The sequence below is a fragment of the Acidovorax sp. JG5 genome (assembly GCF_017939685.1).
Lineage (GTDB): Bacteria > Pseudomonadota > Gammaproteobacteria > Burkholderiales > Burkholderiaceae_C > Acidovorax.
The window spans coordinates 1-56,685 of sequence record NZ_JAGKSE010000001.1; the positions used below are offsets into that span (position 1 = coordinate 1).

General features: G+C 65.2%; 51 protein-coding genes and 3 pseudogenes (1 of these 54 only partly in view). 27 read left to right on the plus strand and 27 right to left on the minus strand.

Going from position 1 to position 56,685, the window contains the following annotated elements:
- Positions 1-288: 288 nt before the first annotated feature.
- The 10 genes from gshB to J8G26_RS00050 form a co-directional block, all read right to left on the minus strand.
- The gene (gshB, locus tag J8G26_RS00005) at positions 289-1,245 is read right to left on the minus strand and encodes a glutathione synthase (RefSeq protein WP_087747902.1); all 957 of its coding nucleotides are present in this window, start codon (positions 1,243-1,245) and stop codon (positions 289-291) included.
- Positions 1,246-1,340: 95 nt separating this feature from the next.
- Entirely contained in the window at positions 1,341-2,528 is a 1,188-nt protein-coding gene (locus J8G26_RS00010; protein ID WP_210567478.1) for a benzoate/H(+) symporter BenE family transporter, read from the minus strand.
- 134 nt (positions 2,529-2,662) lie between these two features.
- Complete coding sequence (locus J8G26_RS00015; RefSeq protein WP_087747904.1) at positions 2,663-4,531, minus strand: potassium transporter Kup; 1,869 nt, start codon at positions 4,529-4,531, stop codon at positions 2,663-2,665.
- A gap of 162 nt (positions 4,532-4,693) precedes the next feature.
- Complete coding sequence (gshA, locus tag J8G26_RS00020) at positions 4,694-5,989, minus strand: glutamate--cysteine ligase (RefSeq protein ID WP_087747905.1); 1,296 nt, start codon at positions 5,987-5,989, stop codon at positions 4,694-4,696.
- A gap of 91 nt (positions 5,990-6,080) precedes the next feature.
- Entirely contained in the window at positions 6,081-7,547 is a 1,467-nt protein-coding gene (locus tag J8G26_RS00025) for a potassium transporter TrkG (RefSeq protein ID WP_210567479.1), read from the minus strand.
- A gap of 23 nt (positions 7,548-7,570) precedes the next feature.
- Positions 7,571-9,055: a Trk system potassium transporter TrkA gene (gene trkA, locus J8G26_RS00030; RefSeq protein ID WP_210567480.1), complete on the minus strand. Its 1,485-nt coding sequence runs from the start codon at positions 9,053-9,055 to the stop codon at positions 7,571-7,573.
- Between the two features lie 60 nt (positions 9,056-9,115).
- Entirely contained in the window at positions 9,116-10,396 is a 1,281-nt protein-coding gene (locus tag J8G26_RS00035) for a glutamate-5-semialdehyde dehydrogenase (protein ID WP_246881179.1), read from the minus strand.
- Between the two features lie 5 nt (positions 10,397-10,401).
- Complete coding sequence (locus tag J8G26_RS00040) at positions 10,402-10,848, minus strand: hypothetical protein (RefSeq protein WP_210567482.1); 447 nt, start codon at positions 10,846-10,848, stop codon at positions 10,402-10,404.
- Positions 10,845-11,135 (minus strand): nucleotidyltransferase domain-containing protein, encoded by a 291-nt coding sequence (locus J8G26_RS00045; protein ID WP_210567483.1) that lies wholly within the window; start codon positions 11,133-11,135, stop codon positions 10,845-10,847. The genes J8G26_RS00040 and J8G26_RS00045 overlap by 4 nt, the downstream gene beginning before the upstream one ends.
- Before the next feature lie 39 nt (positions 11,136-11,174).
- Positions 11,175-11,462 (minus strand): helix-turn-helix transcriptional regulator, encoded by a 288-nt coding sequence (locus tag J8G26_RS00050; protein ID WP_210567484.1) that lies wholly within the window; start codon positions 11,460-11,462, stop codon positions 11,175-11,177.
- Positions 11,463-11,560: 98 nt separating this feature from the next.
- Between J8G26_RS00050 and J8G26_RS00055 the strand changes: the two genes are divergently transcribed.
- The 5 genes and pseudogenes from J8G26_RS00055 to J8G26_RS00075 all read left to right on the plus strand — a co-directional run bounded on the left by J8G26_RS00055 (position 11,561) and on the right by J8G26_RS00075 (position 15,170).
- Entirely contained in the window at positions 11,561-12,178 is a 618-nt protein-coding gene (locus tag J8G26_RS00055; RefSeq protein ID WP_210567485.1) for a hypothetical protein, read from the plus strand.
- 72 nt (positions 12,179-12,250) lie between these two features.
- Positions 12,251-12,649, plus strand: a complete 399-nt coding sequence (locus tag J8G26_RS00060) for a hypothetical protein (RefSeq protein WP_210567486.1) — start codon at positions 12,251-12,253, stop codon at positions 12,647-12,649.
- Between the two features lie 517 nt (positions 12,650-13,166).
- Positions 13,167-14,171 (plus strand): annotated as a pseudogene (locus tag J8G26_RS00065) (IS5 family transposase); the annotation flags it as partial.
- A 275-nt stretch (positions 14,172-14,446) separates the two neighbouring features.
- Positions 14,447-14,740: a hypothetical protein gene (locus J8G26_RS00070; RefSeq protein WP_210567487.1), complete on the plus strand. Its 294-nt coding sequence runs from the start codon at positions 14,447-14,449 to the stop codon at positions 14,738-14,740.
- Positions 14,741-14,963: 223 nt separating this feature from the next.
- A complete protein-coding gene (locus J8G26_RS00075) occupies positions 14,964-15,170 on the plus strand; it encodes a dodecin family protein (protein WP_210567488.1) in 207 nt (68 codons plus the stop codon).
- 36 nt (positions 15,171-15,206) lie between these two features.
- Here the strand turns inward: J8G26_RS00075 and holA are convergent, their stop codons facing one another.
- On the minus strand, positions 15,207-16,271 hold the full coding sequence (gene holA, locus J8G26_RS00080) for a DNA polymerase III subunit delta (RefSeq protein ID WP_210567489.1): 1,065 nt from the start codon (positions 16,269-16,271) through the stop codon (positions 15,207-15,209).
- A gap of 181 nt (positions 16,272-16,452) precedes the next feature.
- On the opposite strand from holA, the gene rocF reads away from it, so the two are divergent.
- On the plus strand, positions 16,453-17,385 hold the full coding sequence (gene rocF / locus J8G26_RS00085) for an arginase (protein ID WP_087747911.1): 933 nt from the start codon (positions 16,453-16,455) through the stop codon (positions 17,383-17,385).
- Between the two features lie 71 nt (positions 17,386-17,456).
- Here the strand turns inward: rocF and lptE are convergent, their stop codons facing one another.
- From lptE to J8G26_RS00115, 6 genes are all read right to left on the minus strand, one after another.
- Positions 17,457-17,954: an LPS assembly lipoprotein LptE gene (gene lptE / locus J8G26_RS00090; protein WP_087748461.1), complete on the minus strand. Its 498-nt coding sequence runs from the start codon at positions 17,952-17,954 to the stop codon at positions 17,457-17,459.
- 5 nt (positions 17,955-17,959) lie between these two features.
- Entirely contained in the window at positions 17,960-20,686 is a 2,727-nt protein-coding gene (gene leuS, locus J8G26_RS00095; RefSeq protein WP_210567490.1) for a leucine--tRNA ligase, read from the minus strand.
- 127 nt (positions 20,687-20,813) lie between these two features.
- Positions 20,814-21,239, minus strand: a complete 426-nt coding sequence (locus J8G26_RS00100) for a biopolymer transporter ExbD (RefSeq protein ID WP_087747913.1) — start codon at positions 21,237-21,239, stop codon at positions 20,814-20,816.
- 1 nt (position 21,240) lies between these two features.
- Positions 21,241-21,909: a MotA/TolQ/ExbB proton channel family protein gene (locus tag J8G26_RS00105; protein ID WP_210567491.1), complete on the minus strand. Its 669-nt coding sequence runs from the start codon at positions 21,907-21,909 to the stop codon at positions 21,241-21,243.
- A 17-nt stretch (positions 21,910-21,926) separates the two neighbouring features.
- Complete coding sequence (gene dapB / locus J8G26_RS00110) at positions 21,927-22,766, minus strand: 4-hydroxy-tetrahydrodipicolinate reductase (protein ID WP_087747915.1); 840 nt, start codon at positions 22,764-22,766, stop codon at positions 21,927-21,929.
- A 63-nt stretch (positions 22,767-22,829) separates the two neighbouring features.
- The gene (locus J8G26_RS00115) at positions 22,830-23,390 is read right to left on the minus strand and encodes an outer membrane protein assembly factor BamE (RefSeq protein WP_087747916.1); all 561 of its coding nucleotides are present in this window, start codon (positions 23,388-23,390) and stop codon (positions 22,830-22,832) included.
- Positions 23,391-23,479: 89 nt separating this feature from the next.
- On the opposite strand from J8G26_RS00115, the gene fur reads away from it, so the two are divergent.
- The gene (gene fur / locus J8G26_RS00120; RefSeq protein WP_210567492.1) at positions 23,480-23,902 is read left to right on the plus strand and encodes a ferric iron uptake transcriptional regulator; all 423 of its coding nucleotides are present in this window, start codon (positions 23,480-23,482) and stop codon (positions 23,900-23,902) included.
- 40 nt (positions 23,903-23,942) lie between these two features.
- Here the strand turns inward: fur and rsmA are convergent, their stop codons facing one another.
- Genes rsmA through J8G26_RS00135 form a run of 3 tightly spaced genes read right to left on the minus strand, consistent with a single transcriptional unit; the run spans position 23,943 to position 28,488 of the window.
- Positions 23,943-24,704, minus strand: coding sequence for a 16S rRNA (adenine(1518)-N(6)/adenine(1519)-N(6))-dimethyltransferase RsmA (rsmA, locus tag J8G26_RS00125; protein ID WP_210567493.1), 762 nt, complete (start codon positions 24,702-24,704; stop codon positions 23,943-23,945).
- A 13-nt stretch (positions 24,705-24,717) separates the two neighbouring features.
- Positions 24,718-26,115 carry a peptidylprolyl isomerase gene (locus tag J8G26_RS00130; protein ID WP_210567494.1) on the minus strand — a complete coding sequence of 466 codons (1,398 nt, stop codon included), beginning with the start codon at positions 26,113-26,115 and terminating at the stop codon, positions 24,718-24,720.
- Between the two features lie 9 nt (positions 26,116-26,124).
- Positions 26,125-28,488 (minus strand): LPS-assembly protein LptD, encoded by a 2,364-nt coding sequence (locus tag J8G26_RS00135; RefSeq protein WP_246881190.1) that lies wholly within the window; start codon positions 28,486-28,488, stop codon positions 26,125-26,127.
- A 155-nt stretch (positions 28,489-28,643) separates the two neighbouring features.
- Between J8G26_RS00135 and J8G26_RS00140 the strand changes: the two genes are divergently transcribed.
- The 3 genes from J8G26_RS00140 to J8G26_RS00150 all read left to right on the plus strand — a co-directional run bounded on the left by J8G26_RS00140 (position 28,644) and on the right by J8G26_RS00150 (position 31,997).
- Complete coding sequence (locus J8G26_RS00140) at positions 28,644-29,783, plus strand: phosphotransferase (RefSeq protein ID WP_210567495.1); 1,140 nt, start codon at positions 28,644-28,646, stop codon at positions 29,781-29,783.
- 98 nt (positions 29,784-29,881) lie between these two features.
- The gene (locus J8G26_RS00145; RefSeq protein ID WP_087747921.1) at positions 29,882-30,646 is read left to right on the plus strand and encodes a 16S rRNA (uracil(1498)-N(3))-methyltransferase; all 765 of its coding nucleotides are present in this window, start codon (positions 29,882-29,884) and stop codon (positions 30,644-30,646) included.
- Between the two features lie 193 nt (positions 30,647-30,839).
- The gene (locus tag J8G26_RS00150) at positions 30,840-31,997 is read left to right on the plus strand and encodes a diguanylate cyclase (protein WP_087747922.1); all 1,158 of its coding nucleotides are present in this window, start codon (positions 30,840-30,842) and stop codon (positions 31,995-31,997) included.
- Between the two features lie 228 nt (positions 31,998-32,225).
- Here the strand turns inward: J8G26_RS00150 and recX are convergent, their stop codons facing one another.
- On the minus strand, positions 32,226-32,687 hold the full coding sequence (recX, locus tag J8G26_RS00155) for a recombination regulator RecX (RefSeq protein WP_210567496.1): 462 nt from the start codon (positions 32,685-32,687) through the stop codon (positions 32,226-32,228).
- A gap of 106 nt (positions 32,688-32,793) precedes the next feature.
- Positions 32,794-33,891, minus strand: a complete 1,098-nt coding sequence (recA, locus tag J8G26_RS00160; RefSeq protein WP_087748465.1) for a recombinase RecA — start codon at positions 33,889-33,891, stop codon at positions 32,794-32,796.
- Positions 33,892-34,031: 140 nt separating this feature from the next.
- Here recA and J8G26_RS00165 point away from each other — a divergent pair, with 140 nt between their 5' ends.
- The 5 genes from J8G26_RS00165 to J8G26_RS00185 all read left to right on the plus strand — a co-directional run bounded on the left by J8G26_RS00165 (position 34,032) and on the right by J8G26_RS00185 (position 39,044).
- A complete protein-coding gene (locus J8G26_RS00165; protein ID WP_210567497.1) occupies positions 34,032-34,550 on the plus strand; it encodes a MarR family winged helix-turn-helix transcriptional regulator in 519 nt (172 codons plus the stop codon).
- Positions 34,551-34,638: 88 nt separating this feature from the next.
- Complete coding sequence (locus J8G26_RS00170) at positions 34,639-35,511, plus strand: N-formylglutamate amidohydrolase (protein ID WP_210567498.1); 873 nt, start codon at positions 34,639-34,641, stop codon at positions 35,509-35,511.
- Positions 35,512-35,595: 84 nt separating this feature from the next.
- Positions 35,596-36,270, plus strand: coding sequence for a response regulator transcription factor (locus J8G26_RS00175; protein WP_087747928.1), 675 nt, complete (start codon positions 35,596-35,598; stop codon positions 36,268-36,270).
- A gap of 205 nt (positions 36,271-36,475) precedes the next feature.
- Positions 36,476-37,927 (plus strand): sensor histidine kinase, encoded by a 1,452-nt coding sequence (locus J8G26_RS00180; protein WP_210567499.1) that lies wholly within the window; start codon positions 36,476-36,478, stop codon positions 37,925-37,927.
- Positions 37,928-38,036: 109 nt separating this feature from the next.
- Positions 38,037-39,044, plus strand: a complete 1,008-nt coding sequence (locus J8G26_RS00185) for an MBL fold metallo-hydrolase (protein ID WP_087747930.1) — start codon at positions 38,037-38,039, stop codon at positions 39,042-39,044.
- Positions 39,045-39,106: 62 nt separating this feature from the next.
- Here the strand turns inward: J8G26_RS00185 and J8G26_RS00190 are convergent, their stop codons facing one another.
- The 3 genes from J8G26_RS00190 to J8G26_RS00200 are packed head-to-tail and all read right to left on the minus strand — an operon-like array spanning position 39,107 to position 41,352.
- Positions 39,107-39,814: a sporulation protein gene (locus J8G26_RS00190; RefSeq protein ID WP_087747931.1), complete on the minus strand. Its 708-nt coding sequence runs from the start codon at positions 39,812-39,814 to the stop codon at positions 39,107-39,109.
- A 12-nt stretch (positions 39,815-39,826) separates the two neighbouring features.
- A complete protein-coding gene (locus tag J8G26_RS00195) occupies positions 39,827-40,765 on the minus strand; it encodes a biotin--[acetyl-CoA-carboxylase] ligase (RefSeq protein ID WP_210567500.1) in 939 nt (312 codons plus the stop codon).
- Entirely contained in the window at positions 40,762-41,352 is a 591-nt protein-coding gene (locus tag J8G26_RS00200; RefSeq protein WP_210567501.1) for an SET domain-containing protein-lysine N-methyltransferase, read from the minus strand. The genes J8G26_RS00195 and J8G26_RS00200 overlap by 4 nt, the downstream gene beginning before the upstream one ends.
- Before the next feature lie 119 nt (positions 41,353-41,471).
- On the opposite strand from J8G26_RS00200, the gene J8G26_RS00205 reads away from it, so the two are divergent.
- Together J8G26_RS00205 and J8G26_RS00210 are read left to right on the plus strand one after the other, a co-directional pair.
- On the plus strand, positions 41,472-44,384 hold the full coding sequence (locus J8G26_RS00205) for a DNA topoisomerase III (RefSeq protein WP_210567502.1): 2,913 nt from the start codon (positions 41,472-41,474) through the stop codon (positions 44,382-44,384).
- Positions 44,385-44,474: 90 nt separating this feature from the next.
- The gene (locus J8G26_RS00210) at positions 44,475-45,251 is read left to right on the plus strand and encodes a tyrosine-protein phosphatase (RefSeq protein WP_210567786.1); all 777 of its coding nucleotides are present in this window, start codon (positions 44,475-44,477) and stop codon (positions 45,249-45,251) included.
- A 498-nt stretch (positions 45,252-45,749) separates the two neighbouring features.
- Here J8G26_RS00210 and J8G26_RS00215 read toward each other — a convergent pair.
- Positions 45,750-46,517 (minus strand): annotated as a pseudogene (locus tag J8G26_RS00215) (Fic family protein); the annotation flags it as partial.
- A gap of 210 nt (positions 46,518-46,727) precedes the next feature.
- Between J8G26_RS00215 and J8G26_RS00220 the strand changes: the two are divergent.
- The 8 genes and pseudogenes from J8G26_RS00220 to J8G26_RS00250 all read left to right on the plus strand — a co-directional run bounded on the left by J8G26_RS00220 (position 46,728) and on the right by J8G26_RS00250 (position 53,517).
- On the plus strand, positions 46,728-48,245 hold the full coding sequence (locus J8G26_RS00220; protein WP_210567503.1) for a CHASE2 domain-containing protein: 1,518 nt from the start codon (positions 46,728-46,730) through the stop codon (positions 48,243-48,245).
- Positions 48,246-48,653, plus strand: a complete 408-nt coding sequence (locus J8G26_RS00225) for a hypothetical protein (RefSeq protein ID WP_087747936.1) — start codon at positions 48,246-48,248, stop codon at positions 48,651-48,653. It abuts the gene before it with no gap.
- Positions 48,654-48,667: 14 nt separating this feature from the next.
- Positions 48,668-50,323, plus strand: coding sequence for a M48 family metalloprotease (locus J8G26_RS00230; RefSeq protein WP_210567504.1), 1,656 nt, complete (start codon positions 48,668-48,670; stop codon positions 50,321-50,323).
- A 29-nt stretch (positions 50,324-50,352) separates the two neighbouring features.
- A pseudogene (locus tag J8G26_RS19240) lies at positions 50,353-50,472 on the plus strand (VOC family protein); the annotation flags it as partial.
- 232 nt (positions 50,473-50,704) lie between these two features.
- Positions 50,705-51,322 (plus strand): class I SAM-dependent methyltransferase, encoded by a 618-nt coding sequence (locus J8G26_RS00235; protein WP_210567505.1) that lies wholly within the window; start codon positions 50,705-50,707, stop codon positions 51,320-51,322.
- A 44-nt stretch (positions 51,323-51,366) separates the two neighbouring features.
- The gene (locus J8G26_RS00240) at positions 51,367-52,140 is read left to right on the plus strand and encodes a tRNA-uridine aminocarboxypropyltransferase (protein WP_087748473.1); all 774 of its coding nucleotides are present in this window, start codon (positions 51,367-51,369) and stop codon (positions 52,138-52,140) included.
- Between the two features lie 69 nt (positions 52,141-52,209).
- A complete protein-coding gene (locus J8G26_RS00245; RefSeq protein WP_210567506.1) occupies positions 52,210-53,085 on the plus strand; it encodes a PA4780 family RIO1-like protein kinase in 876 nt (291 codons plus the stop codon).
- Positions 53,086-53,265: 180 nt separating this feature from the next.
- Positions 53,266-53,517, plus strand: a complete 252-nt coding sequence (locus J8G26_RS00250) for a hypothetical protein (RefSeq protein ID WP_210567507.1) — start codon at positions 53,266-53,268, stop codon at positions 53,515-53,517.
- A 43-nt stretch (positions 53,518-53,560) separates the two neighbouring features.
- Here J8G26_RS00250 and yjjJ read toward each other — a convergent pair whose 3' ends face one another.
- Positions 53,561-54,901, minus strand: coding sequence for a type II toxin-antitoxin system HipA family toxin YjjJ (gene yjjJ / locus J8G26_RS00255; RefSeq protein WP_087747947.1), 1,341 nt, complete (start codon positions 54,899-54,901; stop codon positions 53,561-53,563).
- A 174-nt stretch (positions 54,902-55,075) separates the two neighbouring features.
- Between yjjJ and J8G26_RS00260 the strand changes: the two genes are divergently transcribed.
- Both J8G26_RS00260 and J8G26_RS00265 read left to right on the plus strand, forming a co-directional pair.
- Complete coding sequence (locus J8G26_RS00260) at positions 55,076-55,651, plus strand: DUF1439 domain-containing protein (RefSeq protein ID WP_087748477.1); 576 nt, start codon at positions 55,076-55,078, stop codon at positions 55,649-55,651.
- 240 nt (positions 55,652-55,891) lie between these two features.
- A protein-coding gene (locus J8G26_RS00265) for a pirin family protein (protein WP_210567508.1) crosses the window boundary here: on the plus strand, positions 55,892-56,685 show its 5' portion. 295 nt of this gene lie beyond the right edge of the window; the window shows 794 of its 1,089 coding nt (coding positions 1-794); the start codon lies at positions 55,892-55,894; its stop codon lies beyond the right edge, outside the window.

Consider the following 56,685-nt stretch of genomic DNA (forward strand, 5'->3'; position numbering starts at 1 on the left):
CAGCTGCGATCAGCTGAGCCTTAAATTATATCAGAGTTTTTTCAACCCCGTCAACCAAAAGGTCTTTGCACTCTCTTCGCAAACCACCGTCTCCAGCAACCCGCAAATACCAGCGAAGCCTTGAATTATATACCGGGTTTTTACCCCGCATCAACCAAAACCCCAACTTCTCGCTAAACCCTCTTGCCTCGCTACCCAGAACAGACCCAAAGGGCGCCTCTGAACAGCGAAGCCTGCGACTATAGCATGGAAATTTAGGTATTCGAAACGAATTAGTTAGGCAAAACTTCAGGTGGCGCGCGTAGCCACCGCCGCCTCCAGTGCGTCCACAAACAAATAGGCCACGTCGCAGCCTGTTTGGTCAAAGATCTCCTGAAAGCAGGTGGGGCTGGTGACGTTGATCTCTGTGACGCACTCTCCTATGACGTCCACGCCCGCCAGCAGCAAGCCGCGGCTTTGCAAGACAGGGCCCAGCGCTTCGGCAATTTCCCAGTCGCGTGCAGACAGCGGGCGAGCCACGCCTTTGCCCCCCGCTGCAAGATTGCCGCGGACTTCACTGCCTTGCGGGATGCGCGCCAGGCAGAAAGGCACAGGCTTGCCTCCGATGATGAGGACGCGTTTGTCGCCTTCCGTGATCTCCGGAAGGAATTTCTGCACCATCACGCTTTGCGCACCATGGCGGTTGAGCGTCTCGGTAATGCTGCCCAGATTCAGGCCGTCCGGGCCCACGCGGAAAATGCCCATGCCCCCCATGCCATCAAGGGGTTTGAGAATGATGTCCTGGTGTTCCGCATGAAAACGCTGGATATCTTGCGGATCGCGCGTTACCAGCGTGGGGCCGATGAACTGCGGAAACTCCATGATCGCCAGCTTTTCCGGATGATCGCGCAGGGCGCGCGGCTTGTTGAATACCCGGGCCCCCTCCCGCTCGGCCTGTTCAAGCAGGTGGGTGGCATAGAAATATTCGCTGTCGAAAGGAGGGTCTTTGCGCATGAGCACGGCGTCGAACGCCGTAAGCGCTGCACTGCGCAGGGGCTGCGCCTGAAACCAGTGGGTGGAATCGCCGGTGAGGACAATATCCCGCACCCGTGCAGTCACCTGGCTGCCGCGCTGCCAGACCAGATCCTGCGGCAGGCAAACCGCCAGCTGGTGACCGCGCCGCTGTGCCTCGCGCATCATGGCAAAGGTGGTGTCTTTGTAGATCTTGAAGCTTTCCAGCGGATCAGCGATGAACAGGAGTTTCATGGTCTCTCAGAAAAAAGGCGCCCGGGCCAGAAGGCTGGCATGGCAAAACACGCGGCCGCCCCGAAAGACATTGCCGCACACTGCATCTGACCGCGTCAGACACTCCCCGTGGAGGAACGCCCGTACTGTTGCACAAATAGCGCCAGGCTGCCGGCCACCACGCCCCAGAAGGCAGACCCCACGCCCGCCACCACCACGCCGCTGAGGGTGACCAGGAATGTGATCAATGCCGCCTCGCGGTGGGGCTCATCGCGCAGCGCGGCAGCCAGGCCATTGCCGATGGTGCCCAGCAGTGCCAGGCCGGCGATGGCCACCACCAGCTCTTTGGGAAACGCCGTCAGCAACCCCGTGACAACGGCGCCAAAAATGCCAATCGCCACATACAGCAAGCCGCAGGACACCGCCGCCGTGTAGCGCTTGTCGCGGTCCGGATGGGCTTCCGGCCCCATGCAGATGGCGGCTGTGATGGCGCTGAAATTGAGCGCATAGCCGCCAAATGGCGCCAGCACCAGGGTCGCCAGCCCCGTCATGGTGATGAGGCGCGACACGGGCAGGTCATAGCCGGTGGCGCGGATCACCGCCACACCCGGCAGGTTTTGCGACGCCATGGTGACGACAAACAGGGGCAAAGCCAGGCTGATGGCTGCAGACAGGGTGAACTGCGGCGCCGTGAACACAGGCACGGCCAGCTCGAAACGGATGGCCGACCAGGACATCTCGCCGCGCAGCGCGACAAAGCCGATGGCCAGCGCCAGCGTGACGACCACGGCATAACGTGGCAACCACCGGCGCGCCACCAGATAGGACGCCAGCATCAGCAGGACGAGTGGCAATGCCGTCTGCGCCGCAGCAAAGGCCTGCAAGCCAAAGCGCGCCAGCACGCCGGCCAGCAACGCGGCGGCGATCTCCATGGGAATACGGTTCATGACGCGCTCAAACCAGCGCGTGACGCCCGCCACCGTGATCAGCGCGGCGCACACCATGAAGGCACCCACCGCCTCTGCCATGCTGAAGCCCCCGGCCAGCCCGGCGGTGGCCAGCACGGCCGCGCCCGGCGTGGACCAGGCCACCATGACCGGCTTGCGCAGCAGCAGCGACGGCACCAGGGAGCACAGCCCCATGCCCAGCCCCAGCGCCCACATCCACGAAGTGATTTGCGCGGGCGTGGCCTGGAAGGCTTGCGCCGCCTGGAACACGATAGCCACCGAACTCGTGAACCCCACCAGCACCGCGACAAAGCCGGCCGTGAAGGCCGACAGACTCAAGTCTTTGAAGAATTGCATGGATACATTCTGGCACTGCACGCGGCCGGGCCCAGCCGTGTGGACCCCTCGGCGCGCCACCCATAAAGCTATATATTTAATAGCTGCCAGCGCTTTACAGATAAGCGCTAGAGGCCAAAAACACTGAAAACCAGCTAGATTTCGATCTTGGAGCCGAGCTCGACCACTGCGTTGTTGGGCAGATGCAGGAAATCGGCGGCGCCGCTAGCGTTGTGGTGCATCTGGGCAAACAGCTTCTCGCGCCAGGGCGCCATGCCGCTGCCGATGGTGGGGATGATGGTGTCACGCGAGAGGAAGTAGCTGGTCGTCATGGGGTCCAGCGCACAACCACGCCCCCGCAACTGGTGCAGGGCGCTGGGAATGTCGGGGTCGTTCTTGAACCCATAGTGCACCACCACCTGCCAGCAATCATGCCCCAGCGGCTCCACCTGCAGGCGCTTGTCCAACCCGATCCAGGGCACTTCGTGGTTGCGGACGGTGACAAACAGGTTCTGGCTGTGCAGCACCTTGTTGTGCTTGAGGTTGTGCAGCATGGCGTTGGGCACGGCCCCCGGCTCGGCGGTCAGGAACACCGCCGTGCCATCCACGCGCGTGGGCGGACTCAGGAAAACCGACTCGAGAAACCCCTTGAGGTCGATGGCATCGGCGCGCAGCGTGTCGTTGAGCAGGCGGCGCCCTTCCTTCCAGGTCATCATCAGCACGAACACGCCACCACCGATCATGAGCGGGAACCAACCGCCCTGGAACAGCTTGAGCAGATTGGAGGTGAAGAAGGCCAGATCCACCACAAAGAAGCAGCCGGTGGCCGCGATGCACAGCGCCAGCGGATAGCCCCAGCCATAGCGGATGACAAAGAACGTCAAGATGGTGGTGATCAGCATGTCCAGCGTGACGGCGATGCCATAGGCCGCAGCCAGGTTGCTGGACGAGCGGAACATCACCACCGCCAGCACAATGGCCACGAACAGGCCCCAGTTGACCAGCGGTATGTAGATCTGCCCCGTATCGCGCACGCTGGTGTGCAGGATGTTCAGGCGCGGCAGATAACCGAGCTGGATGACCTGCTTGGTGACGCTGAAGGCGCCCGTGATGAGCGCCTGCGAGGCAATGACCGTGGCCAGCGTGGCCATGACCACCAGCGGCACCAGCGCCCAATCGGGCGCCATCATGAAAAACGGGTTTTTCACCGCCTCGGGTTCGGCCAGCAACAATGCGCCCTGGCCGAAATAATTGAGCGTGAGCGCCGGCATGGCCACGCCAAACCAGGCCAGCCGGATGGGGTGCTTGCCGAAATGCCCCAGGTCGGCATACAGCGCCTCGGCCCCGGTCACGCACAGCACAACGGCGCCCAAAATGATGAAGCTGATGCCCGGATGGGCCCACATGAACCCCAGCGCGTGATGCGGGCTCATGGCCCAGAGGATTTCAGGGTGCGTGACGATGTGCGACACGCCCAGCACGGCAATCGTCAAGAACCAGAGGAGCGTGACGGGGCCAAAGAACTTGCCGATGCCGCTGGTGCCCCGCTTTTGCACCGCAAACAGGCAAAACAGCACCACCAGCGTGAGCGGAATCACATACTGCTTGAAGTGGGGCGAAACCACCTCCAGCCCCTCCACCGCAGAAAGCACCGAGATCGCCGGGGTGATAACGCCATCGCCATAAAACAGCGAGGTGCCAAAGATACCCACCGCCAGCAGCACCTTGCGCAGCCGGGGCTTGTCTTTCACCGCCTGCGAGGCCAGCGCCAGCATGGCAATGAGCCCGCCCTCACCGTTGTTGTCGGCGCGCAGCACCAGCACCACGTATTTGAGGGAGACGATGACCGTCAGGGTCCAGAAGAAGATGGACAGGATGCCGTAGATGTTGTCCGGCGTGAAGGGCACATGGCCCGAGCCGAAGACCTCCTTGACCGCGTACAGCACGCTGGTGCCGATATCGCCATAGACAACACCGATGGCGCCCAGCGTGAGCGCTGCGAGCGATGATTTGGAGCTTTGCACTGACACCCCCCGCTGCACTGGGCAAGACAGGGTTCCGTAACTTTTGGGAACGCTATTGTGCCCCCGCCTCCGGCTTCTCGTGTTAGCCCTGCCCGTCCTGTTGCAGTGCAGCAACTACCCTCTGGCCCCTGCGCCCAGGACATGGCAGGAGAATCACCCGGGTCAGTCGTAAATCTCGGCGTCCGGGTTGGTGGCTTCCAGCTCATAGCTGGCGGCCAGCATGGCCAGGCGCGCCACCACGCCATACATGTAAAAGCGGTTGGGCGCGCTCACGCCAGGGCGCACACCCGGCTGAGGCATGTGGGTGCTGTGCTCGAAGGCCAGCGGCACGAAGCTGGCGCCCGGGGCGTTGAGGTTCTCGTCCACGCCGCGCTCGGCATGCATGCGGTAAAAGCCGCCCACCACATAGCGGTCCATCATGTAGACCACGGGCTCGGCCACGGCCTCATGCACCCGCTCCTGTGTGAGCACCCCTTCCTGGATGATCACATCGCTGACCGGCTGGCCGTCCTTGATGACGGCCATCTTGTTCTTGGTCTTGCGGTTCAGGTCGTCCAGCTCCTTGGCATCGCGCACCGTCATGATGCCCATGCCATAGGTGCCGTGGTTGGCCTTGACGATCACGAACGGCTTTTCGTGGATGCCGTATTCCTTGTACTTGCGCCGCACCTTGGCCAGCAGTGCATCCACGCCGCTTTGCAGCGCGTCCATGCCCGTGCCCTCGGCAAAGTCCACATCGCCGCACTGGCTGAACATGGGGTTGATCAGCCACGGGTCGATGCCCAGCATCTTGCCAAAGCGCTTGGCCACCTCTTCATAGTTCTTGAAATGCGTGCTCTTGCGGCGCACGCTCCAGCCCGCGTGCAGCGGTGGCAGCAGGTATTGCTCGTGGAGGTCTTCCAGAATGCCGGGCGCACCGGCAGACAGGTCGTTGTTGAGCAAAATGGTGCAGGGGTCAAAGTCCTTGAGCCCCAGCCGCCCCTTGGTGCGGATCACGGGCTCCAGCATTACCGAATCGCCGTTGGGCAGTTCGATCAGCGTGGATTTCTTGATCTCGGGGCTGATGGAGCCCACCCGCACATTCAGGCCCGCCATGTTGAAGATGCGCTGCAGCTGCACCACGTTGGCCAGGTAGAAGGTGTTGCGCGTGTGGTTCTCGGGAATGATCAGCAGGTTGCGCGCCTCGGGGCAGATCTTCTCGATGGCGGCCATGGCGGCCTGCACGGCCAGCGGCAGCATCTCTTTGGTGAGGTTGTTCCAGCCGCCCGGAAACAGGTTGGTGTCCACCGGCGCCAGCTTGAAGCCGGCATTGCGGATATCAACCGAGGTGTAGAACGGCGGCGTGTGCTCCATCCACTCCAGCCGGAACCAGCGCTCGATGGCGGGCATCGAGTCGAGAATGCGCTGTTCGAGTTCGTTGATCGGCCCCGTGAGGGCCGTGATGAGATGCGGAACCATAGATGCCCTCGGGAAACGATTGCGGTGAATTGTAGGGATTTGGGGCCGGGCCAAGGATTCGCAAGCCGCGCCCCGCAGGGCAGGCAGATCGCTACCGGCGCCAGAACGCCGGGGTCAGCAAGGCCATGAAGCTCAAGATTTCCAGCCGCCCCAGCAGCATCGCCAGGGTGCACACCCACAGCTGAAAATCGGTCAGCACCGCATAGTTGGAGGCGGGGCCCACGGCACCCAGGCCCGGCCCCGCGCAGTTGACGCTGGCCAGCACCACCGAGAACGCGGTCACCGGGTCCAGATCGGTCAGCAGCAGCACCATGCTCAGCCCGACGATGGTGGCGCCATACACCAGCATGAAAGCCAGCACCGAAAAAATCACCCGGTTGTCCACCACCGCATCGCCCAGCCGCACGGGCTGCACGGCGCGCGGGTGCACCAGCCGGTTCATTTCGCGGCGCGCCTGCTTGAGCAAGATCAGCATGCGCACCATCTTGATGCCGCAGCCGGTCGAGCCCGCACTTGTGGCCACGCCCGACAGCAGCAGCATGAACACCGGCGCAAACACCGGCCAGCCCAGATAGTCCACCGTGGCATAGCCCGTGGTGGAGGCCATGGACACCAGGTTGAACATGCCATGGCGCAGCGCATCGAGCGGCGCATACACGCCCTTCGCCCACAGCAGCACGGCCACCAGCAGCCCACCGCCCACCAGCGTGAACAAGGTGGCGCGCAGCTCCGGGTCGTGCCAGAAGCCGTGCCAGTGGCCCTTGCGAAGCGCCACGAAATACAGCGCAAAATTGCAACTGGCCACCAGCATGAAGACGATGCAGATGGCTTCAAGCAAGGGCGACTGAAAATACCCGAAGCTCTGGTCATGCGACGACAGCCCGCCCAGGCTGACGGTAGAGAACATGTGCATCAGCGCATCGAGGGGCGCCATGCCCGCCGCCCAGTAGGCCAGGCCGCACAGGGTGGAAAACAGCGCATACACGCCCCACAGCCCTTTGGCGGTGCCGGTCATGCGTGGCGTGAGCTTGGTGTCTTTCAGCGGCCCGGCCGCCTCGGCCTTGAACAGCTGGCTGCCGCCCACCCCGAGCAGCGGCAGCACGGCCACCGCCAGGATCAGGATGCCCATGCCACCCATCCACTGCAAAAAGGTGCGCCACACGTTCACCGACACGGGCAAGCTGTCCAGGCCGGCCAGCACCGTGGAGCCGGTGGTCGTCAGGCCCGACACCGCCTCGAAGTACGCATGCGTGAACGACATCGGCCGCCCGATGTAATGCCCCGCCAGCATCAGCGGCACGGCGGCGGACAGCGGCAGCAACAGCCACACCAGCGAGACCAGCATCACGCCGTGGCGCGGCTGCAGCTCTTGCCGGAACAGGCGCAGCCGCCACCACAGCCAGGCGCCCGCCAGCAGCGTGGCCGCCATGGCCAGCGGGTACACCTGCCACACCCCGTCATCGGTCCACAGTGACACCGCCAGCGGCAGCCCCATGGACAGCGAAAAGATCATGACCAGAATGCCCAGCACCCGCAGCACGGGAAACATGTCCACCATGGTTGCTTGCCCGCCTGCCTGGTTCAGAAAAACGTGGCGCTCACGCGGAAGAGCTTTTCCACGTCGCGCACCAGCCGCTTGTGCGGCAGGAAGAACACCACATGGTCGTTGCTTTCCAGCACCGTGGCGCTGCGCGGGATGATCACCTGCGGCGCGCGCAGGGCATCGGGCGCAACCTCGGACGCCACCTCGGACGCATCGTGCGCACCATCCGAATCCGGCAGGCCGCGCACGATCAGCCCGATGTGCACGTCGCGCGGCAGGGCCAGCTCGCTGACCTTGCGGCCCACCACGCGCGAGGTCTTGCGGTCCCCGCGCACCACGATCTCCAGCGCCTCGGCCACGCCCCGGCGCAGGCTGTGCACGGCCTGCACATCGCCCTGGCGCACATAAGCCAGCAACTCGCCCAGCATGGCCTGCGCGGGCGACAGGGCAATGTCGATCTGCGTGCCGTGCATCAGATCGGCATAGCTGCGGCGGTTGATGAGCGCCAGCACGCGGCGCGCGCCCATGCGCTTGGCCAGCAGGCTGGACATGATGTTGTCCTCGTCGTCGTCGGTGAGGGCCAGAAAGAGATCGATCTCGTCGATGCCCTCATCCCCGAGCAGGTTTTCATCCGTGGCGTCGCCCTGCAGCACCAGCACGTCGGACGGCAGGCGCGAGGCCAGCGCGATGCAGCGCGCGTTGTCGTCCTCGACGATCTTCACCAGATAGCGCCCCGACTCCTTGCCCAGCTCCAGCGCCAGGCGCTGGCCCACGCGGCCACCCCCGGCGATCATGATGCGGCGCACCGGCCGCACCGGCGTGGCGTCCCGGCGGTGCAAGGTGGCCAGCACATGGGCGATGTGCTCGCGCGCGGCCAGCACAAACACCTCGTCGCCGGGCTCGATGCGGGTTCCCCCATCACAGGCCACGAAGCGGTCGGGCTCTTCCGGAAAGCGGCGGTAAATGGCCACCAGGCGCACATCCACCTCGGGCGTGCTGCTGCGCATCTCGGCCACGGTGTGGCCCACCATGGGCGCACCGGCCCGCGCCCGCACCGACACCAGGCAGGCCCGCCCGCCCGCAAACTCGCGCACCTGCATGGCCTCGGGGTAATCAATGAGCTTGCCGATATAGCGCGTGAGGGATTGTTCGGGGCAGATGATGCGGTCCACCGCAAAGCCCTCGGGGCCCGTGAGCAGCGGATCGGCCTGAAACCCCATGGAGCGCACGCGCGCGATGCGCTTGGGGATGTTGAACAGCAGCTGCGCCACCTTGCAGCACACCAGGTTGGTCTCGTCCTGCGCAGCGCAGGCGATCAACAGGTCGGTGTCCTTGGCGCCCGCCTCGGCCAGCACGGCCGGGTCAATGCCGTTGCCCACCACGCCGCGCAGGTCAAAGCGCGACTCCAGGTCGCGCAGGCGCTCGGCGTCGGTGTCGATCACGGTGATGTCGTTGCGCTCGGACACCAGGCTGTCGGCCACGCTCTGGCCCACGCGGCCCGCTCCGAGGATGATGATTTTCATATCAAATAGGCCTATGGCGCTTTCTGCATAAGCGCCAGCAGCTATTTATTCAGGAGCAAATCAAGCCCGCACCTCGCCCTCGCCCAGCACCACGTACTTGAGCGAAGTGAGCCCTTCCAGCCCCACCGGCCCGCGCGCGTGGAACTTGTCGGTGCTGATGCCGATTTCGGCGCCCAGGCCAAACTCGAAGCCATCGGCAAAACGGGTGCTGGTGTTCACCATCACGCTGGCCGAATCCACCTCGCGCAAAAAGCGCTGGGCGTGCAAGTGGTCGCGCGTCAGGATGGCGTCGGTGTGGTGGCTCGAATAGCGGTTGATGTGCGCAATGGCCTCGTCCACACCCGCCACCACCTTCACGCTGATGATGGGCGCGAGGTATTCCTCGCTCCAGTCCTGCTCGGTGGCGGGCACCAGTTGCGCGCCGGGCACGGCGGCCAGCAGCGCCAGCGATTCGGGGCAACCGCGCATCTCCACGCCCTTGGCGGCATACACCGCGCCGATCTTGGGCAAAAACTCGGCCGCCACGCCGCGCGCCACCAACAGGCCTTCGCTGGCATTGCAAGGGCTGTATTTGCTGGTCTTGGCGTTGTCGGCCACCTTCACCGCCATGGCGATGTCGCAGGGGTCGTCCACATAGGTGTGGCAGTTGCCATCGAGGTGCTTGATGACGGGCACCTTGGCATCGCGGCTGATGCGCTCGATCAGGCCCTTGCCGCCGCGCGGAATGATCACGTCCACAAACTGCGGCATGGCAATGAGCTGGCCCACGGCCTCGCGGTCGGTGGTTTGCACCAGTTGCACTGCGTCTTGCGGCAGACCGGCCTCGGTCAGCGCCTGCTGCACCAGCTTGGCCAGCGCCCGGTTGGAATCAATGGCTTCCGAGCCGCCGCGCAGGATGCAGGCGTTGCCGCTCTTGATGCTGAGGCTGGCGGCCTCGATGGTCACGTTGGGGCGGCTCTCGTAAATCATGCCGAACACACCAATGGGCACGCGCATCTGCCCCACGCGGATGCCGCTGGGCTGCTGCTTCATGCCAATGATCTCGCCAATCACATCGGCCATGGCAGCCAATTGCTCGCAGCCCTGGGCGCAGGTCTCCAGCACCTTGGGGGTGAGCTTCAAACGGTCCACCATCGGCTCGGCCAAACCCGCAGCGCGGGCGCGCTCCAGATCGCGGGCGTTATCCACCTGCAACGCCTCAGTCTGCTCGCGCAGCAGCCGGGCCAGGGCCAGCAGCGCTTTGTTTTTGATAGCTGCTGGCGCTTTAGCCATCAGCGCCGAGGCCGTTTTTGCCTGTAAACCGAGGGTCTGGGTGTATTCAGCGACGTTGAGGGCGTTCATGGGGGTCAAACTTTCGTGCGTTCCTGGATCTTCCGCAACCACAGCACCAACTGGTTCGCAGCAGCCTGCGCGGCAGACAAAGCCAGCGCCTGTCGCAGCGGGTCATCCGGGTACTCATGGGTGAGGATGTTGCGCGTGCTGCGCTGCAGCGCCCACTGATCGGCCAACAGGTAACCACGACGCTCCAGCAGATTCAGCACATCGATAAAGGCAACGTCCTCCACCGGCTCCGCCAGCGTCTGCACGGCAAACTGCCGCAGCACATGGGCGCCCAGCGTGTCCTGCAGTTTGGTGAAGCGCAACACGAACTGATCCAGCAGCCGGATCAGTTCGGGCGTGGCCTGCTGCAGATGCGCTTCGGTCAAGGGCTGCGGGATCAGGCCCAGCGCCTCATTCATGATGCTCGCATGGCGATCACATTGCGCAAGCGCCACGTCCAGCGGCAAGCTCATAGCCACACCCCCCGATCCCGTGCGACGCGGTAAATCGGCAGGTCCAGGCGACCCGTGTTGACAACAATGTCGATCTTGCGCTCTCCGAGGGCACGGTACAGCTCTGCGGCCATCTGCGCTTCGCGCGCAAAGGCGTCCTGGGCAGGCAGATCCACCTCGATGTAGATGTCAATATCACCGCCGCGTGCTGCGTCGTCTACCCTGGAGCCAAACAAGCGCGGCGGCACGCCAAACCAACGCACGCTGGCGTCATGCAGGGATTTTTGTTCGACCGTGGTGAGACGCATCAGGCCATTTTCGCAGAATGCGCTGCGCGTGGCGCCCTGCTACTCGGGAAGGCTCGGCGCTCGGGGCTGCGCGACCGCCTGTTCCAGCAGGTAGCGCTGCTGCACCCGCCCCATGAAGTCCGCCAGCGAAAACTGCAACCCGTCCGCAAGGCGCAGCAAAACGCTCAGTGTGGGCTGCTTGCGACCTACTTCCATCAAGGAGATGTAGGGACGATCCAACTCACAGCACCCCGCCAGATCTTCCTGCGAAAAGCCCAACTCCCGCCGACGAAGCTTGATCTCGGTCGCGAATGCATTGATGAGAAGCTGATTCTTGCTGGGGCGCATTTGCCCCAAATGTTTCAATTCGGTACACTTTAGACACGTGTCTATAGATAGCTATTTTGCGAATCAACACGTTCACAATCGAAATGAGTGGCGCTTGAATGAAGAAAAACACATTAAAAATGGCGGCTATCAGTCTCGCAGTGGTGACATTGACTGCGTGCGGAGGCGGGAGCGATGACTCGAACCCAGAGCAAGCTCCCGGGCCTCTTTCCAAGTATGAGGGTACTTGGTCGCCAGGCTGCGATGGTGAAAACGAGCGTCAAACCATCAGCTTCACCACCCTGGCAAATGGCACAAAACTCGGCATGAACATGCAGAATGAGTTCTTCAATCAGGCCAACTGCACAGGCGGCATCGTCGCCACAGGCACCTACGGCCCACCCCAGCCAGCGGCAACGGTGACCTATCTAGAGACTGTGGCGAACGCGTCCGTCAGATTGCCAAACGGTCAAACCATACAAGCCTCGGTAGATCGTGTCTCAACAGCTGGATCAGGTGCTTCCTTCGCCTACACGGGGAGCGGAGTACAGGGAACTACCGTGATCAGCGGTAAAAAATACTGGCGCATCGCCTACGGCGGCGGAAGCACACTCATCAACGTCAACGACGCTTCAGGCACTTCGGTAGGAGCCCTTCTTTTGCTGAACGGCGAGTTACTGGAACTCGAACCAATAACTTCAAATTACTACCGGGTTATAAGCCAGCAGACGCGCTGAATGACACCCTGTAGATGAAGTTACGCGTCAAACAACTTTCAAACATCCAAACACGCCAGATTGCCAAATTTTATGAAACACCAACGATTCTTTCTCGCCGCATCTCTGTCTCTTGCCATGTTGACCCTTGGCTGCGCCAGCGTCGGCAATGAAACCCTGCGTTCCGAATCGGAAGGAACCATCAGCCAGAAAATGGTTGAGGGAAAAACCAGCAAGGCCGAAGTACGGAAAATGTTCGGCTCGCCCATGAAGACCACTTTCACCGACGGTGGACTTGAAATCTGGACCTACGAGTTCAGCAAGGTGTCGGCAGACGCTGTAAGTTACATCCCGATCGTCAGCATGTTCGGCGGAAGCTCCAGTGGCACCAAAAAAGAACTTGTCGTGATGTACGACGAACAGGGTCTGGTCAAGCGGTACGCAATGAGCGAATCCGACGTGAAGCACAAAACCGGCATGTTCAACAACTGAAAGCGTTTCGGCGGTAGCAGGCCATTGACTCGCCGCTGGCGTCCATCGGGCCCGGTGGCGGCGTCACCTCGTTCAGTACCGCTCATCGACAACCTCTGTCGTAGATGCCGGGGTGCAACGCGCTCATCGGCCAACTGTGTGATCGCACAGAAGGCAGTCCATGACCTTGGATGCGTAGCTTTCGATAGCTATTGGCTTACCTCCTAACAGGCTGCTGAAATATTCCCCGCCGTCACTTCCCAGTTGACGTCTTGCCAGGACAATTGAGGCAACCCAACCGACCAGACAGACGAGCCATCCATGCGCGGAGCCGACACCTTCACCGAGAGCCTGTTCACGATGCGCCACCTCGATGACTTCGTGCCCGCCGATCACCCCTTGCGCGTGATCCGTGTGATGGTCAATAAGAGCGGCTAACAAAACTCAGCGAAGCGGTTCTGGCTAGGCGCCGCGTCGCAGGCAGTACGCGTAGTACGACAAGACGCGGCAACGACGCCAGAAGAGTTTTGTTAGCCGCTCTAAAGCCCTGGCCAACATGGACGAGCTGTTTGCCCGGATGTATGCCGCCGACATCAAAGGCGGGCGCCCCAGTATTGCCCCCGAGAAGCTGCTGCGCGCCATGCTCATCCAGGTGCTCTACAGCGTGCGCTCGGAGCGCCAGCTCATGGAGCAGACCCAGTACAACCTGCTGTTTCGCTGGTTCATTGGCCTGGCCATGGACGATGCCGTTTGGGTGCCCACCGTCTTCAGCAAGAACCGCGAACGTCTGATCGAGCACGATGCGGTCATCGAGTTCTTCAATCAGATCGTGCAACAAGCCCAGGAGCAGGAACTGCTCTCGGGCGAGCACGTCAGCGTGGATGGCACCCTGATCCAGGCCTGGGCGGGCCACAAGAGTTTTGTGCGCAAAGACCGCCAGGGCGACGACGATACCGACGCGGGGAACTTCAAAGACCAAAAGCGCAGCAACGACACACACGAGTCCACAACGGACTCGGATGCAAGGCTGTACCGCAAGGGCAAGACGGCCAGTGAGTTGCGCTTCATGGGCCACACACTCACCGACAACCGCCACGGGCTGGTGGTCAGCGCCGTGGTCACACAGGCCGACGGATATGCAGAGCGCGAAGCGGCCAAGGCCACGATCAACGATGCGCGACAGGCACTGCCCGGCGATGACCCCATCACGATCACGCTGGGCGCAGACAAGGGTTACGACGCCAGGGAGTTCATCGACGCGCTGCAAGAGATGAACGTGCTGCCCCATGTGGCGCAGAACAAATCAGGGCGTCAATCGGCGGTGCCTGACAGGATCGCGGGCAGCGAAGGCTACGCCATCTCCCAGCAAAAGAGAAAGCTGATCGAACAAGGCTTTGGCTGGGCCAAGACGGTGGGGCACATGCGCCAGGTGCTGGTGCGCGGGATCAAGAAGGTTGATCAGCTGTTTGTGCTGACGATGGCGGGCTACAACCTCACGCGACTGCGCAGCTTGGGGCAAATCCGTCTGCAGGGGCAGGTGTAAAGGGAAACGGATCAGAAAACCGTGCTGTACGGCTGAAAACACGCAGGTTTTCGGGCTGACTTCCAGCATACGGAAAGCTGCTGCGAAAAATGCGCTTGCCGCCGCTGAGCAGGTTCGGACGCACGGGAGTATTTCAGCAGCCTGTTAAGCGCTAAGACTCTTTCTCTGTCAACCGAGATGGTTGACACCATTCGACGCGCTGAAGGGGAATTGACCCTCAGCGGTGCACCGGGCGCCGTGCTGCGCTGTAATCGCCGCCAGACTGGAGCCCTGCCATGCCCGAACATTCCCACCCCACCACCCAGCTCGCCGCCTTGCAGGCCGCCCTGACGGCCCACAGCCAGGGGAGCCTGGGCGCCGCGGCCTTCGGCACCCAGGCCCGGGCCCAGAAAGAATTGCTGGCCGCCTTGCCGCCACGCTATGGCGAGGTGCTGCTGAACCTGCTGGACCGGCTGGAAGCCAGCGCGCTGTTCACCGAGGAAAGCTGCTCCTTCAGCCGCAGCAGCCTGCTGGACCACCTGCAAGCCTGGGTGGACAAGGCGGGCGCCTCGCTCCAGGTCGCCCAGTAGCTATTTAAACAGTAGCTGCAGGCGCTTTCCAGTCAAGGAATGGAGCCTGATTTGCCTTCATATCCCGGGGCAGTCCATGATGGACGGACGTTCCGGGCCGGTGGCCGCTCCCGCTCCCAGGCCGCGCGGCCCGAATCACTACAGCACAAGGCGTGCTTGTCCGACACCCATGTGCACGCACCGCTCCTAGCATGAGGGCTTCCCCCACCTACCGGAGCCCCCCATGAGCGTCGCCAAAGTCATTGAAGTCAGTGCCACCAGCAAAACCAGTTTCGAGGATGCCATCAACCAGGGCATTGCCCGCGCCTGCGACACCATCGCCAACGTGCGCGGTGCGTGGATCAAGGAACAGAAGGTGTCCATCGAGAACGGTCGCATTTCCGGTTACCGGGTGAACATGCAGGTCACCTTCGTCCTCGACGAAAAATAAGCCCCCTGCCGCGCGTAAGCGCCGTCTGGCTCCGCCCTAACTGCGCCGAGGCGCCCCCGCGCAGACGCGACCCAGCTGGAAAGCCAGGCGCTGCAGGGCCTGCCAGCCGTCTTGCGGCCAGTCGGGCACCTTCAGGCCCTTGACGATGCCGTCCACGATGTGGGCGGATTGCAGCAGGCGCGCCAGAGCGGCGTCGCTGGCCTTGGGCAGGATACGTTCAAACAGCCGCTCCTTGGGGCCCCAGATGCGGTTTTCGCGCAGGGCCATGGGCAGGGGCTTGCCGGCGTTCATGGCGTCTTTCACGCGCTTCAAGGCGCGGATGTCTTCTGCCAGCGCCCAGTGCACCAGCACTTCGGCCTCGCCCTCGGCCTGCAGGCCGTCGAGCATGCGCTGCACGCGGCCGGTCTGCCCGGCCAGCACGGATTCGGACAGCTTGAACACGTCGTAGCGCGCTACGTTGAGCACGGCGGCTTCGACTTGGGCCTGGGTCAGTTCACCCGCCGGGTGCAACAAAGCCAGTTTCTGGATCTCCTGGTGCGCGGCCAGCAGGTTGCCTTCCACGCGGTCGGCAAAAAACTGCAGGGTGCGTTGGCCCTCTTCGCCCGCCACCACGCGCTGGCCTTGCTGGGCCAGGCGCTGGGCAATCCACTGCGGCAGCTGGCCGCGTTCGATGGGGTCGATCTGGATGGAGACGCCGTTGCCCTCCAGCGCAGCAAACCAGGCGCCGGTCTTGGTGGCTTTGTCCAGGCGCGGCAGCATGACCATGGTGAGGGTGCTGTCGTTGCCCCGGACTGATTCAGCGATCTGCTGCAGTGCCACGCTGCCATCCTTGCCGGGCTTTCCAGAGGGAATGCGGATCTCGACGATCTGCTTGTCGGCAAACAGGCTGAGTGACCCGCCCGCCGCCAGCACCGCGCTCCAGTCAAAGTGCGCACCGGCCACGGTGTAGCTGCTGCGCTCGGTGTAGCCCTGGGCACGGGCGGTGGCGCGAATGGCGTCGGCCGCCTCCTGCTGCAGCAGCGGCTCGTCGCCGTGCAACACATAAAGCGGCGACAGGCCCCGTTGAAGATGCTGAGAGAGTTGGGCCAGGGCGACTTGCATGCGGCAAAGTTTATCGCCCTGGCGGCGCAGACCCCGGAAACTGCGGACGCACCACAGCAGATAGCGCCATGACTGCCACGGGCTGACCCGCCTTTTTCCTGTTCACGGGCGCCCAAAGCCCCGAAAATAGCGCCTGCGCTCGCAACACCGTACCCACCGCCTTCCCAGAAAGCCTTTTCCCATGTCCATCACCTCACCTTCCATCTGCCTGATCGGCGCCCCCACCGACATCGGCGCGGGCGCACGCGGCGCCTCCATGGGCCCCGAGGCCTTGCGGGTGGCCGGCTTGCAGGCGGCCCTGGAAGGCCGCGGCCTGCAGGTGGCGGACCGGGGCAACCTGGCCGGCCCCGCCAACCCCTGGCTGCCGCCCGTGGATGGCTACCGCCACCTGCCCCAGGTGGTGCAATGGAACCAGACCGTATTCAACGCCGTGCTGGACGAACTCCGACAGGGCCACCTGCCCATCTTGCTGGGCGGCGACCACTGCCTGGGCCTGGGCAGCATCAGTGCCGTGGCGCGCCATTGCGCCGAGGCGGGCAAGAAACTGCGCGTGCTGTGGCTGGATGCCCATGCCGACTTCAACACCAGCGCGCTCACGCCCAGCGGCAATGTGCACGGCATGCCGGTGGCCTGCCTGTGCGGCTTTGGCCCCGCAGAACTGACCCAACTGGCGCAGATGCCTGGCGGCGGCCCGGCGCTGCAGCCATCGCAAATCCGCCAGATCGGCATCCGCAGCGTGGACGCGGGCGAAAAACGATTTGTGCACGAGCAGGGGCTGGAAGTCTTCGACATGCGCTTCATCGACGAGGTGGGCATGCGCCAGACCATGCTGCAGGCGCTGGACGGGCTGGATGCCGACACGCACCTGCATGTGAGCTTCGATGTGGATTTTCTCGACCCGGACATCGCGCCCGGCGTGGGCACCACGGTGCCCGGCGGCCCCACCTACCGCGAGGCGCAACTGTGCATGGAGATGATCGCCGACAGCGGGCGGCTCGCGTCGCTGGACATTGTGGAGCTCAACCCCGCGCTCGATGTGCGCAACCGCACGGCCATGCTGGCGGTGGACCTGGTCGAGTCGCTGTTTGGCAAGAGCACGCTGATGCGCGGTTGATGCGCGGGCCGTCGATCGCGTCACGGAACCAACCCGGCGGCGCATGAAGCCGGCCCAGGCGCGTGCGGTATTTAGCGCCTGACCGCCGCCAGCCGGCGCAACAGCTGCTGCACGATGTCGGTCTGCATGTTGCGAAACAGCAGAGCCTCTTCGGCCTCCTTGGCCAGGGCAATGGCTTCGTTGTAGCTGACCTCGCGCTGCTGCAGCAGCTCGGTGCTGGGAATCAGCTCATCGCCTGCCGGGGTGCGCAGTCGAAAGCGCACACGCAGGCGCAACTCCAGCTCGCGCACCTGGCCCGAGGCGTTCTGGCCCACCACCACACGTTCGTGCTGCTCCGACAGCAGATCGAGCACGGCCTCGGCGGTTGGCAGGTCGGCGGCATCGCGCAGCACCCGCAGCGTGCTGCCCGACCCTGCCAGCGTGCGCACCAGCTCCCGCGCCAGCGACGAGCCCTGCGGTGCCGCCACATAGAGCGATGCGAACGAAAACTCTGGCACCCCGCGCAGGCGAAAACCGCAGGCGGTCAGCAGGGCCACTGGGGCGAGGGAGAGCAGTGCGCGCTTGTTCATCATGCTCACACCACCACGTTCACCAGACGGCCCGGCACCACGATCACACGCTTCGGATGCGCACCGGCCGCCTGGGCCGCAAAGGCCTCGCTGGCCAGCGCAATGCGCTCAATCTCGGCCTTGTCGGCCTGGGCGGGCACCTGGATGGAGCCGCGCAGCTTGCCGTTGACCTGCAGCATGAGCTCGATCTCGTCCTGCACCAGCGCGTTGGCATCGACCTGCGGCCAGGGGGCATCGAGCAAATCACCCAGCTGCCCGGCGTAGCCCAGTTGCGACCACAGGCTGTGCGCCACATGCGGCGTGGCCGGGTACAGGCAGCGCAGCAGGATGCCAAAGCCTTCGATCAGCGCGACCTGGGCACCGGCGCAGTCCAGGGCCTTGAAGTCTTCCAGGGCGTTGATCATCTTCATCGCGCCCGAGACCACGGTGTTGTACTGCATGCGCTGGTAGTCGTAGTCCACCTGCTTGAGCACGGTGTGGATCTCCAGGCGCAGGGCCTTGGCCTCTTTGCCGAATTCAACGTCTTTTAGGCTGCTAGCGCTTGCCACGCTTTCGCCAGCAGCTTCCATATTCATAGCAGACAGCTTCACACCGAAGTTCCACACGCGGCGCAGAAAGCGGTAGCTGCCTTCCACGGCGGCGTCGTTCCACTCCAGCGTGGCTTCGGGCGGCGCGGTGAACATGGTGTACAGACGGGCGGTGTCGGCGCCGTACTTTTCGATCAGGTCCTGCGGATCGACACCGTTGTTCTTGGACTTGGACATGGTGCCCACGCCCTCGTAGTCAATCGGCGTGCCCACGGGCAGCAGGCCGTCGCCACTGGTGGCTTCGTTCTTCAGCTTGGCGCCAATGATCTTGCCGCCCTCGTCGAGCACATGTTCCACGTCGTGCGGCCAGAAGTAGTCCTTGCCGCCCTTGGCGGTGCGGCGGCTGTAGATGTGGTTGAGCACCATGCCCTGCGTGAGCAGCTTGGTGAAGGGCTCATCGACTTTGACGAGGCCCACGGCCTCGGAATCTCCGGGGCCCTTCACCCGGATATCGCGCATGACCTTGGTCCAGAAACGCGCATACAGCAGATGCAGGATGGCGTGCTCGATGCCGCCGATGTACTGGTCCATCGGCATCCAATAGTCGGCGCCCTCCGCGACCATTTTTTCAGCGTTCTTCGGGTCGCAGTAGCGCATGAAATACCACGAGCTGTCCACGAAGGTGTCCATGGTGTCGGTCTCGCGCCGTGCGGGCTTGCCGCACACCGGGCAGGTCACGCCGGCGTGAAAGCCCTCGTGCTTGTGCAGCGGGTTGCCCGAGCCGTCGGGCACGCAGTCGGTGGGCAACACCACCGGCAGGTCTTTTTCGGGCACCGGCACGGCGCCGTGTTCTTCGCAGTGGATGATGGGGATCGGCGTGCCCCAGTAGCGCTGGCGGCTCACGCCCCAGTCGCGCAGGCGCCAGGTGGTCTTCTTTTCGCCCAGGTCCTTTTGCTGCAGCGCGTGGGCCACGGCGTTCACGGCTTCCTTGTAGGACAGGCCGCTGAAACTGTCGGAGTTGATGGTCACACCGCGCTGTTTGTCGCCATACCAGTCGTGCCACTGGCGGTAGTCAAAGTGCTCGCCATCGACCAGCACGACCTGCTTGATCTCGATGCCGTACTTGAGGGCGAACGCGAAGTCGCGCTCGTCGTGCGCAGGCACGCCCATCACGGCGCCATCGCCATAGCCCATCAGCACATAGTTGCCGACCCACACCTGCACCTTCTCGCCGGTCAGCGGGTGGGTGACGAACAGGCCCGTGGGCACGCCCTTCTTCTCTTGCGTGGCCAGCTCGGCCTCGGTGGTTCCGCCGCTCTTGCATTCTTCGATGAAGGCTGCAAGCTGGGGGTTGGTTTTGGCAGCGTGGGCGGCCAGCGGGTGCTCGGGCGCCACGGCGCAAAACGTCACGCCCATGATGGTGTCGGCGCGCGTGGTGAACACGTACATCTTGCCGTCGCCAATCAGCACGCCGTCGTCGCCGGCGATGTCATGCGTGAACGCAAAGCGCACGCCTTCGCTCTTGCCGATCCAGTTTTCCTGCATCAGCTTCACGCGCTCGGGCCAGCCGGGCAGCTTGTCGCCGGTCACAAAGTCGAGCAACTCTTCGGCGTAGTCGGTGATCTTGAGGTAATAGCCGGGGATTTCGCGCTTTTCCACGGTGGCGCCAGTGCGCCAGCCCTTGCCGTCAATCACCTGCTCGTTGGCCAGCACGGTCTGGTCCACCGGGTCCCAGTTCACCACCTGGGTCTTGCGGTAGGCGATGCCTTTTTCCAGCATCTTCAAAAACAGCCACTGGTTCCATTGGTAATAGGTGGGGTCGCAGGTGGCGACTTCGCGGCTCCAGTCGATGGCCAGGCCCATGGCCTGCATCTGCTTTTTCATGTACGCGATGTTGTCGTACGTCCATTGGGCCGGTGGCACGCCGTTTTTCAGCGCGGCGTTCTCGGCCGGCAGGCCGAAGGCATCCCAGCCCATGGGCATGAGCACGTTGTGGCCGTTCATGCGCAGGTAGCGCGTGAGCATGTCGTTGATGGTGTAGTTGCGCACATGGCCCATGTGCAGCTTGCCGCTGGGGTAGGGCAGCATCGAGCAGGCGTAGAACTTCTTCTTGTTCGCGTCTTCCGTCACACGGTAGGCGTCGGTGGCGGTCCAGTGGTCGTGCGCGGCGCGCTCGACGTCTTGGGGAGAGTATTTTTCTTGCATGGGGGCTCTGCTGGATGAGAGGGATGCAGCCGCTGGGCTGCTGCTTTGGCCGATTTTAGGCGGTCGCGGGGGTGGCGCCTGGCGGTGCGCCGCACCCGGTGCGGGCTCTGGCCTTGCCGCCAGGGGCTCAGGGCGCCGCCACCGGCTGTTCGGCAACGAACCCGATGCGCTGCAGCCCGGCGCTGTGGGCCGCGCCCATGACTTCGACCACGCGGCCATACGGCACGGCGGCATCGGCCCGCAACTGCACTTCCGTGTCAGGCCGGGCCGCACCGATGCGCTGAAGCCGCTCGGCCAGGGCAGCCTGCGACAGGGGCTGGTCGTCCAGATAGGCCTGGCCGGTGCGATCCACCACCAGGGTCACGAACTGGGGCGCGGCGCCGGGGGTGGCACCTTCTGTGCGGGGCAGATCGAGCCGGATGGAACTGGCCAGCAAGGGCGCCGTGAGGATGAAGATGACCACCAGCACCAGCATCACGTCCACCAGGGGCGTCATATTGATGTCGCTCATGGGTTGCGGGCCGTGGGTGCGTTCGAGGCGGCCAAATGCCATGTCAGGACTCCGGGTGCTGCGCCAGCAACTCGCGCAGGTCGCGCGCAAAACCTTCCAGGTCGGCCTCGATGCGGCCAATGAAGCGGCCGAACACGTTGTAGGCCAGCACCGCCGGAATCGCCACCGCCAGGCCGGCCGCCGTCATCACCAGGGCCTCGCCCACGGGGCCGGCCACGCGGTCGATGGTGATCTGACCGGCGCCCGCCATCGCGCTGAGGGCATGGTAGATGCCCCAGACCGTGCCGAGCAAGCCGACGAAAGGCGCCGTGGAGCCCACCGTGGCCAGCAACACCTGCCCCCACTGCAGCCGCCCGAGGACACCATGCAGCGCATCGCGCAGCACGCGGGTGATCTGTTGCGACAGGCTGCCGGATGTGGCCAATGTGGCCGGCACACCGGTGTGCGCAGGACTGGCGATGGAATTTGCCGCAACCACCAAAGGCAGCACCAGCGCTTCGCGATCAAAAGACTGCAAACGCTGCGCCGCCACGTCCAGCGATGGCGCCTGCCAGAAAGCCGCGGTGCACCGCGCCACATCGGCCGTGGCCCGGTGCATGAGGCGCGCCTTCCAGAAGATCACCACCCAGCTGGCTACCGACATGGCCAGCAGCAGCAGGGCCGTGCCCTGCGTCACAACATCGCCTTGGCGCCACCAGTGCAGTGCGTCCATGCCGGCTCCCTTTCGGGCTAGTTCAGGCCCAGCACGTCGAACATGTCGAACATGCCGGTCTTGCGGTCTGCGAGAAAGCGCACGGCACGCAGGCTGCCCTGGGCGTAGGTGGCGCGGCTGGACGATTTGTGGGTGATTTCGATGCGCTCGCCAATGCCGGCAAACAGCACGGTGTGGTCGCCCACGATGTCGCCACCCCGGATGGTGGCAAAGCCGATGCTCGACGGATCGCGCTCGCCGGTCACGCCTTCGCGCGCATACACGGCGCATTCCTTGAGGTCGCGCCCCAGCGCGTCGGCAATCACTTCGCCCATCTTGAGGGCCGTGCCCGAGGGGGCATCGACCTTGTGGCGGTGGTGGGCTTCGATGATTTCGATGTCATAGCCCGTTGCCATGGCCTTGGCCGCCATCTGCAGCAACTTGAGCGTGACGTTCACGCCCACACTCATGTTGGGCGCCATCACGATGGCGGTGCGCTGGGCACAGGCCGCGATCTCGGCTTTTTGTGCGTCCGTGAAACCCGTGGTGCCGATGACGGCCTTCACGCCCAGCTCGCTGCAAACGGCCAGGTGGGCCAGCGTGCCTTCGGGGCGGGTGAAGTCGATCAACACATCGGCATTCTTCAGGCCCGCGCGCAAGTCTGCCGTGATGGCCACGCCACTCGCGTAGCCCAGAAAAGCCGTGGCATCCGAGCCGATGGCAGGGCTGGCCGCCACATCCAGGGCGCCGGCCAGCACCATGTCGTCGCTGGCGCGCAGGGCTTCGATCAGCATGCGGCCCATGCGGCCGGACGCACCGGCCACCGCGACACGCAGGGCTTTGGCAGTGGGTTGGGTGGGCAAAGAGTTGCCAGTCATGTCATTCCTGTATCGGTGAACGCGGTGGGCCATGCCGGCTGCCGGCGCCCCAAGCCGCAGCCTTCAGCGCGCGGGCGCTTCGAGCGGGGGGTAAGAGGTGGAAACCGGTTCGGCCGGTGCGGCCGCCGGCACGCTGGCCGTGCGCTCGGGGGCCGGGAAACGTGCCAGCTGGGCGTCGGTGGCCTCCAGCACGGGCACCTTGCCCGTGGCGGACCGCGACCCCAGGGACGCGACAAACTCGGCTTCGGAGGGCATGGTGTCGCCGTCGAATCGCTGCAGGAGATCGCCCTGGAAAAACAAGGTGAGCTTGCGCGTCTGGATATCTTCACCAGGGCGTTTGATGGTGAACACGTATTCCCAGCGCTCGGCATGGAACAGGCTGGTCACCAGGGGCGTGCCGAGAATGTCGCGCACCTGCTGCCGGCTCATGCCCGGGGCAAGCGCCTCCATCTGCTCGCGCGAAACAAAATTGCCCTGCACCACATTCACCTTGTAAGGCGTCACGACGCTGGCCAGGCGATGGCTGGCACTGTCCAGGCTGCTGCAACCGGCCACGGCAGTCAGGCAGACACCGATGAACAAGGTCACACCCAGACGGGCGCTGCGATGGGCTTTGACGGGCATGGGAAAGGGGCGTAAAGCTATGATCGACCCATTGTAGCGGCTGGCCCTGAGGGCCTGATCAAGCCCGCCGACACACGAAAGACTGCGCCATGACGAATATCGACGAACTCAAAAGCACTGGCCTGAAGGCCACCCTGCCGCGCCTGAAAATCATGGAGATTTTTCAGAAGGGCGCACAGCGCCACATGACGGCCGAAGATGTCTTTCGCGTCCTGCTGGAGGAACGCTCGGACATCGGACTGGCCACGGTCTATCGCGTGCTCACGCAATTCGAGCAGGCAGGCATCCTGATCCGCAGCAACTTCGAAAGTGGCAAGGCGATCTACGAACTCAATGAAGGCCAGCACCATGACCATTTCGTGTGCACCTCCTGCGGCAAGGTGGAAGAGTTCTACGACCCCGAGATCGAAAAGCGCCAGCAGATCGTTGCCAAGGCCAAGGGCTGGGTAGTGCAAGACCACACGATGGCCCTGTATGGCCAATGCGCCCAGTGCGCCGCGAAGAACAATTAACCCCCTGGCGCTTTCGCGTCAAGCGCTTACAGCTATCAATTCAAGAGCACGCTTGTGCCAGGGCCACGTATTCGGCCACGGGCACTTCCTCGGCGCGGCGCTGGGTGTCGAAGTGGCCGGCAAACTGGCGCGCCTCCAGCCAGCGGCCCAGGGTGTGGCGCAGCAGCTTGCGGCGCTGGCTGAAGGCCACCTGCACCAGTTCTTCCAGCAGAGGCACCGACAAAACTGCCGGCGCGCCATGCGGCACCATGCGCACCACCGCGCTGTCCACGCGCGGCGGCGGATCGAAGCTTTCGGGCGGCACGAACAGCACGTTCTCCATCGCATAGCGCCACTGCAGCATCACCGACAGGCGCCCATAGTCGGAGGTGGCGGGCGACGCCACCATGCGGTCTATCACCTCTTTTTGCAGCATGAAATGCTGGTCTTCGATCACCGACACATGTGCGAGCAGGTGAAACAGGATGGGCGTGGAGATGTTGTAGGGCAGATTGCCGACCACCCGGATCTTGGGAGTCTGCAGCGTGTGCGCCAGTTGCGTGAAATCGACTTTCAGCACGTCCGACTCGATGACATCGAGCTGGCCGTGCAGCCGCAGCCGCAAGGCCAGGTCGCGGTCGAGCTCGATCACCGTCAGGCGCCCCAGGCGCTCCACCAGTGGCTGGGTCAGCGCCGCCAGGCCGGGGCCGATCTCCACCATGGGCTGGCCCGGCTGGGGCGCAATGGCGCTGACGATGGCTTCGATGATGCCGCCGTCCGACAGAAAATGCTGGCCGAAGCGCTTGCGGGGAATGTGTTTCATGCAGCGGCCCGCTTCACTGCGGCACGTCGCGGTATTCGACGTAGGCGCGGCCGCGCAACTCCTGCACCCAGGTGGCAAAGGCTTCCTCAACCTTCTTTTCACGCACCGTGTCGCGCGCCATGTCCCGCTGCTCGCGCTGGGTGAGCTTGGCCTCCCGGCGCTCCACCAGCTGGATCAGGTGCACACCAAAACGCGACGCCAGGGGTTCGCTGACCTCGCCGGGCTTGAGCGCATTCATGGCCTGCTCGAACTCGGGCACATAGCGGCCCGGGTTGGCCCAGCCCAGATCACCGCCCTGCTTGGCGCTGCCATCCTGCGAATGTTCGCGCGCCAGCTCGGCAAAGTCTGCCTGGCCCGCCATGATGCGGCGCCGGTAGTCGGCCAGCCGCGCTGCCGCAGCGCTCTCGGTCAGCTGGGGGCCCGTGCGCAACAAAATGTGCCGCGCATGGCTCTGGGTGACCAGGGTGGGCACACCGGCGGTAGTCTTGTCCGCCACCTTGAGCACATGAAAGCCCGCCGCAGAACGCACAGGCCCGGCAATGCCGCCCACAGGCAGCTGCGCGGTGGCGCTGACAAACAGCTCGGGGTAACGATCGGCCGGGCGCATGCCCAGCAGCCCGCCCGCCGTCTTGGCCTCGGCAGCGTCGGAGAACTCGCTGGCGACAGCCGCGAAATCCTCGCCGGCGCGCACCTTGTCGGCGGCGCGCTGCGCGCGGGCCTGGCGCTCGGCCACCTGGCCGGGGCTGGCGTTTTCGGGCACCACCACCAGAATGTGGCCCAGGTTGATCTCCAGTTTGGAGGCGTCGGCCCCCGACTGCTGTTCGCGCAGGTACTGGTCCACGTCCAGGTCGCTCACGCGCACCCGGGACTGCACATCGCGCTCGCGCAGGCGCTGCAGCAGCAGCTGGTTGCGCAATTCTTCGCGAAAACGTTCCTTGCCGATGCCGTCGGCGGCCAGCCGGCGGTGCATTTCTGCCACGCTGACGCTGTTTTGCTTGGCCACGCTCTCCTCGGCCTGGCCCACGGCAAAGTCGTCCACGCGCATGCCGGCTTCGCGGGCCAATTGCAACTGGATCTTTTCCACGATCAGTCGCTCCAGCACCTCGCGGGCCAGCAGGTCGCCGGACGGCAAGGCAAGGCCCTGCTGGGCCATTTGCTGTGCGATGCGGGTCGCCCGGGCCCGCACCTCGTTGTTGGTGACGGGTTCCGAATTGACCACCGCCACGATGAAATCGGCTTGCCGCAGCGCCGTGCCCGCACCGGGCGCGGGCAGGGTGAAGGAAGGCGCCGCGGGCGCCGTGCGAAGGCCCGCTCCCGCAGCCCCCGCGGGGCGCAAGCCCTGCGCCGCAGCGCCGAAGGTCACGAAAGAGGCCAGGCACGCCAGGCCCAAAGCAATTGCACGGTGGTTCATGGTGTCAGGTTAGTCATAGTTGCTGAAGCGGCTGGGCGTGCTGACCTGCTCGCGCAGGGATTGGTAACGCGGCACGTTCCGTTTCAGGGTATCAAGGGGGTTGGAGCCCAGACTCAGGCGCGAAAAACCCACGAATTCGATCTGGAACAGCAGCCGGGTGTTGGAGGTGGTCACGCTGCTTTGCAGACGTTCAAGCACCACGCGGCCAATCCAGCAGCAGCTGTCGTATTCAAAGCCCACCACCGTATCGACGAGCTTGCGGTCTTGCAGGCTGTAGTTCAGGCGGCCCACGGTGTACCAACGGCCGCCGCCCTGGCCCTGGCCTTTGGCGCGCTCCGGGCCGTTGCTTGCACCCTGGCCGCCCCACAAGGCTGCCAGCGGCCACTGCCAGCCCACGTCAATCTGCTCGCTGGAGCCGCGCTGCAGCCGGTAGACCGCGTTCACGGTGCGGAAGTTGCCGGGACTGTAGCGCGCCCCGATGGTGGAGCGGATGGAACGCCCCGTCTTGGGGTTGTATTGCACGGTGGAATCAAAGCCCCACTGCGGTGTCCAGTTGATGCCGGCCCCCAGCAGCACATCGGACAGGCGCTCGCTGACGGGCGCGACACCGGGCAGGGTCACATCCTGGTCGGAGAACCGCAGGCGCTGGGCAACGCCCAGGCGCACCGCCTCGGCGCCTGTGTCGGGGTCGAGAAAGCGCGTGGTCACGCCCAGGGTGAGCAGGTTGTTGTCGGCCAGGCGGTCATTGCCGCCGTAAGCGTTTTCGGTGTAGATGGTGCCAAAGTTGAAGTCGGTGGCCGCCGTGTCGTACAGCGGCAGGCGGCTCTGGTCGCGAAAAGGCGTGTAGGTATAGAACGCGCGGGGCTCCAGCGTTTGGGTGAAGGCGCGCCCCAGCAGGCGCGCATCGCGCTCGAACACCAGCCCACCGTCCAGGCTGAAGGTGGGCAGGGTGCGGCTGGCCGAGCGCTCCCCGGTGGGCAATGGGTTGTCAAACTGGTATTGCGTGGCGTGCAACTGCAATTTGGGGATGAGAAAACCGCCCGGCGCCAGAAAGGGGCGGCTCAGCTGCGCCTGCACGAAGCTGCGCTGGCCGTCGGCCGGGTTGGTCAGCGCCCGGTCCGCCTCGAAACGCGTGGTGTCGGCCACCATGCTGAAATCCAGGCCCCGACCCAGATCCTGGGGCGTGTAGCGCCACAGCAACTGGGGCATGAGGTTATAGGGCGGGACGATGGGCGAGGCCACATCCTGCAGGGCTTGCCACTTGAGCGTACGCACCTGGGCCGACATGTCGCCTGCCGCCCACGACAAGGTCGCGTCGCTGGGCAGCAGCCGCTGGCGCAGTGGCAACGGGGTCCGCGCGAAATCGCGCCAGTAGTCGTCATCGCTCACCCGGTTGAGGTTGAGGTTCAGGCCCAGGCCCCCCACGGGGGTGCTGATCTGCCCTTGGTGCTGCGCCGAATAGCCCCAGCGCATGCGGTTGCGCTGGCTGTCCGAGGGCATCACGGAGGCATCCACCTGGCCCTGGTAGTCGCTTTCAAGATAGCGAAACTCGCCGCCGATTTCGACGCCGCGCTTGGCCATGATTCCGCCACGCAGCGTGGCGTCACGGTTAGGGGCAATGTTCCAGTAGTAGGGCTGCAGGTATTCAAGGCCGTTGCGGCTGTCCAGGCCCACCGTGGGCGGCAGGAAGCCGGACTTGCGCTTGTCCGACAGCGGAAAGCTGATGTACGGGATGGGCAGCACCGGCATTCCCTTGAATTCCAGCACCCCGCCCTCGGCGGTGCCCACCTCTTCGGCCTGGTCCAGGCGAATGGTCTTGGCACGCAGCACCCAGTCGGGCTCCCAGCTGGCGGAATCGTCTTTCTGGCAGGTGGTGTAGGTGGCGTTATGCACCACCGAACGGTCGCGGTCCAGGAAATCCACGCGCGTAGATACGCCATGGGCGCCCGTGCTGATGAAACGATACTGCGCGTCGCTGAAAAAGCCCTCGAAAGCGTCCACATGCAGTGACAGCACCGAGCCGTCATAGGTGTTGCCCGCCTTGTTGATGCGGACATTCCCCTGCGCCTGGGCCAGGTCGTCCGGCACGGTGTAGTCCAGCCGGTCGGCGCGGATCACGGTATCGCCGCGGCGCAGCTCGGCATGGCCGTCGATGACGGCCTTCACATCAGGCTGGCCCGTGATGCGGTCGCCCGACACAAACACCGGCAACTGGGGCCGCAGCTCGGCCGGCAGGGTCTCCTGCAATAGCGGGCTGCGGCGCAGCGCCGGCGGGGCATCCCAGGCGCTGGGCGCATCGGTCTGCGCCAGCGCGGCCAGCGGCACGCCGCACCAGGCCAGCGCCACCGCGCAGGCCAGGGGGTGCAGCCCCAGCCGTGGGGCCCGCGCAGCGACTTGCCGCACCGGCCGGGAAAGGGGTTGGGTTTTCTGCACGAAAGAGGGCTGGCGGCGGGGCACGTCGGAAATATGGACAGGGCTGGAGAAACGGCCCGCGCCAGGCAGGGCGGGTTTGTAAAATGGGATTATCCATGAGCCACCCCTCTTTCCCCCCAACGCCCCTTGCCGCGGCATCGCCCGCCTCCGCCAACACCACCAGCCCCGTCAGCTGGCCCGATGCAGCCCGGCAGGCAGCGTTCGAGCGCTGGCTCGCGCCACTGGTGCAAAGCCACCAGCTGCTGCCCGCCAGCCTGCGCGCCGCCTCGGCCGACGCCAGCTTTCGCCGCTACCTGCGCATCGACAGCGCAGCGGGCGCCAGCTGCATCGTGATGGATGCGCCCCCGGACAAGGAAAACTGCCGCCCCTTCGTGCAGGTGCAGGGCCTGATGGCTGCCGCCGGCCTGAACGTGCCGCAGATCCTGGCCTGGGACGAACCCGGCGGCTTCATGCTGCTGAGCGATCTGGGCAGCACCACGCTGATCGAATTGCTGCGGCCCGAAGCCCCCCAGGCCGCGCTCGGCTGGTATCTGCAGGCCACCGATGAACTGCTCGACTGGCAAATGGCCTCGCAGCCCGGCGTGCTGCCCGCCTACGACGAGGCCCTGCTGCGCCGCGAGCTGGCACTGTTTCCCGACTGGTACCTGGCCCAGCACCGCGGCATCACGCTGGACGACAAGCAGCAGGCCACGCTGCAAGGCGCCTTTGATGCCATCGTCGCCCACAACCTGGCAGCCCCCCAGGTTTATGTGCACCGCGACTTCATGACACGGAACCTGATGGCGCCCGCCGAACAGGGCGCGCACCTGGGCGTGCTGGACTTCCAGGACGCCGTCTACGGCCCCATCACCTACGACATCGCCAGCCTGCTGCGCGATGCCTTCATCAGCTGGGAAGAAGAATTCATCCTCGACGTGACCGTGCGTTACTGGGAAAAGGCCCGCAAGGCCGGCCTGCTGGGCGCGCGCAGCGCCAGCGGCTGGGGCGATGACTTTGGCGAGTTCTACCGCGCGGTGGAATGGATGGGCCTGCAGCGCCACCTCAAGGTGGCTGGCATCTTTGCGCGCCTGACCTTGCGCGACGGCAAGCCCAAATACCTGGCCGATGCGCCGCGTTTCATGGGCTATATCCGCGCCACGGCCCACCGCTACCGGCAGCTGGGGCCGCTGCTCAAGATGCTGGACCAGATCGAAGGCACGGAACCCATTGTGGGCTTTGCCTACGGCCGCATGTAGCCGCAGCCGCCTGCACGCACGGTGCAACCGAAAAATCAAGCAAAAACCGGCTCAAGCGCTTACAAATAAAGCGCCAGTAGCTATTACAAAGATAGCATATGCCCCGTTTCCATTGCCCGGCCCCACTGGCCACCGGCGCCGAGCTGGACCTGCCCCCCGGCGCTGCGCGCCATGTGCAGGTGCTGCGCCTGCAGCCCGGCGACAGCATTACCCTGTTTCACGGCGGGCAGGGCGCGGGCGACCCGGGCGGCGAGTTCGATGCCACTGTGCTCAAGATGGGCCGCAGCGATGTGCGCGTGCTGGTGGGTGCGCACCACGCCATCGACCGCGAGGCGCCCCGCGCCGTGCACCTGCTGGCGGGCATCACCGCCAACGAGCGCATGGACTGGCTGATCGAAAAAGCCACCGAACTCGGCGTGGCCAGCATCACCCCGCTGGTGGCCGAGCGCAGCGTGCTCAAGCTCAAGGGCGAGCGGGCCGACAAGAAGATCGCCCACTGGCAGGCCGTGGCCGTGGCGGCCTGCGAGCAATGCGGCCGCAACCGCGTGCCCCTGGTGAACCCGGCCATCGACCTGGCAGGCTGGCTGCGCACACAAGGGCAGGGCCTGACATCCCCAGATACGCAGGACACACCCCGGCGCCTGCTGCTGTCGCTGCGGCCCGGCACCGTGCCGCTGCGCGAAGCCACCGGCGGCGAGGGGGGGCAGCGCCCGGTGCTGTTCCTCTCGGGCCCCGAGGGCGGCCTGAGCCCTGCCGAGGAAGACCTGGCGCTGCAGCATGGCTTTGCCGCGGTCACGCTGGGCCCGCGCGTGCTGCGTGCCGAGACGGCCCCGCTGGCCGCCCTGGCGGCGCTCACGCTGTAGCGCGGCCACCCTGCCCGGTAGCTGGCTGGGCCCACGCGGGCCGCACGCCCGGCCCGACTCTGAAGGCTGTACGCACAGCATGACCTCACCGTAAAATTGCCGTCTGGCCGGTAACCCAGTACAGCAGGGGTTTCGTGCCCCTTCGCCCGCGCGCCGCGCGGCCCTCCCTCCTTTCTGGCCGGAGCCCCCCACCTTGCGCCCACCCGCCCGCTGGCAGCGCCTCAAGGACGTGATCCTCTCCACCGCCCCTCGGCGGCGCACGCTGGTAGGCATGGCCTTGCTGGCGATCACACTGATGGCCAGCAGCGCCGGGGTGATGCTGCTGGTGGCGCATTCCAGCACCGCCGTGAACCAGACCGCCGTGCATTGGTGGGCCGCCCTGTCGGTGGGCGGCCTGGTGGTGATGACGGCCTTCATCCGCTCAGGCAAAACCGCCCACCTGCGCGACCCTTCGCTCACCATCCCGCAGATGGTCTGGACGATTACCAGCGGTGCCGTGGCCTATGTGCTGGCGGGCGATGCGCGCGGTGTGGTGCCCAGCGTGCTGGCCATGATCCTGTTCTTTGGCACCTTCGGCCTCACGGTGGCCGAGGTGATTGGCATCGGCGTGTATGCGCTGCTGGCGTTTGCCAGTGCCATCGGTGTCAGCTCACACTTCAGTGCCAATGCCTCGGGTTACCTCGACACTGCCTACGCGCTGATGGTGCTCATCGTGCTCAGTGGTTGCATTGCGCTGAACCTGCGCATCCAGCGCATCCGCGCCAAGGTGCAGCAACAGCGCGAAGCCCTGGCCCAGGCGCTCGAAGTCAACCGCGAACTGGCCACACGCGACGAGCTGACAGGCCTCGTCAACCGCCGCGCCATGCTGGAGCTGATGGCGCTGGAGCACCACCGCAGCCTGCGCAGCGGCCGCCCGCTGCTACTGGCACAGCTGGACATCGACCACTTCAAGCCCATCAACGACCAGCATGGCCACGCCACCGGCGACCGCGCCTTGCAGGCGTTTGCAGGCACGGTGCGCGCCAGCCTTCGCGACACCGATGTACTGGCCCGCTGGGGCGGCGAGGAATTTGTGCTGATCCTCTCCGACACCTCGACAGAGCATGCGCGCGAATTGCTCGAACGCATCCGCCAGGCGGTGCAGGCACTGGAAATTGCCCACAGCACCGGCACGCTGCACATGACGGTGTCCATTGGCCTGGCGCAGCACCTGCCGGGCGACACGGTGGCGCAAACGCTGGAACGCGCCGACCAGGCGCTGTACCACGCCAAGACCCTGGGCCGCAACCGCGTGGTGGTGGCGCCCGCTGCGCACCGCACGGCGGCAACCGGGGTGAGCGCACGGGCTTGAGCGCGGTGCTGGCAAGCGCATAGCGCACTCACCCACCAGGCGAACGCCCTCGAAGCCATCCAACGTCGATTGCATGCGGCTTTTCCAAGGATGCAAAGCGGTCAACTGCCGTTTCTAGGCTTCTAGATTGGTAGCTACTGGCGCAATGGAGCAAAGCGCTGGGGGCCTGTTTGGCTCGAAACGATCGGTGATGCAGGCCTTGGACGCCTACCCCTGCCCGCAGGGCCCTTACTCGGACGCATCACCAGGGCTGCCGTCGCGCACCACACGGCGCACCACGTCCCCCGCAAACCCGCGCGCGGCCAGAAAGCGCATCTGTCGCGCCCGCTCTTGCACATCGGTGGCCACGCTGCCAAAGCGTTGCCGCCAGACGGCCTGGGCGCGTTCGAGCTCGGTGGCGCGCAGGCGCTCGGCCGTGGCGCGCACCAGATCGTCGTCCAGCCCCTTGCTGCGCAGCTCTTGCACCAGGCGCTGCGTGCCCAGCCGCGCGGCGCGGCGGTGCACCAGCGATTCGGCCACGCGGTGGGCGTTGATGAAGTCCTTGGCCTGCAGCTCGTCGAGCACGGCGTTCAGGTCGTCGCCCTCTTGCACATGGCGCGCCAGCTTGGTGGCCAGCTCGGCGCGCGAATGTTCGCGCTGGGCCAAAAGCCGCAGTGCGCGGCCCTTGAGGGAGAGGGTGCCAAAGCCCATGGCGATGTTGCTGCGTTATTGATAGCTTCTAGCGCTTATTGGATAAGCGCTAGAAGCTGATTTCACCCAAAAAGTGCAGCGAGCCCAACCGGCGCCCGCTGCTGCCTTACTTGTCTTCCTTCTCGGCTTTGGCGGGCTTGCCGGCGGGCGCGGCTTCCAGCGCGGCGGGCAGCAGGGCGATGCCCAGGCTGTCGCGCACCTTGTTTTCGATCTCGCGGGCCAGGTCGGGGTTTTCGCGCAGGAACTCGCGGGCGTTGTCGCGGCCCTGGCCGATTTTTTCGCCGTTGTAGGCATACCAGGCGCCGGCCTTCTCGACGATCTTGGCGTTCACGCCCATGTCGATGATCTCGCCCTCGCGGCTGATGCCTTCACCAAACAAAATGTCGAACTCGGCCGTCTTGAAGGGCGGGCTCACCTTGTTCTTGACCACCTTGACCTTGGTTTCGTTGCCGATGGCTTCGTCGCCCTTCTTGATGGTGCCGGTGCGGCGGATATCCAGGCGCACCGAGGCGTAGAACTTGAGCGCATTGCCGCCGGTCGTCGTTTCAGGGCTGCCGAACATCACGCCGATCTTCATGCGGATCTGGTTGATGAAGATGACCATGCAGTTGGTCTTCTTGATGGTGGAGGTCAGCTTGCGCAGCGCCTGGCTCATCAGGCGCGCCTGCAGGCCAGGCAGGCTGTCGCCCATTTCGCCTTCGATTTCGGCCTTGGGGGTGAGGGCGGCCACCGAGTCGATGACGATCAGGTCCACCGCGCCCGAGCGCACCAGGCTGTCCACGATTTCGAGCGCCTGCTCGCCGGTGTCGGGCTGGCTGATGAGCAAATCGGACAGCTGCACGCCGAGCTTCTGGGCGTATTGCACATCGAGCGCGTGCTCGGCATCGACAAACGCGCAGGTGCCGCCCTGCTTTTGCATCTCGGCAATCACCTGCAGCGTGAGCGTGGTCTTGCCCGAGGATTCCGGGCCATAAATTTCAACCACACGGCCGCGCGGCAGGCCACCTACACCCAGCGCGATATCGAGGCCCAGCGAGCCAGTGGAGACGACCTGGATGTCCTCGATCACCTCGCCTTCGCCCAGGCGCATGATGGTGCCCTTGCCAAATTGCTTCTCGATCTGGGCGAGCGCGGCGGCCAGGGCCTTGGCCTTTTCGGTGTTCACGGGCAATGCGGGGTTGGTGCCTTTGACTGCGACGTCCATGAGAAACTCCTTGAAAAACAACAGGTTGGATGCAGGCATCGCTCTGCGGTTAATCACAGGCTGGATGCTTGAACAGTAGTTTATGCGAGCAATTCAGTTCGCATAAAGCAATTTTTAGTCAGTTTGCCTGACAATTTGGCATGGCTAATTCCGCCCCCATCACAACCACTCTCACCCCGCCTTCGGCGCCGGACGACCGCTGGCGGCAAACCCACCTCGGGCGCCTCATGGGCAGCGCGCTGCGGCGCTTCGACGCCCGGGTGCTGCAGCTCATGGCGCGCAATGTCGAGGTGCCGCTGGCGCTGTCCAACCTGGCGGCGCGCGACCAGGTGACGGCGGCCCATGTGCACATCACCCGCCATTTGGCGCTGCAAGGCGACCGCCTGACCGACCTGGCCCAGCGCGCGGGCATGACCAAGCAGGCCATGGCCCACCTGGTGGACCAGTGCGAGGCCTGGGGCCTGGTCACGCGCACTGCCGACCCGCTGGATGCGCGTGCACGGCGTGTGTGCTTCACGCCCACGGGTCTGGCTTGGCTGCAGGCCTTTCGGGAGGCGGTGGCGCAGGCCGAGGCCGAGTTCCGTGAGGAGGTGGGCCCTGACGTGGCCACGGTGGTGGCCATCGGCCTGGAGGCCTATGCGGGCGGTGCGCCGCCATGACCCCGGAATGCTGCGGTGGCAGCACCCGTCTGCCGCACAGGGAATGCGCCATGGACGCCAGCCGGCAGATTGCGCACACTGGCCACCCATGCCGACTGCGTTACCCTCGAATCCCATGTCCTCCGAAGTCACCTACCTTCCCGGCAGCACCCCACTGGTGCTCGACTCGCCGCACAGCGGCACCCACTACCCCACCGACTTTGGCGCCGCCCTCGACCTGGCCACGCTGCGGCGCGCCGAAGACACCCATGTAGAAAAGATCTACGCCTTTGCCCCCGCGCTGGGCGTGGCCTGGGTCGAAGCCCATTTCCCCCGCATCTACCTTGATGCCAACCGCGACACCACCGAGCTCGATACCACGCTGCTCGATGGCGAATGGACCGACCCCCTTTCCACCGACCCCCAAGTGCTCAGCAAGGTGCGCCTGGGCAAGGGCCTGATCTGGAAGTTCACCGATGACGGCGAGCCCATCTACAACCGCCTGCTTTCCGTGGCCGAGGTGCGCGCGCGCATCGAGCGCTGCTGGCGCCCCTACCACGCGGCCGTGGCGCAGGCCATTGGCGCCGCCCATGCGCGCCATGGCTACAGCATCCACATCAACTGCCACTCCATGCCCGCCGTGGCCGGGCGCTTTGCCACCGATTTTCCGGGCCTTGTGCATGCCGACTTCGTGGTGGGCGACCGCGATGGCAGCACCGCCAGCCCGGCGCTGTCGGCGCTGATTTGTGAGCACCTGCGTGGCTGCGGCTACAGCGTGGAATACAACCACCCGTACAAAGGGGTGGAGCTTGTGCGCCGTCACGGCAACCCGGCGCAGCAGCGCCACAGCATCCAGGTCGAAATCAACCGCAAGCTCTACATGGACGAGCGCACCCTGGCCCTGCACCCCGAGGGCCTGGCCCGCCTGCAGGCCGACCTGCAGGCGCTGGTGCACAAGCTGCTGACCAACGACCCGCGCTGATCCCCACCCCATGCCCGGTTGGCGCGCCTAAAATCGCCGCACAGGCGCGGCGCCAGACCGCTGCCACCCACCAGGAGACCCCGCATGCGCATCCTCATTGCCGAAGACGACCAGGTGCTGGCCGATGGCCTGCTGCGCACGCTGCGCGCATCGGGCGCCGTGGTGGACCATGTGGCCAGCGGCAGCGAGGCCGATGCCGCGTTGATGACCAACAACGAGTTCGACCTGCTCATCCTGGACCTGGGCCTGCCCAGGATGCACGGGCTGGAAGTGCTCAAAAAACTGCGCAGCCGGGGCTCGGCCCTGCCGGTGCTCATTCTCACCGCCGCCGACAGCGTGGACGAGCGGGTGAAGGGCCTGGACTTTGGCGCCGACGACTACATGGCCAAGCCCTTCAGCCTGCAAGAGCTCGAAGCCCGCGTGCGCGCCCTGGTGCGCCGCGGCATGGGCGGCACCAGCAGCGCCATCAAGCACGGCCCGCTGGTTTACGACCAGGCCGGCCGCGTGGCCACCATCGACGGCAAGATGGTCGAGCTCTCGGCGCGCGAGCTGGGCCTCTTGGAAGTGCTGCTGCAGCGCGCGGGCCGGCTGGTCAGCAAGGAGCAGCTGGTCGAGCGCCTGTGCGAATGGGGCGAAGAGGTGAGCAACAACGCCATCGAGGTGTACATCCACCGCCTGCGCAAGAAGATAGAGAAGGGCCCGATCCGCATCGCCACGGTGCGCGGGCTGGGTTACTGCCTGGAGAAGATTCCTGGATAGGAGGCCCCCCTGAGTCGCTTCGCGCCTTCCCCCCAAAGGGGGGACGCACCCGGCGGCCTGGCGAAGCCAGTTCCACGGGTGCATTGGCGTGGGTCGCGCCAGTTTTACGCGCGTGGGGCCGATGTACCCTTTGGATAGGTAATGCAAAAATGATAGCTTCTAGCGCTTTATTCATAAGCGCTAGAAGCCAAAAAGGCTTGAAAACTTGAAAATCTTCCAGCGCGAGCAGCGCTCCCTGTTCGGCGAAATCCTGGACTGGATGCTCACCCCGCTGCTGCTGCTGTGGCCGGTGAGCCTGGCGCTGACCTGGCTGGTGGCGCAGGGCCTGGCCAACAAGCCGTTTGACCGCGCCATCGAATACAACGCCCACGCGCTGGCGCAGCTGGTGACGGTGCAGCACAGCAAGGTGCAGTTCAACCTGCCCCAGCCCGCCAGCGAAATTTTGCGCGCCGACGACTCCGACATCGTCTACTACCAGGTGCTGGGGCCGGGGCGCAAGTTCCTGTCGGGCGAACGCGATTTGCCGCCCCCCGACGACGACGATCGCCCCGCGCCGGGCGAAGTGCGCCTGCGCGACGCCGAGCTGCGCGGCGTGGACATTCGCGTGGCCTACATCTGGGTGCGCCTGCCGCTGCCCGATGCCCCGCTGGCGCTGGTGCAGGTGGCCGAAACGCGCGAAAAGCGCAGCGTGCTGGCCACTGAAATCATCAAGGGCGTGATGCTGCCGCAATTCGTCATCCTGCCGCTGGCGGTGCTGCTGGTGTGGCTGGCGCTGGCGCGCGGCATCCAGCCGCTGAACCAGCTGGAGCAGCGCATTCGCGAGCGCAGCCCCGACGACCTCTCGCCGCTGGACGACCGCACCGTGCCGCTGGAGGTAGCGCCGCTGGTGTCGTCCGTCAACGACCTGCTCACGCGCCTGGGCGACTCGCTGGCCACGCAAAAGCGCTTTCTGGCCGATGCTGCGCACCAGCTCAAGACGCCGCTGGCCGGCCTGCGCATGCAGGCCGACCTGGCCCAGCGCGAAGGCACCAGCACCGAAGAGCTCAAGCGCTCGCTGCAGCAGATTGGCCGCTCCAGCATCCGCGCCACGCACACCGTCAACCAGCTGCTGGCGCTGGCGCGCGCCGAAGGCAGCGGCGTAGGCATTGCGCGCCAGCCCTGCGACCTGGCCAAGCTCACCATCGAGGTGGTGCGCGACTCGGTGCCGCGCGCGCTCGACAAGCAGATCGACCTGGGCTACGACGGCGCCCAGCCGGACGCCCCCGGTGTGTGGATGGACGGCAATCCCACCTTGCTCAAGGAGCTGGTGCGCAACCTGGTGGACAACGCCATCAACTACACGCCCTCCACGCCCGACAAGCCCGGCGTGGTCACCGCCCGCGTGCTGGCCGACACCTTTGGCCATGTGCTGATGCTGCAGGTGGAAGACTCGGGCCCCGGCGTGCCCGAGGCCGAGCGCGAGCTGGTCTTTCGGCCCTTTTACCGGGCGCTGGGCAGCGAGGCCGACGGCTCGGGCCTGGGGCTGCCCATCGTGATGGAAATTGCGCGCCAGCATGGGGCCGAAGTGACGCTGGAAGATGCGCGCCCCGGCCAGCATCCGACGGGCGCACGCTTTAGCGTGCGTTTTGCGGCGCGCGACGGGGTGGCGGGCCGCTGACGCGGGTGGCTGCAAGGCGGGTGCGCCACAGGGACAATGCCCTGCGCGCCCGCCACAGTGCCTTTGCATCCGGCATCATGCGGCCCCATTGGACTGATGCTGCACCACGATGACGACTCCACCGCCCCGCCGCTTTGCCAACACCCACCCAGCCGTGGTGATTGGCAACTTCCCCTGGTATGAAATGGTCTGGCGCTCGCTGCGCGGCGACTTCAAGCCGCTCGCGGCGCCCGCTGGCGGCTACGAGGCGTTTGCCAGGCAATGGAGCATGCCCGTGGACCACGCGCGCCTGGCGCAGCGCCCGCAGGCGCCGGTGGTCACCTGGCTGGGCCATGTGTCCATCCTGCTGCAGGTGGCGGGCCTGAACGTGCTGATGGACCCCACCCTGTGCGGCTTTGCAGGCCCTCTGGGCCGTTTTGGCGCACCCCGCCGCGTGCCCGCGCCCCTGGCGCCCGAAGAGCTGCCGCCCATTGACGTGGTGCTGATCTCGCACAACCACTACGACCACCTGTGCTACGGCACCTTGCGCCGCCTGCACGACGCGGGCCAGTCGCCCCGTTTTGTGGTGCCCCAGGGGCTGGGCGACTGGTTCACCCAACGGGGCATGGGCCCCGTGACCGAGCTGAACTGGTGGGAGCACACCGACATCGCCCCCGGGGTGCGCGTGCATTTCACACCGTCACAGCACTGGAGCCGCCGCACACCGTGGGACACCAACGCCTCGCTCTGGGGCGGCTACCTGCTCGAATGGACGCGCCCCGATGCGGGCAGCCCCTGGCGCTTTCTGTTCCCGGGCGACACGGGCTACAGCGACGATTTCAAAGCCATCCGCCAGCGCCTGGGGGCGGTGGATTTTCTGGCCCTGCCCATCGGAGCCTACCTGCCACGCGACTTCATGAAACCCATGCATGTGAACCCCGGGGACGCCGTGCAGCTGATGCTGGATGTGGAGGCCCGGCAGGCCATGGGCGTGCACTGGGGCACATTCATGCTGACGCAGGAGGCGTTTGACCACCCTCCGCGCGACCTGGCTGCTGCCCTGGCGCAGCGCAGCCTGCCACAGGACCGCGTCTGGCTCATGCGGCATGGCGAGACACGGGCGATTGCGCTGGAGTAAACCCAGGCCCCACGTCCTTCGGAAATTCGGCATGCCCGCCTTTCCGCCCCGGGCTCAGCCTCTCAGTCGCAGGCGCGCAGCGGCTTGCCCGCCAAGGCGGGGCGCAGGGCATCGAGCTGGGCGCGCAGCGCGTCGTTCACGGCCGGCAGGTGCAGCGTGAAACCCTGGGCCTCGGCGCGCTCCACCACCACCTTGGCGGTGCGCACGCCCTGGTTGCCCAGCGTGGCCAGTGCCCGCTGGGCGGCTTCTTCGGTGGCAAAACGGCCCAGCGACAGGCCGGGTTCCAGCGCCGGGTTGTTGGGGCGGTCGTAGGGCAGCTTGCGGGCGCGCAGCTCGGCGCGCTTTTTGGCGAGGGCCTCGTCGTCGGCAAAGCGACCCATGTAAACCATCCAGCGTCCGGGAATGGTGCTCGATTCCAGGCTCCAGCTGCCCTGCGGCAGCGCGGCAGCGGCAGCGCGCACGGCGTTGGCCTGGGGCGCATCCAGCAGACCGGCCTGCAAGCACACCGTGGCGGATGCAGGCGCGGATGCCGATGATGCGGCGGACGCAGGTGTGGACGCGGGCCCTGCGGGTGCCTCACTGGCGGGCGCTGGCGGGGTGGCATCCTGGGCCTGCAGGATGCGCAGCGTCTCGGGGCGGATCTGCTGCGCCAGGCGGTGCGGCTCGGACTGCTCGACCGGCGCCAGCCCCCAGGCGCGCAGCCAGCCTTGCGACCACGCGTAATAGCCGGCATTGGCCAGCAGCAGGGCGATGACGGCAAGGCGCAGCATCGGGCAAGTCTCTCAATGGGGGCGCGTGGCCGCGGGCCGCACGCTGATTTCAGCACTGGTGATGGCCTGCATGCCCTGCGCGGTGTGCACCAGCAGCGCGCCGTCTTCGGCCACGCCATGGGCCGTGCCGGCTTGCCCATCGCTCAGCGCCACGGCCCGGCCCTGCAGCACGTCGCGCCTGGCAAAGCGCGCCTGCATGGGGGCAAAGCCATAGGTTTCAAACGACTGCAGCATGGCCACCAGCGGCGCCGCGATGCGCAGAAGGGCCGTGGGCGCGTCCAGGCCGGGTTCCACGTCCTGCAGGCTGCCGGGCGGCATGCTCAGGCCCTCGGCGCTGCGCGGCAGCACATTGATGCCAATGCCCACCACCACATAGCGGGCGCTGGAGGTGCGGGCCGTGGCAGCCGCGTGGGGCGTGACAAAGCTGGCGGTCTCCACCAGGATGCCGCCCAGCTTGCGCTCGCCGCCCGCGCCGCCCAGCCACAGGTCGTTGGGCCACTTGAGGCCAATGCGGGCTGGCTGGTCGCTACCCACGGCAGGCAACACGGGTTGCAGGCTCTCGGCCACGCTCACGCCCACGGCGAGCGACAAACCGGACCAGTCCTGGGGCTCCAGCGGCAGGCCCAAGGACATCATGAGCGATGGCATGGCCCCCACGCTTGCCGCTTCGCCTGCGGCGCGGCCCCCCAAGGGGGCCTTCGCAGCTTGGGGCGGCCCGGCGCTGCTCACGTCCACACCGCTTTGCCACACCCGCCCCAGCCGCCCGCGCCCGGCGGTCTGCTGCTCGGCCACCAACAGGGTGGGCTCGTGCTGGCCGTTGCGCGCACGGCGCATCAGCTCGGTGTTGGTGGAGTCGATGGTGGGCAGCACCTCGACGGTAAAGCCCGGCAGCAGCGGTGACACTGCCTCCCAAATGGCCTCGGCCGGCCAGCGGATGGGGGCGGCGCTCACTGGCTGCGGCCTCGCGGCTTGGCCTTCCGAGGAGCCTCAGCGGCCTTGGTAGCTTTAGAGGAAGACGGCTTGGACGGCGGCAACGGCACCGGCGGCGCCCAGCCGCGCTTGGGCGCCAGCAGCGTGCCCCGGCAGTTGGTGCTGCCGCACCAGCAGGGGTATTCGGCTTTGAGCTTGGGCGTGTAGCGCTCTTCGATGATCAGGCCGTAGTCGTAGTTCAGCTCTTCGCCCGCCTTGATATTGCGCAGCGCGGTGATGAAAATGCGGCCGTCCCGCTCGTCGGCGTAGCAGTTGGGGTTGCAGCTGTGGTTGATCCAGCGTGAGGAGTTGCCGCCGAACTTGGCATCAATCACATGGTCTTCATCCACATGAAAGTAGAACGTGTGGTTGGGTTGCAGGGGGTCGTGCGGGTGGCGGTCCTGCGCCTCCTGCCAGCCAATCACTTCGCCCGTGTATTCGACAAGGACTTCGCCCTCTGCAATATCCTGCACGGCAAAAACGCCCTTGCCGTGCACGCCCGAGCGCCGGGTCTGAATGCGACGGCCCTGCGTGGGGGTTGGGGTTGCAGGCGGTGCGGTGCGGGGCATGGCAAAAACTCTGTTAACTTGAATATGCACACATGCGCGTGCGCGTGTACGCGTGAGGCAACGAATTGTAGAAGCGACCGGCCGGATGCCGGACAGCCAGACTGGCGAGAAACCAAAAAATGACCAAGACCCTGGTAATTGCAGAAAAACCTTCAGTGGCGCAAGACATCGTGCGCGCACTGACCCCCGTGGCCGGCAAGTTTGACAAGCACGAAGACCACTTCGAGAACGACCGCTATGTAATCACCAGCGCCGTCGGCCACCTGGTGGAAATCCAGGCGCCCGAAGCGTTCGACGTGAAGCGCGGCAAGTGGAGCTTTGCCCACCTGCCCGTGATCCCGCCGTACTTTGACCTGAAGCCCGTGGACAAGACCAAGAGCCGCCTGAACGCGGTGGTCAAGCAGGCCAAGCGCAAGGACGTGACGCAGCTCATCAACGCCTGTGACGCGGGCCGCGAGGGCGAGTTGATCTTTCGCCTGATCGAGCAGTACGCCGGCGGCAGCAAGCCGCTGGGCAAACCCGTCAAGCGCCTGTGGCTGCAGTCCATGACGCCCCAGGCCATCCGCGACGGCTTTGACGCCCTGCGCACCGAGCAGCAGATGGCCGGCCTGGCCAGCGCCGCGCGCAGCCGCTCCGAGGCCGACTGGCTGGTGGGCATCAACGGCACGCGCGCCATGACGGCGTTCAACTCGCGCGACGGCGGCTTCTTTTTGACCACCGTGGGCCGGGTGCAGACGCCCACGCTGTCGCTGGTGGTGGAGCGCGAAGAAAAAATCCGCAAGTTCGTGAGCCGCGACTACTGGGAAATCCACGCCACCTTTGGCGCGCAGGCCGGTGAATACCCCGCCAAGTGGTTCGACCCGAAGTGGAAGAAAGGCGAGGATGTGGAGATGCGTGCCGACCGCGTGTGGTCCGCCGCCGAAGCCACGGCCATTGCCAACGCCGTGCGCGGCAAGCAGGCCACGGTCACCGAAGAGAGCAAGCCCACCACACAGGCATCGCCCCTGCTGTTCGACCTGACCAGCCTGCAGCGCGAGGCCAACGGCAAGTTCGGCTTTAGCGCCAAGACCACGCTGGCCCTGGCGCAAAGCCTGTACGAGCGCCACAAGGCCCTGACCTACCCGCGTACCGACTCGCGCGCGCTGCCCGAAGACTATTTGCCAGTGGCCAAGCAGACCTTCGAGATGCTGGCCGATGTCCAGTCGCATGGCATGCGCCACCTGGCGCCGCACGCGCTCACGGCGCTGAACAACAACTACGTGCGCCCGTCCAAGCGCATTTTCGACAACAGCAAGGTGAGCGACCACTTCGCCATCATCCCCACGCTGCAGGCGCCCAGTGGTTTATCGGAAGCCGAGCAAAAGCTGTACGACCTGGTCGTGCGCCGCTTCATGGCGGTGTTCTTCCCGAGTGCCGAATACACCGTGACCACCCGCATTTCGACAGTGACCCCGCACAGCTTCAAGACCGAAGGCAAGGTGCTGGTCAAACCCGGCTGGCTGGCCATCTACGGCAAGGAAGCGGCCGATGAAGTAGAAGGCGGCAAGGACGGCGACAAGGGCCAGAACCTGGTGCCCGTGCAACCCGGCGAGATGGTCAACACCCTGCAAGTGGACCCCAAGGGCCTCAAGACCAAGCCGCCCGCACGCTACTCTGAAGCCACGCTGCTGGGCGCCATGGAAAGCGCCGGCAAGCAGATCGACGACGAAGAACTGCGCTCGGCCATGCAGGAAAAAGGCCTGGGCACCCCGGCCACGCGCGCGGCCATCATTGAAGGCCTGCTGACCGAAAAATACATGCTGCGCGAAGGCCGCGAGATCATCCCCACGGCCAAGGCCTTCCAGCTCATGACGCTGCTGCGCGGGCTGGAGGTCGAAGAGCTCTGCCGCGCCGACCTGACCGGCGAGTGGGAGTTCAAGCTCTCGCAAATGGAAAAGGGCCTGCTCACGCGCGAATCCTTCATGGCCGACATCGCCGCCATGACCGAGCGCATGGTGAAAAAAGCCAAGGAATACGACCGCGACACCATCCCCGGTGATTACGCCACGCTCGAATCGCCCTGCCCCAACTGCGGCGGTGTGGTGAAAGAGAACTACCGGCGCTTCGCCTGCGTGGGCAAGGCAGGCAGCGAAGGATGCGGCTTCAGCTTTGGCAAATCGCCCGCCGGCCGCACCTTTGAAACCGCCGAGGCCAACGCCCTGCTGCGCGACAAGAAAATCGGCCCGCTGGAAGGCTTCCGCTCCAAGGCGGGCTGGCCCTTCACGTCCGAGATCGTCATCAAATACGACGACGAGGCGCACAACTACAAGCTCGAATTCGACTTTGGCGACGACAAGAAGGGCGAAGAATCCGGCGAGCTGGTGGAGTTTGCCGACGCCGCGCTGGGCCCCTGCCCCATCTGCGGCTCGGAAGTGCACGAGCACGGCAGCAACTACGTGTGCAGCAAGGCCGTGCCCACCGCCGCGCAGCCCACGCCCAGCTGCACCTTCAAGAGCGGCAAGATCATCCTGCAGCAGCCCGTGGAGCGCGAGCAAATGCAAAAGCTGCTGGCCACCGGCAAGACCGATTTGCTCGACAAGTTTGTCAGCATGCGCACCCGCCGCGCCTTCAAGGCCCACCTGGCGTGGGACAAGGAGGCGGGCAAGGTCAACTTTGAGTTTGCACCGAGCAAGTTCCCGCCGCGCCCCGGCGCCGCTTCAAAAACAATAGCTACCAGCGCAAGCAGGACAAGCGCTGCGGCCAAAAAGACCACAAAACCCGCCGCCGCAAAGAAAGCCCCGGCCACCAAGGCACCGCGCAAGGCAGCCGCCGGCAAGGCCCCCAGCGCCGCCCTGGCCGCCGTGATCGGCAGCGAGCCCGTGGCCCGGCCCGAGGCCGTGAAAAAGATGTGGGAATACATCAAGGCCCACAACCTGCAAGACCCCAAGGACAAGCGCACCATCGTCGCCGACGACAAACTGCGCGCCGTGTTCGGCAAGGACAGCGCGGGCATGTTCGAGCTGGCAGGCATCCTGGGCCAGCACCTGGGCTGAGCGGCACCCGCGTGACACGGCCTGTCACCCGCATGGGCTAAGCTGGGGCATCGCGTGTCCACACGCTTTGCCCAGCCCAACGCCCTCGCCATGCCACTGCAGCAACACCACCACACGCCTTCCGGCGGTCCATCCCGCACCCTGCCCTTTGCCGGCGTCACCAACTTCCGCGACCTGGGCGGCTACACCGGCCATGGCGGTCGGCAGGTGCAATGGCGGCGGCTCTTTCGCTCCGACCACCTGGCGGGCCTCACCGCGCAAGACCAGGCCCTGCTGGCCAATCTGGGCGTGGCCCGCGCGGTGGACTTTCGCGGCCGCGCCGAAAGCGCCGCCAACGCCTACACCCTGCCCGGCGTGGCCTACCACCCGCTGGCCATCGAACCCACCGTGGTGCAGCGCGCGCTCGAGTTGCAACGCACCGGCCGCCAGCTCACCGCGCAAGACGCCGTGGCGCTGATGCAGGAAACCTACCGCGGCTTTGTGCACGACAACGCCCCGCGCTTTGCCGAACTGTTTCGCCTGCTGCTGGCCAGCGACGCGCCCACCGTCATCCACTGCACCGCCGGCAAAGACCGCACCGGTTTTGCCGCCGCCCTCATCCTGCTCACCCTGGGCGTGCCGCGCGACGTGGTCATGCACGACTACCTGCTCACCAACGCGCTTTACCAGCGCCCGCCCGGCATGGGCAGCCACGCGCCAGAGGAAGTGCTGCGCGTGCTGTGGCGCGTACAAGAGGACTTTCTGGACGCCGCGTTGCACAAGGTAGACACCGAGTTCGGCGGCCTGCAGGCGTATTTAGTGGACGTGCTGGGGGTGAATGCCGCTGCGCAACGGGAGCTTGCGATGCGGTATCTGCAGGCAGCGTGATGCAGTCGATGGCCGTCGCCGGTTGCGTACAACATGCGGCAAACTCAAGCCAATATTTGGCAATGTCCATCGCCTCCACCTTTTTGACGGATCGCCAGGCCAAGCTCTTTACCTGGCTGTTCCGCCAATCCACGCGCAGCCTCACCTCAGCGCGCTGCGTCGGCTGACGGGCCTGGGCAGCGCATCGGTACAAACCGGACTCAACCGGCTCCCAGTGCGCAGTGGCATCTCCATCAGCGACATCCTCAAGAGCTACCTCGGCTTGCTGTGCCTGGGCAAGAGTCAAAAGGGCCTGCAGATGCTGCTGACCAGAAAGCCTTTGCCGCCTGACTGGGCGCGCGTGCCCCGCGCCACATTGCCTGGCCCATGCGCCCACGATCTCCAGCTCCAGCTCGCCGATGGATTTGCGGCGCAGCCAAGCGTTTGGGGAGGGGCTGACTCTGCAATTTTGATAGCTGCTCGCGCTTATGCCATAAGCGCGAGCAGCCAATTTACCCCTCAAACATTGGCCGAATCCGCCTCTGCCTCCGGCCACAGCTGCGGAAACATGAAGCGCAGCGCGTGCTGCGGCAAGCCAAAGCGCACCTTGCCTTGGGGCGAGTCGGACTTGAGCAGGCCGCGTTTGACCAGTGCGCCCAGTGCGTCGGTGGCGCCCCGGTCGCTCATGCCCAGCATGGCTTTGAATTCGCCGCGCGGCATTTCTTCGCCACTCAAAAACAGGTAGTGCAGGCCGCGCAGGGCCTCTTGGCGCACGCCCTGTTTGAGCACGGTGGCTTCAAACACCAGGCAGGCTTCGATGCGGGTTTTGATGGCCTCAAAGTCGAGCAGGCCGGCCATGAAGCGGACTTGGTCCAGGCAGGTGTCCAGCACGTAGGTGGCCCATGCAATCAGGGCCTGCTCGCTCAGGTTGCCGCGCCCGTCCAGGTCGCCACGGCGCAGGCTGTCGGCGTCGGCCAGCAGCGCGTAGTAGCGCTCGGTGCTGCGGGCAAAGCCCCGCAGGGGCGACCACAGCCCGCCGGTGTAGCCCATCGCGGTGAGCCAGGTGTGGGTGTGCAGCCGCATGACGCGGCCGTTGCCATCGACAAAGGGGTGCACCCAGCCCAGCCGCTGGTGCGCGCAGGCCAACGCTACCAAAGCCACCTCGCCACGGCGCACGCCGCCATAGAACGCTGCCCAGCGCTGCAAAAACAGGGGCACAACGGCATGCGCCGGTGCCACATGCTGACCCACACGCACGTCGCGCTGGCGCAGTGCACCGGGGGCGATGGGTAACGCAGTTGCCAGCCAAGATCAGGCGTTGGTTGGCAAGAGGTGATCCAACGCCGGTGCGTGGGGCGAGAGCTATGGTTTTGATAGCTGCCATCGCTTATGGCCAGACAAATTGGAATCTGACCCCAATTATTGAGACATCAATGATTAATCCAGTTGTGTCATCATGTAACCCATTTTGTTGCATGATCGACCATAGAGGTTCTTTTGAGTCTGTATTCGTCTTTGAAGCTTTGGCGCCTTGCTGCAGAAGCCTTTTTGGCGATTGTTGTGGCGTTTCTCATGCTGGCAATCATGCCCAAACTGATGCCGAGCTCGGATCTCATGACCCATCTGACTGCGCGCAGCCAGGCAGCGCTCGTCGGCAGCTTTTACCCCATTCAACAACGTGACAACGTCACCGTTTTGTTGATTGACGACAAGGCGCTGGCTGACCTGGAACAGGGTTGGCCGGTTCCCTATGCCACCCATGCGCGGTGGCTGTCCAATTTGGGCACCTTGTACCAGCCGCGCGCCGTGTTCCTTGACATCACCTTCACACAGGCGCGCAAAGACGAGACGCTGCCCCAGCTTGTTCAGGCCTTGTGCCGCCTGCGTGATCAGGGTGTCCCAGTATTTCTGGCGGCGTTGCCAGACCCTCAAACAGGTCGGCTTGCGGTGCGCAGGGGCCTGGACAGCCCTGCCGGTGAGCGCCCTTGTTTTACTTTGGTGGGTGTCAATTACCAACCGCACCAAGTGGACCGTCTGGTCTGGAGCTACCCACTGTGGACGGCCAACCAGGGGACGGGCAGTGCGATGGTGGATGCGCGCAGCGGCGCCCTGGCAATGGCGCAAGACGTTGCGGGGCTCGATGTCCCGCGCTTTGACGAGCCCATGGCCCTGACATGGGGTGTCAACAACCAGGATATTCGACGCTTTGGCGAATGGTGCCGGTTTGCCGGCTCGGTGGCCGAGGAACTCATCCCTCCCGGGCTTCGTGCGCTTCATGCGGGCGAGGAGGTGCTCAAGCCCATCTGCCCCTACAGCCGTTCGCTAACCGTGAGTGAGCTCAAGCCACAAACCGAAGAGGACGAGGCCAGGTTGCATGCCTTGTTGAACGGCAAGTTCGTGATCATGGGCGCTGCGATCAGCGGCACCAACGACATGATCACCTCGCCCGTGCATGGGCCGATCCCCGGTGTCTTTATGCATGCCATGGCCCTGGACAACTTGCTGACCTACAACGGCCATTACAAGCGGGCGCTTGAATGGCAACTGCCACCCGCCTGGCCACTGTTCTGGATGGGTCTGGTGGTGGTGCTGACGGCCCATGCCCTGCACATGACTGTCTGGCAACCTCTGAGAAAGCGCACATTGGCATGTCAGAAAAGGATTGCCGAACGCTGTCCAGATTCGCGCCAGATTTTTTTCAGCACGTCAGAGCTCAGCGAGCTTGAATCGAAAACACCATTTAAAAAACCTTATTCGGCAGGTTTTTTTCGCCAAATGGCGGCGAAGCTGGCCCGTCTTGTCGGTCTGGTAGTGCTTCGGGTGGCGCGCATTTTTGTGTCATCGGTTGTCATCATGGGGCTGGTGGTGTGGATGCAAAAGTGGTTTGACATCGGCACGCTGCCCATTGTTGATTTGGCACTGATGGCGCTGGTTGCGGAGTGGCTGGGTTGGACAGCCCACGTTCTCGATTTTTTCCCGTGGCGCAACCACACACCCTCACTTCAGGAGAAATGAATGTCCCTCAAGTCCGTTGTCACCCTTTGCGCCTCGCGCGTTCTGCGTTTTGCTGGCGTATCGGCCGCCGCTGTGGTTTTTGTGACAGCGTCCCCGACAGTGGCCGCCCAAAACACGGAAGGCAAACAGATCACGGCGGCCAGCGTGAAGCAGTTGCCGCTTTTTGCGCAACCCGGCGATGCCACCCCTGCCAAGACGGTGACCCCCGATGGCATGCCATGGCCCATTCTGGAAGAAAAGCAGGATTTTTTCCGCGTGAAGGTAGGGGGCGCTGATTTCTGGGTAGACAGCATGCAGGTGCGTGCGACACGCAGCGTGAGCGCCCAGTGCACCGTGCTGGCGGGCAAGGCCGCAACGCCCGTGGGCGCAACGCCTGGTGCGGGCAAAGATGCCTGTGCAGTTCGGTGAGAGGGATGCCTTTCATGAAGCGCCCCCTCGTTGGTCGCGGCGCGGTGCTGGCCATGTGCACCGCAGTTTTTTTGCTGTCTGCTTGTGAAACCCTGCCGGAGGCGGGCAAGAAGTTGAGCGAACTGACGGGGATCAAACCCGCCATTCGCGTGGGAGAGCTGCCGCCGCCACCGGCTGCCCGTATCTGGCCAGATGCCGCGCTGGATGTACTCAACCAACGCGCTCGTGGCTACGGTTTGGTGGAGATGCCAGAAATGCAAACCTACCTCAACGGCTTGCTGCAAAAGATCAAGCAAGCGGCCGGGGTGCCAACCTGGCCGGGCGCGGTTTACATCACAGCGGCCACGGATCTTGAGGCCTACTGCACTGGAGCGGGCAACATTTACGTGTCGCTGCCGTGGTTGCGTTCCATGGAGTCGGAAGACGAAATGGTTGCGCTGCTCGCCCATGAATGGGGACATGTCTATATGGACTCGCACCAGCTGGAATCAACCATCACGACCAGCGACGAGCTTGCGAAATGGACCGGAGTCGGGGTTGCCCTGGCGCGCAAGGCCGGTAATGCCAGTGGCTGGACGGCCGTTGACAGCGTGCTGGCAGCCTACGAAGTGGGCAAAAATACGCTGGCCCCCGCATGGGGCCGCAGCGATGAAGAAGACGCGGACACGTTCGGGGTGACCGTCAGCATGCAGATGGGCTATTCGTTTCCCAGTGGCTACAAGGCTTTCCTGGAGCGCATGGCGACATGGGACGCCGAGAATGAAAAACGGCGCGAGGCGGAACGCGCGTCGATATTGCAGCAATTGAAAAATGCTTCGGCGCACAACGTGCGCAAGCAAAACAGCGCAACCAAAGATGCTCAGATCAGTTTGCAGGATGCACAGATCAACCTGAATGCCAGCGTGATTGAAATGGGCCACAACATATCCGGCAGTTGGGCTGACTTGCTCAAAAAGGTTGGTCAAACCCACCCCGATGTTGAAGCGCGCCTGGCGTCACTCGTTGCGCAAGTTCAGCCGTTGATGGCTGGCAAGCCCCGACCTGCAGCAACCACACAGCCCTGGCGGCGCGCACTGGCGCAGCCACGCACGGCGGCGGTGCTGATCAACTACCAGCGTGCAGCAGATGCCCAGGCTGCGTTGCAACAACAAGACTTTCGTGCTGCACGCAAACTGGCGCTTGAGGCCGCCAGCGGCCCTACGGCACAACATGCGCTGCCGGTGCTGATGCTGGACCTGACCGAAATCTACGCCGAAACCCAACCCGCTCCGGCACGGCGCGCGCCGACTCGTAGCGCCGCGGTTCAGCGCCATGTGGATCCGTTGGACAGGAATCTCCGATCAGAACCGGACCGTGCCTGGCGAATTTATGTCACGCGGGCCAACAAGTTGCTCGGCGCGGGCCAAAGCACTCAGGCGAAGTCCGTGATGAGCGAAGGATTTGCTTACTTCGACAATGCCCCTGCTGCCTGGCCGGACGCCATTGCCTTTGCGGGACAGGCGCAGGGATGGGACAAAGCCAAACAGCTGGCACAGACCTGCGCGCAGCGCTTTCCAAGCTCGGCAACCCTTTGCAGGAAAGCTGCTGCGTCGCCGCAAGAGGTGGCAGAGGCGGCCCGGCAATCAGAGGCAAAAGCAAAATCAATCACTGACAAGTGGTTCAAAAAATAAGGCGGCCTCACACCCTGCCATCGCAGTGCGGCGGCACCACCGGCGAAGACCCACCGGGCTTTCGCGAAGGCCCGGGCGGCCCGCTGCACCTGGCGTACCTGCGCGCCCCCGATGGCAACAAGCTGTGCGCGCTGCACCGCCCCGCCAGGTGGGCCTGCTGCACCCGTGCTGGCAACGCCGCGTTGCATCCTGGCCGCTGTCACGCCTGCAAAATAATGCAATATTCATAGCTGCTTGCGCAGGTGGCATAAGCGCTGGAGCCCTAAAACACTCCAAATTTTCACCCGCTCAGGTCGCAACCGCACCTGCGCCATACTTGCCCGCCACCGTTCCTCACGCGCGCTGTTGCCGTGGACGATGTTGCCAGCCTGAGGAGGGCGCGTGAAATCTGCAAGTGATACCTGGTTCGACGAGGCCTACTACCAGCGCTACTACTTCGACAAGAAAACCAGCGTGATCGACCCCGCGCACGCCGAGCGGCTGGGCGCGTTTGTGTGCAGCTACCTGCAATACCTGCGCGTGCCGGTGCGCCGGGTGCTGGATGTGGGCTGCGGCATTGGCCTGTGGCGTGCGGCGGTGGCGCGGCACTTGCCCGATGCCAGCTACCACGGCGTGGAGTTCAGCGACTACCTGTGCGGGCGCTTTGGCTGGGAGCGCGGTTCGGTGGTGGACTACCAGGCCCATGACCCGGCCGAGCCGTTCGATTTGGTGATCTGCCAGGGCGTGCTGCCTTACCTGGACCCGTCCGACCTGAAGCGGGCCCTGCGCAACCTGGGCCGCCTGAGCCGGGGCGCGCTGTATGTCGAAGCCGTCACGCGCGAGGACTATGAGCGTGACATCCTCGACGAAGACCTGACCGACCCGCGCCTGTTTCGCCACCGGGCCGAGCTGTACCGGCGCGGCCTGCAAGAGGGCTTTACCGAGCTGGGCGGCGGCCTGTGGCTGAGCCGCCAGTCCGAGGTGCCTTTGTTTGAACTCGAATGCGCGGGGGGCCGATGACGATGACGATGACGATGACGATGACGATGACGATGACGATGACGATGACCATGGCTGCAGCGCCCGTGGTGCCCCATGCCGTCGCGCGCCAACGCGCCGAGCGCCTGGCGCGCAGCTCCAAGCCCTTTCTGGCGCGCGGCGGCCCGCGCGGCGAGCGCTGCGCCGGCTGCCGCCTGCTGCCCAGCCACTGCCTGTGCGCGCTGCGCCCGGCCGTGCCCACGCGCGCGGGCATGTGTTTGCTGATGGGCGATGTGGAGGCGCTCAAGCCCAGCAACACCGGCTGGCTGATCGCCGATGTGGTGGCCGACACCTTCGCCTTTGGCTGGGCGCGCACTGCGGTGCACCCGGATTTGCTGGCCCTGCTGGCCGACCCGCAGTGGCAGCCGGTGGTGGTGTTTCCGGGTGACGGCGTAGCGCCCGAGCGGCTGCTCCATGCCATGCCCCGCAACGCGGAAACCGCGCCCCCGCACAGCGCCACGGCAAAGCGCCCGCTGTTCGTGCTGCTCGATGGCACCTGGCCCGAGGCGCGCCGCATGTTTCGCAAAAGCCCCTATCTGGACCGCCTGCCCGTGCTCATCCTGCAGCCGGGGCAGCGCTCGCGCTACCGCCTGCGCCATGCGCTGCACGACGACCACCTGTGCACCGCCGAGGTGGCAGCCCTGTGCCTGGAACTGGCGGGCGAAACCCGCGCCGCGCAAACGCTGGAGGCCTACCTCGACGTGTTCACCCACCACTATCTGCAGGCCAAGAACCAGCTGCCGGTGGATGTGGACGACGCACTGCACCAGCGCCTGCGCGATGTGAGCACGCAGGCGTAAGCCGCTCCCGCGCGACATCGCCATCCGGTGTGACCGCAGGGGATTGCGCCCCGGGCGCAAAATGCACCGATGAAAGCACCCCCCCGCCTGCAGTCCCTCATCGAGGAAGGCCTGATCGACACCGTGGTCCGCCAGCTCATGAGCGGCAAGGAAGCCATGGTTTTTGTGGTGCGCTGTGGCGATGAAACCCGCTGCGCCAAGATCTACAAAGAAGCCACCCACCGCAGCTTCCGCCAGGCGGTGGATTACACCGAAAACCGCAAGGTCAAGAACTCGCGCTCGGCCCGCGCCATGGCCAAGGGCAGCAAGTTTGGCCGGCAAGAACAAGAGGCCGCCTGGCAAAGCGCCGAGGTCGATGCGCTCTACCGCCTGGCCGCTGCCGGCGTGCGCGTGCCGCAGCCGTTCAACTTTCACGACGGCGTGCTGCTGATGGAACTGGTGACAGATGCGCACGGCGACGCGGCCCCGCGCCTGAACGACGTGGGTTTTACGCCCGAAGACGCGCGCACCCACCACGCCACGCTGGTGGCCGAGGTGGTGCGCATGCTGTGCGCGGGCGTGGTGCACGGCGACTTGTCGGAGTTCAACATCCTGCTGGCGCACCTGCCAGGCGCAGAAGGTGAGGCCGGCACCGATGGCCCCGTCATCATCGACCTGCCCCAGGCCGTGGACGCTGCCGGCAACAACCACGCCCCGCGCATGCTGCTGCGCGACGTGGCCAACCTGCGCGACTTTTTCGGCCAGTTCGCGCCCGAGCTGCGCAGCACCCAATACGGCCCCGAGATCTGGAGCCTGTACCAGAGCGGGCTGCTCAGCAACGAGACCCCGCTCACCGGCATCTATGCGCCCGCGCACACCGATGTGGACATGCAGGCCGTGCTGCGCGAAATCGACGACGCCCGCGATGAAGACGCGGCGCGCAGGCTGCGCATGGCGGCGGGCTGAGGGATAACTCCTGATTTGATAGCTGGTTGCGCTTATCTATCCAGCGCTAGCGGCCAATTTGGCTTGAAATGCTGCCGCAGCGCCGTGTCTTTGCGCACGCCGTTGCCTTACAGTAGCCGCCCTTGCTTTCTGCAAGCAAAACCACCCACAACACACCACCTGCCCACAGGGCACCCCCCCATGACCCAAGATTCGGCCCGCCAAAGAGAACTCAAACCCATGGCGCTGTGCGAGCCCTGCCAGGGCATCCAGCGCAACTGGCGCAAGGCGCCCGGCCACGCCGAACTGGTGCAGCGCGGCAACCGCAAGGAAGACCGCGACCACGGCCCCGTCACCATCACCCGCTATGTGTGCGACCGCTGCGGCACGGCCTGGGAGTATGAGAACGACAAGACCAACCTGCACGCCGGCTGGTCGGTGGTGGGGCGTTAAATTACTATTGAATTAATAGCTGCCTGCGCTTGATGGATAAGCGCTAGCGGCCAATATGGCTCGCATTCTCGGCGGCAATGGCCCGAAAGCCTGCCGACACCCGCGCGTCCGCCGCCGCGGCCTGCCAGAACTGCCGCGCCAGGGCCTGCGCCTCGGCCCATTCGCCCAGCGTGGCGGCGCTGGGTTGCAGCGGGCGGCTGGCAAAGTCGCGCGGCACCAGCTCGCCGCCCACGGGCGCATACAGCATGGGCAACATGTCGTAGGTGGGCGACAGCGCCCAGTCGTCGCCCTGCAGCACCAGCGAGATGTTGCCGTAATGCCGGTCGGTGTTGGCGATGAGCTGGCCGTAGGCCTCCAGCAGGCGCAGGGTGCGGGCGTCGGCCGGCGTGAGCAGGTGGCGCGCCGCCATGCGGTTGGCGGTGGCGGCCCAGTTGTCGATCTCGCCCACGTATTCGGCGTTGTAGACCTGCAGCGACACCATGCCGATGCGCCCGCCCAAGCTGCGGGGATCGTCGCCCTGCAGCGGCGTGCGGTCAAAGCGCTCCGACTCCAGAAACACCCGCCCCGCGCCCCTGAACAGCTGCGTGGGCGCGGCTGGCAAGCCCGCCTGCGCCAGCGTGTGCAGCGCCAGGTGCTCGCACACCAGCAGGTCGCGCATGCGCTGGTCGGTGGGGGCGTCGCCAGCGGGCGAGAACTTCACGATGGCGTGGCGCCCGGCGGTGATGGTGCAGAACTTGGGCTGCTCGCCCCCGGCCGACGAGCCCGGGTGCGTGCCGCGCATGGCCTGCTCGGCCAGCTGCGGGTAGTCAGCGGCCGAGGCCACGCGCGATGCGCGCGCGGGCAGGGTGTGAAAGCGCTGGAACGCGGCCTCGCCCATGATGAGGTTGCCCGGCAGGTCGTCGCCATACAGCGTCATGGCGCGCAGCACGTCGTCGTCGCTCCAGTGGCGCGGGTCGTGGCCCAGCTGCAGCTCGGGGTGGGCCTGGGCAAAGGTGCGGCCCATGAAGCCCTGGGGGCGCATGTCGTCCAGAAACCAGGGCAGGCCGTCGTGCCGCGCGCTCACGCCATCGGCTTCGTCCACCCAGAACGCGCCGCCCACCAAAGGCACCAGGCGCGCAAACGGCGCGGGCCGGCCCTGCGCGTCGATGCGCATCACCCGCACCTCGTTGCCCACGCCGGGCACGGTGCGCGGCAGCACATAGCGCTGCGAGCGCGCTGCGCCCACCTTCTGCACCTGGCCCGCCTGGATCAGCGGTGCCAGCGCACGCGACACCGTGGGCTGGCTCACGCCCAGCAGCTCCTGCAACTCAGCGCTGGTCAGCACGCCGCCCTGCCGGCGCAGGGCGTGCAGGGCTTTGGGGGTGAGTTCGTGGAGACCGGCCATGAATGATTATATGAATAGATAAATTTCGGAAAATTACCAATTAAATCAATTGTCTAAGTGCATTGTTGAATAGATAAAAAAGAGGTGGTTTGAGGAAAGAATGGGGCCATGGCGCCGATGGCCTGGCACCTTTTCCCCGCATCCGTGTCCCACCTCTCCGACCAGGAGAAACCCATGCTGCATCGCCGACGATTTTTGAGCACCGCCACCGGGGGGCTGCTTGCCCTGGGTGCGGCGGCGCTGCTGCTGGGGCGTGGCGCGCTGGCCCAGCCCAGCTACACCGTGCCGCTGGCGCAATTGCAGGAAATGGTGGCGCAGAAGTTTCCGCGCAGCGTGCCGGTGCGGGGCTTGCTCGACCTGACCCTGCAGGCGCCGCGCCTGCGCCTGCTGCCCGAGGTGAACCGCCTGGGCGCCGCCATGGCGGTGGACGCCGCCGGCCCCGCGCTGCGGCGCAGCCACACAGGCAGTTTCGATGTGGAGTTTGCGCTGCGCTACGAGGCCAGCGACCGCACGCTGCGGGCGCACCAGCTCACGCTGGTGCGGCTGGAGTTCCCTACCCTCCGGCCGTCCGTCACGGAAATCCTCAACGCCTACGCACCCGTGCTGGCCGAGCAATCCCTGCGCGAAGTCACGCTGCACCAGCTGCGCCCGCAGGACACGGCCGTGTTCGATGGCCTGGGCCTGCAGCCGGGGCCCATCACGGTCACAGCCCAGGGGCTGACTGTGGCGTTTGTGGGCAAGCAGCCCTGACGGGCGCAGAAGAACGTCTTCATGGGCGCCTGGATGGATTCGACGACAAGCTATTAAATAGATAGCTACCAGCGCTTGATGGGCGTGGGCTATGACACTATTTGACCAAAACAGAGGCGCCCACCGTCCTGCTGCGCGCACCGCACTGTCCTATCCGAAGCACTTTCGTTGGGGCACCATGGGCCCCATGTTCGACAGACATACCGCCGCTTGTGGCGGCGTCAACCCAAGGAGCCTCTGATGTCGTCCTCTCCCGTCGCCTCTTCATCTGCTGCCACCCAGCCCATCGTGCAAACCCAGCCGCTGGGCCCGCTGTGGCCCACGATGGACCCGTTCTTGTTCTGTGCCCACCATGACGATGCCTATCCCGCAGGCAATGGTGCGTTCGCGCCCGCCGTGCCGCTGGAAGACCGCCAGATCGGCAGCGACTTCAGCCGCAAGGACGGCTGGAGCATGTACCACGGCGACACGGTGCCCGGCTTTCCGGGCCACCCGCACCGTGGCTTTGAAACCGTGACGCTGGTGCGCAAGGGCCTGATCGACCATTCCGACTCGCTGGGCGCGGCCGCGCGCTTTGGCGGCGGCGACGTGCAGTGGCTCACCGCCGGCAAGGGCGTTGTGCACTCTGAAATGTTCCCGCTGCTCAACGCCACCGAGCCCAATCCGCTGGAGCTGTTCCAGATCTGGCTGAACCTGCCCGCGCGCAACAAGATGGTGGCGCCGCACTTCACCATGCTGTGGAACGAGCGCATTCCGCGCCTGGTGCACCACGACGAGGCAGGCCGCGCCACCACCGTGACCGTGGTGGCCGGTGCCCTGCCCGGCGCACCCGCCCCGCTGGCGCCGCCGCCCGAATCCTGGGCCTCGCAGCCCGAGGGCGATGTGGCCATCTGGACGCTGCACCTGGCACCCGGCGCGCAGTGGACGCTGCCGGCCGCGCAGGGCCAGGGCACGCGCCGCATGCTGTATTTCTTTGCGGGCGACAGCCTGCGCGTGGGGCCGCAGGAGGTGGGCCAGCATGCCGCGCTGGAGGT

Excerpts from the sequence above, each read along its gene's own strand:
- gshB (WP_087747902.1), bottom strand. The coding sequence starts at position 1,245 with ATGAAACTCCTGTTCATCGCTGATCCGCTGGAAAGCTTCAAGATCTAC.
- J8G26_RS00010 (WP_210567478.1), bottom strand. The coding sequence starts at position 2,528 with ATGCAATTCTTCAAAGACTTGAGTCTGTCGGCCTTCACGGCCGGCTTT.
- gshA (WP_087747905.1), bottom strand. The coding sequence starts at position 5,989 with ATGGTTCCGCATCTCATCACGGCCCTCACGGGGCCGATCAACGAACTC.
- J8G26_RS00025 (WP_210567479.1), bottom strand. The coding sequence starts at position 7,547 with ATGGTGGACATGTTTCCCGTGCTGCGGGTGCTGGGCATTCTGGTCATG.
- trkA (WP_210567480.1), bottom strand. The coding sequence starts at position 9,055 with ATGAAAATCATCATCCTCGGAGCGGGCCGCGTGGGCCAGAGCGTGGCC.
- J8G26_RS00035 (WP_246881179.1), bottom strand. The coding sequence starts at position 10,396 with ATGAACGCCCTCAACGTCGCTGAATACACCCAGACCCTCGGTTTACAG.
- J8G26_RS00040 (WP_210567482.1), bottom strand. The coding sequence starts at position 10,848 with ATGAGCTTGCCGCTGGACGTGGCGCTTGCGCAATGTGATCGCCATGCG.
- J8G26_RS00045 (WP_210567483.1), bottom strand. The coding sequence starts at position 11,135 with ATGCGTCTCACCACGGTCGAACAAAAATCCCTGCATGACGCCAGCGTG.
- J8G26_RS00050 (WP_210567484.1), bottom strand. The coding sequence starts at position 11,462 with ATGCGCCCCAGCAAGAATCAGCTTCTCATCAATGCATTCGCGACCGAG.
- J8G26_RS00055 (WP_210567485.1), top strand. The coding sequence starts at position 11,561 with ATGAAGAAAAACACATTAAAAATGGCGGCTATCAGTCTCGCAGTGGTG.
- J8G26_RS00060 (WP_210567486.1), top strand. The coding sequence starts at position 12,251 with ATGAAACACCAACGATTCTTTCTCGCCGCATCTCTGTCTCTTGCCATG.
- J8G26_RS00070 (WP_210567487.1), top strand. The coding sequence starts at position 14,447 with ATGCCCGAACATTCCCACCCCACCACCCAGCTCGCCGCCTTGCAGGCC.
- J8G26_RS00075 (WP_210567488.1), top strand. The coding sequence starts at position 14,964 with ATGAGCGTCGCCAAAGTCATTGAAGTCAGTGCCACCAGCAAAACCAGT.
- holA (WP_210567489.1), bottom strand. The coding sequence starts at position 16,271 with ATGCAAGTCGCCCTGGCCCAACTCTCTCAGCATCTTCAACGGGGCCTG.
- rocF (WP_087747911.1), top strand. The coding sequence starts at position 16,453 with ATGTCCATCACCTCACCTTCCATCTGCCTGATCGGCGCCCCCACCGAC.
- lptE (WP_087748461.1), bottom strand. The coding sequence starts at position 17,954 with ATGAACAAGCGCGCACTGCTCTCCCTCGCCCCAGTGGCCCTGCTGACC.
- leuS (WP_210567490.1), bottom strand. The coding sequence starts at position 20,686 with ATGCAAGAAAAATACTCTCCCCAAGACGTCGAGCGCGCCGCGCACGAC.
- J8G26_RS00100 (WP_087747913.1), bottom strand. The coding sequence starts at position 21,239 with ATGGCATTTGGCCGCCTCGAACGCACCCACGGCCCGCAACCCATGAGC.
- J8G26_RS00105 (WP_210567491.1), bottom strand. The coding sequence starts at position 21,909 with ATGGACGCACTGCACTGGTGGCGCCAAGGCGATGTTGTGACGCAGGGC.
- dapB (WP_087747915.1), bottom strand. The coding sequence starts at position 22,766 with ATGACTGGCAACTCTTTGCCCACCCAACCCACTGCCAAAGCCCTGCGT.
- J8G26_RS00115 (WP_087747916.1), bottom strand. The coding sequence starts at position 23,390 with ATGCCCGTCAAAGCCCATCGCAGCGCCCGTCTGGGTGTGACCTTGTTC.
- fur (WP_210567492.1), top strand. The coding sequence starts at position 23,480 with ATGACGAATATCGACGAACTCAAAAGCACTGGCCTGAAGGCCACCCTG.
- rsmA (WP_210567493.1), bottom strand. The coding sequence starts at position 24,704 with ATGAAACACATTCCCCGCAAGCGCTTCGGCCAGCATTTTCTGTCGGAC.
- J8G26_RS00130 (WP_210567494.1), bottom strand. The coding sequence starts at position 26,115 with ATGAACCACCGTGCAATTGCTTTGGGCCTGGCGTGCCTGGCCTCTTTC.
- J8G26_RS00140 (WP_210567495.1), top strand. The coding sequence starts at position 28,644 with ATGAGCCACCCCTCTTTCCCCCCAACGCCCCTTGCCGCGGCATCGCCC.
- J8G26_RS00145 (WP_087747921.1), top strand. The coding sequence starts at position 29,882 with ATGCCCCGTTTCCATTGCCCGGCCCCACTGGCCACCGGCGCCGAGCTG.
- recX (WP_210567496.1), bottom strand. The coding sequence starts at position 32,687 with ATGGGCTTTGGCACCCTCTCCCTCAAGGGCCGCGCACTGCGGCTTTTG.
- recA (WP_087748465.1), bottom strand. The coding sequence starts at position 33,891 with ATGGACGTCGCAGTCAAAGGCACCAACCCCGCATTGCCCGTGAACACC.
- J8G26_RS00165 (WP_210567497.1), top strand. The coding sequence starts at position 34,032 with ATGGCTAATTCCGCCCCCATCACAACCACTCTCACCCCGCCTTCGGCG.
- J8G26_RS00170 (WP_210567498.1), top strand. The coding sequence starts at position 34,639 with ATGCCGACTGCGTTACCCTCGAATCCCATGTCCTCCGAAGTCACCTAC.
- J8G26_RS00175 (WP_087747928.1), top strand. The coding sequence starts at position 35,596 with ATGCGCATCCTCATTGCCGAAGACGACCAGGTGCTGGCCGATGGCCTG.
- J8G26_RS00185 (WP_087747930.1), top strand. The coding sequence starts at position 38,037 with ATGACGACTCCACCGCCCCGCCGCTTTGCCAACACCCACCCAGCCGTG.
- J8G26_RS00190 (WP_087747931.1), bottom strand. The coding sequence starts at position 39,814 with ATGCTGCGCCTTGCCGTCATCGCCCTGCTGCTGGCCAATGCCGGCTAT.
- J8G26_RS00200 (WP_210567501.1), bottom strand. The coding sequence starts at position 41,352 with ATGCCCCGCACCGCACCGCCTGCAACCCCAACCCCCACGCAGGGCCGT.
- J8G26_RS00205 (WP_210567502.1), top strand. The coding sequence starts at position 41,472 with ATGACCAAGACCCTGGTAATTGCAGAAAAACCTTCAGTGGCGCAAGAC.
- J8G26_RS00210 (WP_210567786.1), top strand. The coding sequence starts at position 44,475 with ATGCCACTGCAGCAACACCACCACACGCCTTCCGGCGGTCCATCCCGC.
- J8G26_RS00225 (WP_087747936.1), top strand. The coding sequence starts at position 48,246 with ATGTCCCTCAAGTCCGTTGTCACCCTTTGCGCCTCGCGCGTTCTGCGT.
- J8G26_RS00230 (WP_210567504.1), top strand. The coding sequence starts at position 48,668 with ATGAAGCGCCCCCTCGTTGGTCGCGGCGCGGTGCTGGCCATGTGCACC.
- J8G26_RS00240 (WP_087748473.1), top strand. The coding sequence starts at position 51,367 with ATGACCATGGCTGCAGCGCCCGTGGTGCCCCATGCCGTCGCGCGCCAA.
- J8G26_RS00245 (WP_210567506.1), top strand. The coding sequence starts at position 52,210 with ATGAAAGCACCCCCCCGCCTGCAGTCCCTCATCGAGGAAGGCCTGATC.
- J8G26_RS00250 (WP_210567507.1), top strand. The coding sequence starts at position 53,266 with ATGACCCAAGATTCGGCCCGCCAAAGAGAACTCAAACCCATGGCGCTG.
- yjjJ (WP_087747947.1), bottom strand. The coding sequence starts at position 54,901 with ATGGCCGGTCTCCACGAACTCACCCCCAAAGCCCTGCACGCCCTGCGC.
- J8G26_RS00260 (WP_087748477.1), top strand. The coding sequence starts at position 55,076 with ATGCTGCATCGCCGACGATTTTTGAGCACCGCCACCGGGGGGCTGCTT.